The organism is Priestia sp. 3CA3 (genome assembly GCF_056836725.1).
This window is the reverse complement of record NZ_JBXENJ010000003.1, coordinates 403,700-461,370: the sequence shown is the minus strand read 5'-3', so window position 1 is coordinate 461,370 and position 57,671 is coordinate 403,700. Positions and strand designations below refer to the sequence as shown.

Here is a 57,671-nt window from a genome sequence, read left to right as displayed (position 1 = left end):
ACGTTTCAAACAAATCATCATCGCTGCATTATTTCAACGGAGGACCTTGTGCAGCATTTAACAGAGGCTGTAGAGGTGAGAGATCTTCCTGGAATGGCTGATGTAGATTCATCGTTGCTTTGGTTTTGCCGTGAAATCAAACAAGATTTTGTCGTGAGCTTATCAGGAGAATGTGCAGATGAAATTTTTGGAGGATATCCGTGGTTTCACCGAAAACACGATTTGTCTTCGGATACTTTCCCGTGGATGCGCTCATTAGATGCTCGAATTGATTTGCTGCAAAGTTCATGGAGAAAGAAATTACAGTTAGAAGATTATGTACGTGCAAGATATGAAGAAACGTTAAAGGAAGTGCCTGAATTAGAAGGTGAATCGTTAGAAGATGCGCAGCGGAGAAAGCTGTTTTATTTAAATCAGGTTTGGTTTATGACAACTTTATTAGATCGTAAAGATCGTATGAGCATGGGAGCGAGCTTAGAAGTACGCGTACCTTTTGCAGATCATCGCCTTGTGGAATATGCATGGAATATTCCATGGGAGATGAAAATGACGGGCAATAAAGAGAAGGGGATTTTACGCAAAGCGCTTGAAGGAATTTTGCCTCATGACGTTCTTTATCGCAAGAAAAGCCCTTACCCTAAAACGCATAACCCAGCTTATACAAAAGCTGTAACTGTATGGCTTCAATCTCTTTTACAAGATAAACAGTCACCTCTTTATGAATTTTTTGATAAGCAGCAGTTAAAGCATATTATTGATACAGGCGGAGAAGGATTTAAAGCGCCGTGGTTTGGTCAATTAATGACAGGGCCTCAGCTGCTAGCTCATCTAGCTCAAATTCACGTCTGGTTTACTCACAATAATATTCAAATTGTTGAATGACAGGACCCTCTCAGTACAGAGGGTTTTTTTATGAAATCAGTCATCCATTTCTCTTTTTTATACGTTTAAGTAGAGAAGAAGACCGCAGTCTATTTTTGTATAACTTTACATAGATATAAAATAAAAGCTTGAAAGCACCGAATAAAGGGAAAGTGTACTGAAACCCTGGAAAAATGGTACAAACGTCATATTTTCATGGTTTAGTTATTGGTAATTTTATGATTCGAATAAAGACAAGCAGTTTATCGTTGTGTTTAATAATAAAGCTTTGTATAATGTTTGTATAACTATTGTATAAGATTAGGAGTGTATGTATGCAAAAAAACGTAATCGTGATTGGAGCAGGTCCAGGAGGACTAGCGGCAGCAATGCTGTTAGCAAGTCATGGCTATAAAGTAGATGTATATGAAAAGCAAGGATACGTGGGCGGGCGAAATTCAGCGATTAAAATGTCAGGTTATACGTTTGATATGGGTCCTACATTTTTGAGCATGCCACAGATTTTTGAAGAATTATTTCAAGCTGCTAATCGCAATGCGCATGACTATATGGACTTAAAACGTCTAAATCTCATGTATGAGCTTATCTTTGATGATGCACAGATTCAGATGACGGATAACCATAAAAAGATGAAAGAAGAAATCGAACGTTTATACCCAGGAAACGGGGAAGGCTATGAGCGCTTTATGAAAGACACCGAAGCAAAGATGGCGGCTTTGCTGCCTTTATTGCAAGGGCAGATGGATCGTTTTCATCACTATTTAAAGCCTGAAGCAATTCGAGCACTGCCGCATTTATCCTTAGGTAAAACGCTCTATGATGTACTTGGCAAGTATTTCACTGATGAGAAATTGAAATTAGCTTTTACTTTTCAATCGAAGTACTTGGGAATGTCCCCTTGGGAATGTCCAGGAGCCTTTTCTATTTTATCGTTTATGGAACATGCCTACGGTATCTTCCATCCGATAGGAGGAGTAAATCAGCTATCTCAAGCAATGGCAAAAGTAGTGGAAGAACATCAAGGGCACATCCACTTAAACCAAGGTGTTCAAAAACTATGGATTGAAAATAAGAGAGTAAAAGGAATTATTCTAGAAAATGGAGAGCGAATGGGGGCAGACGACGTCATTATCAATGGAGATTTTGCTCATGCCATGACGAATTTAATAGATGAAGGTACGCTTAAAAAATATGCAGTTAAAAAACTTGAAAAGAAAAAATACTCTTGTTCCACTTTTATGATTTATCTAGGCATAGACAAACAGTACAAAGATCTGCCTCATCACACGATTGTGTTCGCTGAAGATTATAAAAAAAATGTAGAAGAGATCACAAAAACGTTAGCTCTTTCAGAAGACCCTTCCATCTACATTCAAAACCCAAGTGTAACAGACCCAACTTTAGCACCAGAAGGAAAGTCTGCTCTTTATATTTTAGCGCCGGTTCCAAATAATTTCAGCGGTGTAAACTGGGATGAAAAACAAAAAGCTTTTCGAGATGCAGTATTAAAAATTGTAGAAAAGAAAACGGGTTTCAAAGATTTAGAGAGTCATATTGAAGTTGAAAAAATCATTTCACCAAAGCAGTGGGAAGAAGACGTGCTGGTCTATAAAGGAGCGACATTTAACCTTGGACATCAGCTCACTCAAATGATGGTACTGCGTCCGCATAATAAATTTGAAGAATTAGAAAATTGCTGGCTAGTTGGAGGAGGAACTCATCCAGGGAGCGGTCTACCAACTATTCTGGAATCATCCCGCATTACGACAAAGCTCATCTTAAAAAGAGACGGACAATTACTGAATGAGCCGTTTAAAACCATGAAGGAAATGGAGAGTGCATTATGAGAACAGCAATTGTTGGAGGCGGAATAGGCGGTTTAATTACCGCTTTGTTATTAAGCAAACGAGGTTTTTCTGTTGATATTTTCGAAAAAGAAAACAAGCTGGGCGGCCGGCTGGCGTTTGTAGAAAAAGACGGTTATAAAATTGATGAAGGTCCCACGATTGTCTTGCTGCCTTTAATGCTTGAACGTATTTTAGATGAAGCGGGCATTTCTGCTTCTCAATATGAACTAATACGCTGTGATCCACTTTATGATATTCATTTTCCAGACGGTACGACCTATACAAAAAAAGCGACTGAAAAAGATCAGTTAGAGGAGATTAGCCGTTTGTTTCCAGGCGAAGAGCAAAACTACCGGCGTTTTATGACTGAATTAAAAAAGCGATTTGAACTAGGAAGTAATGCATTTTTGGAAAAAACATTTGTAAATAAACGAGATTTTTGGACATGGCAAAACATTAAGGCATTAAAAAAAATGAATGCAAATAAATCAATGAGAAAATTTGTTTCAACGTATTTCCATGATGAACGTCTAGTAGATGCCTACTCGCTGCAATCTCTCTATATTGGAGGGAATCCTTATTCGGCACCAGCTATTTATTCCCTTGTTCCTTACAGTGAGCATGCTCATGGCATCTATTACGTAAAAGGGGGATACGCAAGTCTTGTGCCACTTCTTGAAAAGGCGCTGATAGAGCAAGGTGTAAGCATTCATTTGAATAAGGTGGTTCAAGAGCTTTCTATATCAGGAGACAAGACAGAAGGGGTTATTGTTGACGAAAAACTTCACCCATTTGATCAAGTGATTTTAAATGGCGACTTTCCTAATATGGCGAAAATTGCTCAAAAAAAAGAAAAGAAGTATGTGCCTTCGTCCAGCTGTCTGCTGCTTTATCTTGGTTTGAAGAGAAAATATGATCATCACAATGTGCATCAATACTTTATGGGCAATGATTTGGCTAAACATATGGAAGCAGTGTTTAAGCATAAAACGATTCCTGAAGATCCCGCTATTTATACATTTAATCCCTCTGTTATTGATCCATCCCTAGCTCCCGAAGGAAAAAGTGTGCTATATGCACTTGTACCGGTTCCATCAGGTGGCCACATTGATTGGAGCAATCAGCAAGATTTTGTTGATGGAATCATTCGAACTTTGGAAGAAAAAGGGTTTGGGGAGCTGCGTAAAGAAATAGAATGGGTAAAAGTACGCACGCCAAATGATGCTCAAGCATTTGGACTTTACGAAGGCGGAAGCTTTGGTATTGCTCCTGAGCTGTTTCAGTCAGGCGTATTCAGACCTCAGTACCAGCCGTACGAATATAAAAATGTTTTTGCGGTGGGAGCATCTATACATCCAGGCGGAGGCGTGCCAATTGTTATGCAAGGAGCAAAAATGTTGGCTGATCATCTTATTGAACAATCGTCTATTCAAACGGTTGCAAAGTTCTCTTAAGATCTTGTGAAGCCATAAGGAAATGATGGTTTATCCTTTAATAGAGAAAGGGGTCCTATATGATGAACATTTCGTTAGACAAAGCGTACACTCAGTGTGAAGAAATTATTAAAGAAAACTCAAAAACGTTTTACAAAGCTTTTTCCATGCTGCCGTCAAAACAAAGAAAGGCAGTATGGGCGGTATATGCATTTTGCCGTCAAGTCGATGATATTGTAGATGAAGGAAGTAATCCTGAAATAGAGCTGCAGCAATTCGAAGGAGAATTTGCTCGGTTTAAAAATGGAGAACTATTAAACGAAAGCGCCATGTGGGTAGCTCTGCGCAATGTATTTGAACAATATGAAATGAATGTTCAAGCATTTGACGATATGATTACCGGTCAGCGAATGGATTTAGTAAAAAAAGAATACGATACGCTTGATGAAGTGAAAACATACTCCTATCATGTAGCGAGTACGGTAGGGTTAATGCTTTTACCGATTTTAGCTCCAACTACTCATAAAGAATTAGAAGAAGAAGCAGTTGCGTTAGGCATTGCGATGCAGCTGACCAACATTTTAAGAGACGTGGGGGAAGACTTAGAGCGAGGGCGCATTTATTTACCGAAAGACCTTATGAATTCTTACGGATATACGCGCACGCTATTAGAGAACCGGTGGGTCACTTCTGAATTTATAGAAATGTGGGAGCACCTGGCCAAAGAAGCAGAAATGTATTATATAAAAGGGCTTCAGTCGATTCATAAATATCCCGTGGCTTCTCGTTTACCTCTTACAGGAGCGGCGCATTTATACCGAGCAATTCTTGATAAAATTCGAAAAGAACATTATGAAGTATTTACAGAAAAGCATTTTGTCACAAGTCAAGTGAAAAAGCAAATTATGACATCTATTTCTACGGGGTAACGCAAAGGAGCTACTTTTCCTTTGCGTTACTTTTTTTTGAAGAGATATGAAAGCGTTAACTATTATGTAAATAAGAAAAAAGTCTCATTTTTATCACATATTAACTTGAATATTCAGAAAATTATCTATATGATAATATATATAACATTAAACGTTAATAAAACTAACATGAAAGAGGGGTTACAATGAAAAAAGTGGAAGCTATCATTCGTCCAGAAAAATTTCAAGCACTGCGCGTAAAATTAGAGGAAGTAGGAATAAACGGATTAACAGTCTCAGAAGTGGCAGGTTGCGGTCAGCAAAAAGGAGAGCAGGGACTGTTCAGGGGACAAAGTTTTGAAATCAAACTAGTACCTAAAGTCAAGGTAGAAATGATTTTAGAAGCAGAACAAGTTGATGAAGTCATTAAGATCATTCAATCAATTTGTTCTACGAACCAAATAGGCGACGGAAAGGTTTTTGTCTATCCGGTAGAGGATGCTGTACGAATTAGAACAGGAGAAGCAGGTGTAGAGGCTATTTTATAAAAAGAGAGTGTTATTTTAATAGAGGGGGAGTTAAGCGTTGAAAAAGAAAATTAGTGCGGTTTTGTTTATTAGTTTGTTGACGGCAACACGCGTTAATGCAGCTGATCCAACTGTCGAATCAGTCAGTGCATCAATTGACATGATGTGGGTAATGTTTGGGGCAGTGCTTGTGTTTTTAATGCACGCAGGGTTTGCGATGGTTGAAACAGGCTTCACTCGTTCGAAAAATTCGCTTAATATCTTAATGAAAAATATGCTAACGGTAGCTGTATCTTCCGTATTGTATTTTGTGATTGGTTTTGCCCTTATGTTTGGAAATTCAAAAGGAGGGTTTATCGGTTCAAGCGGTTTCTTTTTAAATGGAGAAAGCGATCAAATGAGCTTTTTTGTCTTCCAAATTGTTTTCGCAGCAACGTGCGCTACGATTATTTCAGGAGCGGTAGCGGAACGTATGAAACTATCCAGCTATATGATGCTCACGATTGCGATGGTAGCTGTGATTTATCCAGTTGTAGGTCACTGGGTATGGGGAGGAGGGTGGTTGTCCAAACTAGGCTTCGTAGATTTTGCAGGATCGACAGTTGTTCATTTGACTGGGGCTCTTGGTGCGGCTGTAGCAGTTACTTTTCTGGGAGCACGTCTAGGAAAGTATGGAAGCGATGGAAAAGTCAATGCTATTCAAGGACATAACATTCCGCTTGGCGCATTAGGTGTATTTATCCTCTGGTTTGGCTGGTTTGGATTTAATGGAGGAAGTACATTAGCAGCCGATCCTGCTCTTGTCCCAGGAATCATCGCAACTACATTAATGTCTGGGTCATGCGGAGTCCTGTCTTCTGCTTTATACACAAAGTTTCGCTACAAACGTATTGACGCTAGCTTAACATTAAACGGTGCCTTAGCTGGACTTGTAGGGATTACAGCTGGAACAGCAAACGTATCGATCCCGGGTGCGATCGTCATTGGGCTGATTGCAGGAATTATTCTAGTAGAAGCTGTGCATTTTATCGATAGCAAAATGAAGTTAGACGATCCAGTTGGCGCTATTACTGTTCATGGAATTTGCGGTATTTGGGGGACGTTAGCAGTGGGGCTGTTTGATACAGCTAACGGTTTATTTTATGGTGGCGGCGTACAGCTATTAGGTATTCAAGCTCTTGGAATTATAGCTGTGATGGGTTGGACAATTGGAACGGTTGGGTTATTCTTATTTGTTCTCACGCGTTTTTCTTCCATTCGAGTATCAAGCGAAGAAGAAATTGCTGGTTTAGATTTTGCTGAACACGGTTCATCCGCATACGAATTTCGTGAAAGTTTTGTAGCGACAGGAGACGGCAATCTTCATCCTGAATTTGGTGTTGGATTGATTGATCGATTAAATAAAGTGGGTAAAGTATCGGATAAACCTCATATATCGAACGTAAATGAGACGATATAGCAGTATATAGATAGAAAAAAGTGATTAAAAGTAAAAACTTTTAATCACTTTTTTTGTTTTTATCAACTTATTTAACAATAATGTAAGCGTTAACGTTATAATGGAAACAAAAGTGAGTTTGAAACAGTTCGTCTATAGGAGGGGAATAGATGAAATGGAAAAGGACAAGTATGCTACTTATACTATTATTGCTTTTTGGAAGCAGCGCCTCAGCGCAAGATCATAAAGATATACGTGATGAGGTGATATACTCATTGATGATTAACCGTTTTTATAACGGAAGTGAACAGAATGATCGAAATGTTAACTATGAACGCTCAGATGCCTATTATGGAGGCGATTTACAGGGAGTAGCACAAAAGTTAGACTATATTCAAGAGATGGGATTTACCGCTGTTTTATTGACTCCTTTTATGGAAAATGATGAGACAGGCTATCATGGATATGCGGTGACCGACCATTATAAAATAGACGATCATTTTGGAACGTTAAAAGACTTACGAAATCTTGTGAAGAAAGCACATGAGCGCAATATAAAAATTATGGTCGAATTTCCTTTGACAATCAGTAACAATCATACCTGGATAGCAGATAAAGGAAAACAAACATGGATAAGTAATGAATCCGGTACGGATAACGAAGTAATTAAAGCATTGCCTCACCTTAACTTAAAAGAAAGCGCCGTGCAGAAATACCTTATTAAAAATGCTGCCTGGTGGAGCAAACAAACAGATATTGACGGATATTACGTTAAAGATATCGATCAAGCTCCTTCTGCATTTATTTCATCTTTTTCTCAGACGTTAAAAAGCATGGATCCTTCCTTTCTATTAATAGGAGAAATAAACGGGCATTCATTAAAAAAAAGTGAGCAGGCTGATTCATTAGGAATGGATTTGCTTGTAGATAGAACGCTAGCCGAAGCCACTGCTGCTACGTTTAGCGGTACTAATCGTCCGCAGAAAATGTTGTATGACAAGTGGGAAAAAGGAAGTAATTTGCCTTTAGCCAATTTTTTAGATGATGTTCATAGCACACGTTTTACAGCAAAAGCATTAAAGAGTGAAAACCATCCTGGAGCCCGAACAAAGCAAGGGCTTTCCTACCTTTATACTTCGCCGAGTGTACCGATCGTTTTTTATGGAACAGAAATTGCGCTGAATGGGGGAAAGGGAGCAGAAAATTATGGCATGATGAATTTTTTAGCTAATCCCGATATTATAGATCATTTAAAAAAACTGGCTGAACTTAGAGCGAAATCGCCTTCTCTTCGAAAAGGAAGCTTTACCATTGTGTCTGAGCAAAAAGGTGTGGCCGTATACAAGAGAAGGTATAAGGACGAAACGACGTTTGTGGTGATTAATAATACAAAGGAAACGTCAGCCATTAATGTCCCGCTTAAAAAAGTTGGAAAAGAAAATGAACTAAGAGGGTTAATAATGGAAGGAATTATACGACCAGTTGACGATGTATACAACATTTCATTGGAGCCTGAGACGACAAATGTATATAAAGTAGTGAAAAAGTCAGGGCTCAATATAGGATATATCGCAGCGGTTGCCGCTGTTTATACGGGATTTGGCATCTTTTTGTACAAAGCATCGTCAAAAAGAAGAAAAGAAAAGAAAATTTCTCAATCTCATAAAAAGGACAGCGCGTCGTAGTTGTCAAACTATATTGGATAAGTAGTAATGAAGAAAACATAATTAAGAGGTGGAATTATGGGTGTAACAATAAAAGATGTGGCAAATTTAGCAAATGTAGCCCCTTCGACGGTATCTCGCGTCATTGCAGACAGCTCAAGAATTAGTGAAAAAACAAAACAGCGCGTGCGATCGGCTATGAAAGAACTTGGTTATCACCCAAATATTATTGCGCGAAGTCTAGCAAATCAAACGACAGAGGCAGTCGGCCTAGTGATGCCGAGCTCAGCAGACAAGGTGTTTCAAAATCCATTCTTCCCAGAAGTGCTAAGAGGAATCAGCACCGGAGCTCACGAAAACAAAAGAGCGATTTATATGTCAACTGGAGAAACGGAAGAAGAGATTTTTGCAGAAGTTGTTCAAATGGTACAGGGAAGACGAGTGGATGGATTAATTTTGCTGTACTCCAAAGTTGATGATCAAGTGCTTTCTTATTTGCAAGAACAGAGCGTTCCGTTTGTAGTTATTGGAAAGCCGTTTAAGCATAGTGAAAGCATCACGTTTGTTGATAACGACAATTTTAAAGCTGGAAAAGAAGCGACGGAATATTTAATTGAATCTGGTCATGAGCGTATTGCTTTTATTGGTGGAAGTCTTGAATTAGTCGTTACCATTGACCGTTTAACAGGCTATGATAAAGCGATTCAAAAAGCAAACATTCCTTACCGGGATGAGTATGTGATTCATGAAGAATTTCTACAGAAGGGAGGAAAAGAAGCTGTTTGCGAACTTTTATCTCTAAAAGAACGTCCAACGGCTCTAGTAGTAGCAGATGACTTAATGGCATTAGGTGTTTTAAATACATTGGATGAAATGGGAATTTCGGTTCCTGAAGACATCTCTATTGTCAGTTTTAATAATGTCTTAATCGCTGAAATGGCTAGACCAGCTCTTACATCAATTGATATTAATATTTTTGAACTTGGTTATCAGGCTGTAAGCTGCTTGATTAAGCAGATTGAAACGCCATATGCTGTTGCAGAACAAGTGCGCGTTCCTCACAAAATGATTAAAAGACAGTCCTGCAAAACCATTCAAATGACGAAAAGATAACGTAATACACAAATAGAAAGAGGCTGAGACAAAAGTAGTGTAGTTGAAGGAAGATCCGAACGAGTTTGATTCTTGATGGAGAATCAAACTCGTTCGGATTTTTTCGTTTTTAGATTGAATTGATTTAGGTATGTCTCAACATCCTCTTTACGCAAAAAAAATTGGCATTTTAAGCGCCAAAAAAATATACATATGCCAATTATTTTTTCTTTTATCAAAAAGAAAGAATGATATAAGTAGTGAAAGCCTTGATGATAAAGAGGCTGTAAAGTTTTATTAAAAGTTGGCACGCTACTTGCATAACTATAAAGTAAACAAAGATTTGCATACTAGGAGGCATATATCATGGTAGTTTCTTATTCTCATGAACCATTTACAAATTTTAAGGACGAAAACAATAAACAGGCATTTCATGAAGCATTAACATATGTGAATACACAGCTTGGCAAGACGTATCCACTTGTAATCAACGGTGAAAAAGTGGAGACCGAAGAGAAAATTACGTCTGTTAACCCAGCAAACATAAAAGAAGTAATTGGATATGTATCTACAGTAAATAAAGATCTAGCAGAGCAAGCAATGCAGTCAGCTCTAAAAGCTTTTGAAACGTGGAAAAAGTGGAAAGTAGAACACCGAGCAGATATTCTTTTCCGCGCAGCGGCCATCATTCGTCGAAGAAAGCATGAATTTTCTAGTTATCTTGTAAAAGAAGCAGGAAAGCCTTGGAACGAAGCAGATGCTGATACAGCAGAAGCAATTGATTTTTTAGAGTACTATGCACGTCAAGTCCTGACGTTAAAAGACGGTTCTCCAGTACAGAGTCGAGACGGTGAGTATAATCAGTACAATTATATTCCGCTTGGCGTAGGTATTATTATTTCACCATTTAACTTCCCGTTAGCTATTATGGCTGGAACGGCAGTAGCAGCTATTGTCACCGGAAATACGATTTTATTAAAACCAGCTGATGCCACTCCTGTAGTAGCAGCGAAATTTGTAGAAGTAATGGAAGAAGCAGGATTACCAAAAGGCGTATTAAACTTTATTCCTGGTGCTACACCTGAAATTGGTGACTACTTAGTGGAACATCCAAAAACACGCTTTGTTTCATTTACCGGCTCGCGTGCAGTGGGTTGCCGCATTTACGAAAGAGCAGCAAAAGTACAGCCGGGGCAAAAATGGCTAAAACGTGTTATAGCTGAAATGGGCGGAAAAGACACGGTGGTTGTAGACAAAGATGCTGATCTTGATTTAGCAGCTTCTTCAATCGTATATTCTGCATTTGGTTTTGCAGGGCAAAAGTGCTCCGCAGGTTCTCGTGCTGTTGTGCATCAAGATGTATATGATGAAGTGCTTGAAAAAGCAGTTGCGCTAACAAAAACATTAACTGTTGGCAACCCGGAAGAAGTTTCGACTTATATGGGACCTGTTATTCACGAGGCTTCGTACAATAAAGTATTATCGTATATTGAAATTGGAAAAGAAGAAGGGCGTCTCGTTGCGGGAGGAGAAGCAGACAATTCAACTGGATACTTTATTCAGCCAACTATTTTTGCGGATGTAGATGAAAAAGCTCGTCTCATGCAAGAAGAAATTTTTGGTCCGGTAGTAGCATTCTCTAAAGCGCGAGATTTTGATCATATGATGGAGATTGCAAACAATACAGAATATGCATTAACAGGCGCTTTATTATCAAATAACCGCGAGCATATTGAACGCGCCCGTGAAGAGTTCCATGTTGGAAACCTGTATTTTAACAGAGGATGTACAGGAGCGATTGTAGGGTACCAGCCTTTTGGCGGATTTAATATGTCAGGAACGGATTCAAAAGCAGGGGGACCGGATTATCTAGTTCTTCACATGCAAGCAAAAACAACATCTGAAACATTTTAATTGGAAAATAAGGAGGAATAAATATGACAACTGAAACACAAAAAACGGTGAAAATTATTGAGCAAACAGAAAAGTTTGGGGCACATAACTATCATCCGCTGCCGATTGTAATTGAAAAAGCAGAAGGCGTATGGGTACACGATCCAGAAAATAATAAATATATGGATATGCTAAGCGCGTATTCCGCTGTTAACCAAGGACATCGTCATCCGAAAATTATTGAAGCATTAAAACGTCAAGCTGATAAAGTAACGTTAACGTCACGAGCGTTTCATAATGATCAGCTTGGTCCATGGTATGAAAAGATTTGTAAATTAACAAATAAAAATATGGCTCTGCCAATGAATACGGGAGCAGAAGCGGTTGAAACAGCCATTAAAGCTGCACGCCGCTGGGCTTACGATGTGAAAGGTGTTGCTGAAAATCAAGCACAAATCATCGCATGTGTGGGCAACTTCCACGGTCGTACAATGACAGCTGTTTCATTATCATCCGAAGCAGAATATCAACGTGGTTTTGGACCGATGCTTCCAGGGCTTCAAACGATTCCTTACGGTGATTTAGAAGCGTTAAAAGCCGCTATTACACCAAATACGGCCGCATTTTTAATTGAGCCAATTCAAGGCGAAGCAGGTATCGTTTTACCTCCAGAAGGCTTCTTAAAAGCTGCAGCTGACTTATGTAAAGAACATAATGTGTTATTTATTGCGGACGAAATCCAAGTCGGCTTAGCGCGTACAGGCAAAATGTTTGCTTGTGATTGGGAAGGTGTAGAACCAGATATGCTGATTTTAGGTAAAGCGCTTGGAGGAGGAGTTTTCCCTATCTCTTGCGTAGTTGCTAACGAAGACATTTTAAGTGTCTTTAACCCTGGTTCTCATGGTTCAACGTTTGGCGGAAACCCGCTTGCTTGTGCCGTATCATTAGCTGCTTTGGAAGTAATTGAAGACGAGGAACTTCCAGCGCGTTCATTAGAATTAGGTTCTTATTTCAAACAGAAGCTCCAAAGCTTAAGCAATCCAGTTGTGAAAGAAGTGCGCGGCCGCGGTCTATTCATCGGGGTAGAATTACACGAAGAGGCTCGTCCTTATTGTGAAAAATTAAAAGACCAAGGTTTGCTTTGTAAAGAAACGCACAGTACGGTTATTCGTTTTGCTCCGCCGTTAACGATTTCAAAAGAAGAGTTAGACTGGGCAATTGAACGAATTGAAAAAGTATTTGCTGAGTAATCGGTTTAAAATAAATAAAAGTAGTACGATATGTATATATCGTACTACTTTTATTCATATGCAGCTAAATGAAGTTTTTATTTGATAGGCAGGAGGAATAGAAGTGTATACCCAACTCTCACGGCTAAGCATTGAAGAGCAAGTTGAATGTTTAACACAAGCGTTAGTGAAAATCAAAAGTATCAATGGGACAAGCGGCGAAGTAAAGATTGCTGATTTTATTAAAAATACGCTTCAAAGTTTTCCTTATTTCAAAGACAATCCGCTTCACGTCTGGGAACAGAAAATTAATGGCGATACGCTAGGCAGAAAAAATGTATTTGCTTTTATTCAAGGCAGCCAAAAAAATGCTCAAACAATTATTTATCACGCTCACTTAGATACGGTTGGCATTGAAGATTTTGGTTCATTAAAAGATATAGCGTTAGATCCAGAAGCGCTTCAGCGCTATTTCTCTATGCATAACATTAATGAAGATGTACAGCGAGATGCTCAATCAGGTGAATGGATGTTCGGAAGAGGAAGCGTTGATATGCAAAGTGGAATTGCTGTACACTTAGCCAATGTGCTGCATTTTACTAAGCATCGAGATCAATTAGAAGGAAACGTGCTTTTTATGGTTAATCCTGATGAGGAAAGCCAGCATGCTGGAATTATTTCTGCTGTTTCTGAGCTGAACCGTTTGAAAAAAGAAAAAAATCTTTCGTATACAGCAGCGATTAATACCGACTTTATTACACCTCTTTACGATGGAGATTCCACGCGCTATATTTATACAGGAGCCGCTGGGAAGCTGCTTCCATGTTTTTATATTTACGGAAGGGAAGTGCATGTAGGAGATACGCTTGCTGGCATAGATCCTAATTTGATTGCATCTGAGATTACGAGAAGCATCCATAACAATATTAACCTGGCTGAAAATATTGAAGGAGAGCTGGTACTGCCGCCTTCTTGCCTGTATCAACGAGACAGCAAAGAGGCTTATAATGTGCAAACTGCTGTAAGCAGTCATTTGTATTTTAACTATTTCATCTACGAACGAACGGCAAAAGAAGTGATGAGTCAATTAATTGGATTATCAATCGAAGCATGTGAAAAAGTAGAGGAGAAACTTTCTGATTATTACGAACTTTTTGTTCAAAGAACGAATTTACCAAAGCGAAACTTGTCTTGGAAAGTGGATGTTGTGAGTTTGGAAGATTACCTGGAAGAATTAGATCAAAAAGGAATAAATACTCATGGTTGTATTGAACGAGCTTTCGAACAGTATGCGCATTTAGAACTTAGAACAAGGTGCTTTAAAGTAATCGAAGAACTTCAAAAGCTAGATCCGCATCAAAGTCCGCGTGTAATTGTCTTTTTTGCACCGCCTTACTTGCCTCATAATCACTTGAAGAAAGACGAAAGCAGAGATCAGCAGCTTCTTTATACCTTACAAGCGGCGGTGGAGAAGGTTGGAAACCAGACGGGAGAGACGTTTCAATTTAAAAAATTCTTCCCCTATCTAGCGGATGGCAGTTTTTTATCTCTTCACGAGACAGATGAGGAAATTGATGCTTTTACACGTAACTTTCCGGGGTGGGGTATTGCAGGTGCGATTCCTTTCCGTGAAATTCGAGAGTTAAATATTCCCTCCATTAATATGGGGGTATATGGAAAAGACGGCCATAAGTGGACAGAGCGAGTGTACAAGCCTTATTCGTTCGGCGTCCTTCCTAAGTTGATTCAAGAAACAACTCTTCATATATTAAAAAGTGGTCATGCTTGTACAAACACCATATAAGAAAATGAAGAATGGAGGTACCGATGAATAGACATACAGAACAAAACCAATTACAGAGAACAATGAAAAGCAGACATTTATTTATGATTGCGTTAGGAGGCGTGATTGGGACAGGACTATTTTTAGGTTCGGGTTTTACTATTAGCCAGGCAGGCCCTGGAGGAGCCATTCTTGCTTATATAATAGGCGGCTTTCTCATGTACTTAGTTATGCTTTGTTTAGGAGAGCTAGCCGTAGCCATGCCGGTTTCAGGTTCCTTTCAAGAATACGCTACAAGATTTTTAGGACCTTCTACTGGCTTTATGATTGGATGGCTATACTGGTTTAGCTGGGCAAATACGACAGGGCTTGAATTTACGTCAGCAGGAATTTTAATGCAAAGGTGGTTTCCTGATGTACCTGTATGGTCATGGTGCTTAATTTTTGGCGTCATTACGTTTTTAATTAACGCTCTTTCCGCTCGAAGCTATGCTGAAACTGAATTTTGGTTTTCGAGCATTAAAGTTACCGCTATCATTCTATTTATTTTAATTGGAGGAGCTGCTGTTTTTGGTTTTATCGACTTTAAAGGAGGAGAATCCGCACCGTTTCTTTCGCATTTTACCCAAGGCGCAGGTCTTTTTCCAAATGGGATACTGGCAGTTCTATTAACTTTAGTAACGGTTAACTTTTCGTTTCAAGGAACGGAGCTTGTCGGCATTGCAGCAGGAGAAAGTGAAAGCCCTGAGAAAACGTTGCCGAGATCCATTCGAAACGTCATTTGGAGAACGCTGTTTTTCTTTGTGTTAGCTATGTTTGTGTTAGTCTCTATTCTTCCATATAAAACAGCGGGAGTTATTGAAAGTCCGTTTGTGGCCGTATTAGATCAAATTGGAATTCCATATGCAGCGGATATCATGAACTTTGTCATTTTAACAGCTGTGTTATCCGTGGCGAACTCCGGGGTCTACGCTGCTTCTCGTATGCTTTGGTCACTGTCAAACAATAATATGGGACCAAAACCTTTGAAGAAGTTGTCTTCAAAAGGTGTTCCAATTAACGCATTAATTGTGACGATGATTATTTCAGGGTGCTCGCTGATTACAAGCGTCGTGGCTGCCGAAACCGTATATCTTTGGTTTATTTCGATTTCAGGAATGGTGACCATTATTGTTTGGATGTCCATTTGTGCCTCTCAATTTATGTTCCGCCGTCGTTTTTTAGCGGAAGGAGGAGACGTAAAGGAGCTTAAATTTAAAACGCCGCTTTATCCGTTTGTGCCTATTCTAGGTTTTTGTTTGTATGGACTTGTATTAATCAGCTTAATTTTTATCCCAGATCAACGAATTGGTCTTTACTGCGGGGTTCCTTTAATTGTTGTACTCTACGTGTATTATCACATAGGAATCAAGAAAAATATTAATCAAAAACAATCGGATTCACCGGTTTATAAAGCAAAATAAAAAAGAAGTGCACAGTGCACTTCTTTTTTATTTAGATCGGATGCTTAATCGTTTCATACGATACTGCAAGCTTTGTCTAGTCAGCCCTAGTATCTTAGCGCTTTTTGAGATGTTGTGGTTGTGTTGTTCAAGCGTTTGTTTAATACATTCTGCTTCAAACGCTAACAGCTGTTCCTTTAAAGGAAGAGAAGGGTGAAAAGCGCTTGGATAAGAGGGTGCTTCACCCCTTGTTTTATCTTCAAAATGTTCATGCTGCTTTAGCTGGAACTTTGTTCTGTATTGAAAAGGAAGGTGAGAATAGTGAATAACATCTTCATCCATCACCAAGTTCATTGCACCTTCAATAATGTGTTCTAATTCCCGTACGTTTCCTGGCCAGTCATAAGAGAGAAAAGAAGACATGACTTGGTGATCTACGGTTTTTACATTCATCTGAAACAAATCATTGTATTTTTTGATGAAAAACTTTGTTAATTCAATAATATCTTCTTTTCGTTCACGAAGAGGAGGAATAAAAAGCGTCACGACGCCAAGTCGATAATATAAGTCTTTACGTAATCGATTTTCTGCAATCGCATCGATTGGGTCTTCATTCATGTTCGCGATGACTCGAACGTTCACCGGTTTGTCTACTGTATCCCCAATTCTTCGTACGGTTTTTTCTTGCAGTACTCGAAGAAGCTTAGCCTGCAGATTTGGATTCAACGAGTTGATTTCATCTAGCAGTAATGTGCCTCCTTGCGCTTGTTCGAAAAGACCAGGATTATCCATTGCACCTGTAAAAGCTCCGCGTTTCGTACCGAACAAAAGGCTTTCAATTAAATTATCCGGTAGCGCAGCGCAGTTTTGTGAAATAAAAGGAGCGGAAGAGCGGCTGCTGCCATTATGTATGCTTTGGGCAAACAGTTCTTTCCCCGTGCCTGTTTCTCCAATAATTAAGACATAAGAAGGAGTTCTAGTGGCGCGCTTAGCGTCTTCAATAACATCGTGAACGGCTTGACTGCTTCCGATGATGCTATCAAACGTAAAGCGTGTGTTTCCTTTTTGCCTAATGTTTTGCCGGATTAGACGCTCTAGTTTCGTCACGTCTTGAGCAATTTCAACCGCTCCTTGAATGACACCGTTTTTTAAAATAGGGAAGGTATTATTAATCGTCGTGATTTCTTGTCCTTGATTGTTGAAATACGTTTGTTTGACGTTAACCGTTTCTTTTCCTTTTTGCAGCGCCTGTACAAGCGTGCTTTGCTGATTTTCTTTGAACATAAACACATCTAACAAGTTTTTATGTAAAACGTCTTGTTCATCCATCAGCTCCATCTTTGTCATCTTTTCATTGTAAATAATGGTTTTTCCTGTTTCATCGACCGCATGGATACCGGCATCGACTTTATTTAAAATGGTTTCATATATATGTTTAAGAGTGCTTAATGTATCGGTCATTCAAATACTCTCCTTTAGCGGTGTTCATATCTCTATTTAAACAAAAATAGCTGAATTCTGATAGTGTTTCCATAGAAAAATAAATGAATGACCGAAGAGAAATGTTATCCGTTTACAATGGATCCTCCATTAATGTGAAGGACTTGCCCGGACATATAAGAAGAATCAGAGCTTGCCAAATATACATAGGCCGCTCCGAGCTCAGAAGGCTGTCCTGCTCGTTTCATAGGTGTGTTAGACCCAAATGTTGCAACTTGCTGTTCGTCGAACGTAGACGGAATAAGAGGTGTCCAAATAGGTCCTGGAGCTACGCCGTTTACGCGAATGCCTTTTGTTGCGAGTGAAGCTGACAAAGAACGTGTGAAAGCCACGATAGCACCCTTGGTTGAAGAGTAATCAATTAATTGGTCATGCCCATGATAAGCTGTCACAGAAGTTGTGTTAATAATCGCGCTTCCTTGTTTTAAATGAGGCAATGCAGCTTTGGTTAAATGAAAAATTGAAAAAATATTCGTTTGAAACGTACGGGTAAGCTGTTCAGTGGTGATATCCGTAATGCTTTTTTGAGGATGCTGTTCAGCTGCATTATTGACTAAAATGTCTATTTTTCCGAAAGTCTGAATGGCCTTTGAGACGACTTCTTGACAAAAATGCTCATCTCCTATGTCACCAGCAAGCAACAAACAAGAAGCCCCCATTCGTTCAACTTGTTTTTTAGTTTCATTTGCATCATCATGTTCATTCAGATAGGTTACGACAACATTTGCGCCTTCTTTCGCGTAATGATAAGCGACAGAACGTCCAATTCCGCTGTCTCCTCCGGTGATAACGGCTACTTTATTCTGTAATTTTCCGCTTGCCTTATAGTCTGGAGCGATAGAGGTAGGGACTGGATGCATATCTTTCTCAATACCTGGCTGAGTTTGCTGATGCTGAGGAGGGAAGTTTTGTTTTTGATTTTGATTCATTAGTATACACTCCTTAATTAATATGAGTATGTAAGCGTATACTAGTATTTGTTAAGAGAGTGTATCTATGCATAGGGAAGCCTAAACGGATAAAAAAGGCTTTAAAAGAAAAAATGAATGCCGGAGGCATCCATTTTTAGCGGTAATTAATAAATTGTACGTCAATAGGTAAATCAGCGCTGCGAATAGCTGAAATAATTTGCTGCAGGTCATCACGATTTTTACCGCTTACGCGAAGCTGATCATCTTGAATTTGGCTTTTTACTTTTAAACCGGTATTTTTAATAATTGTATTTAGCTTTTTAGCGTTGTCTTTGTCGATACCTTGAATTAACTTAGCGCGCTGTCTAACCGTTCCTCCAGAAGCATTTTCAATTTTACCGTAGGAGATATTGCGTGTAGGTACGCCGCGTTTGATGAGCTTAGAAATCAGTACGTCTTTTAACTGTTCAAGCTTAAATTCATCATCAGAAATAAGAACAAGCTCTTCGTTTTCGAGCGAGATTTCGCTTTTACTGCCTTTAAAATCATAGCGAGTTTTAATTTCTTTTGTTGCCATGGTAATGCCGTTTGTTACCTCTGATAAATCAACTTGTGACACAACGTCAAATGAACTATCTTTAGCCATAATAACCTCCATATGTAAAGAGTTTGTTCTTTTATTATAAATAAAACGCAAACTGTATACAACTGATATTGAATAGAGAGCCGGTAATTGATACAATACAAGTTATGCTTTTTGTTGTAAGCTATAGAAGCAGCTTTTTTAAACAATGCATGCATTTTAGTTGATTTGAAATTTGAAATGCTGTTTGATGCAAAGTGAGAAGGTATGTGGTGAAGGAACAATCACTACTAATTTATATAAAGGATGGATAGAACGATGAATGTAGAAGCTGGGATGAAAGCGTATTTAACAGTAAACCGGGAAACGCCGATTGGTTATATGTTAGCAGAAGGTGAAGAAGAAATTTTGCTACATAAAAATGAAACAACAACAGAACTTGCTGAAGGGGAAGAAGTAGAAGTTTTTTTATACCTTGATCAGCACGACCGCTTAACGGCAACGATGCACTTACCTCTTGTTGAAGAAGGTGTCTATGAGTGGGTTGAGGTCGTAGATGTTAATCCGGGTTTAGGCGTGTTTGTAAATATCGGCATGAACAAAGATATGTTAATTGGTTCAACAGACTTACCTGCGCTAGAAGAGCTGTGGCCAGAAGTTGGAAACAAAGTTTACTGTACGATGAAGATTTCAAAGCGCGGTAAAATGTACGGGAAAATTGCTACAGACGATGTGATGAAAGCAATGGCATTAGATGCTCCACCTGAACTTTTTAATCGTGAAGTGAGCGGATATATCTACCGTGTCCTGCGCGTAGGTTCATTTATTATGACAGATGAAGGATATGTTGGATTTATTCACGAAAGCGAAAGACGTAAAGAACCGAAGCTTGGTACGCATGTAACTGGCCGCGTCATTAATGTAAAAGAAGATGGAACGCTAAACGTATCGCTTCTTCCGCGCAAACAAGAAAGCATGGATGAAGATGCACAAGTACTATACGATTACATGGAAAGCCGCGGTGGCGTTATGCCATTTTGGGATAAAAGCTATCCAGAAGATATTCGTGAGCGCTTTAATATGAGTAAAGCTGCGTTCAAACGTGCGCTTGGTAAATTGATGAAAGAAGGAAAAGTTTATCAAGAAGAAGGATGGACATATTTTAAAAAAGAAGAAAACTAAAAGGAGAAGCCGCTGAAAACTCAGCGGCTTCTTTTTATAAGTGATCAGTTTTTTTAGAAAATGAATGTTTTCCAAGCTCACGGTTATGCTTAGCTTGCAGATTCTTTTCGTGAAGCTTTGCGTTATTATCTTTTGCTTTTTTATCGTTATCGCTCGTTTTTGGCATTGTGATACACCCCTTTTTGATCGTACCTTTAGAATGCCCTGACCTCTTTAAATTATTCGATGGTTTCGTTCAAAAAGAAGACTGCAATTGTCCCTGGGCCAGAATGAGAACCTATGGCTGCACCAATAATATTAATAATAAAATGTTTGGTGCCAAAACGTTCTTGAATCATCTCTTTCAGCTGAAGAGCTGTTTCTAAATCATCTCCATGGCTAATTCCAATGGTTTGAGAAGAGAGATTTTTTCCTCGCTCTTCCATCACGTCAAGCATGCGTTTAAATACTTTTTTACGGCCGCGGATTTTTTCGATTGGAATCAATTTTCCATCTTCCACATGAAGCAGCGGCTTAATATTAAGCAGACCTCCTACAAAAGCAGAAGCTTTGCTCACGCGGCCTCCTTGAGCAAGAAAATCCAAGTCATCAACCGTAAAAATATGCTCCATATGCAGAGCGTATTGCTTTATTTTTTCTGTCATTTCTACTAGCGAGAGGTTTTGGTGTAATAATTGTGCTGCATAATAAGTAACTACTCCCTGGCCAAGAGATGCACATTTCGTATCGATTATTTCTAATTGGAAATCGGGATACTTTTCTAGGAGTTCTTCTCGAATCATCATTGCTGTTTGATATGTACCGGACAATTCCGAAGAAAAAGCTAAATAAATGCACGAATCACCTGATTTAGCTATGTTCTCAAAGACTTCATACATAGTAGTTGGAGCCGCTTGAGACGTTTTTGGCATCTTGCCTTTACGGATGGCTTCGTAGACAGAAGCTGGTTCAATCGTTTGTAGATCTAAAAATTCTTGATTATCCAAGCTTACGCGAAGCGGTAAAAAGCCAACGTTATTTTCTTGAAAAAAGGATAAAGGCAAATCGCTTGCACTATCGGTTAAAAGTTTAATTGACATAAATGTCACCTTCCTAATTGCATTTATAAAATATGAAATGAGTTTGATGTATAAACATTGAAAAGCGTTATATACGACATAGTATTAGTGTATAAGCACTTGGAGGAAAATACAATTTTTGAATAAGTTTTTTTAATTCTGCCAAATCGTACATACTATATGTACTAACTATTTTAAAGATGCTGACTTTATTCATTTTATAAATGGGTATAAGGAAGTAAGAAGTTTTAAAAAGCGGAGGTCGGTCATTTGAATATGTGGCTTGAAACAAAAAAAGCGATAGTCGTCTTAGTAGGAGCATTATTGAATGCGCTTGCGCTCAACTTGTTTTTGATACCTGCTAATGTATATTCGAGCGGCTTTACGGGAGTAGCACAGCTTGTTTCGAGTATCGTGACAGATTACACTCCTTTTACTATTTCCACTGGAGTGCTGCTGTTGTTGTTAAATATTCCTGTAACTATTTTAGGGTGGAAAAAAGTGGGGAAGTCATTTACTGTTTACAGTTTTATCAGCGTTGCTGCAACAACTTTGTTTCTTGGAATTATTCCTATTCAAGCACTTTCTAAGGACATCATCCTTAATGCAGTTTTTGGAGGCGTTATTTTAGCGGTAGGGGTAGGAATTACGTTAAAATTTGGAGCTTCAACTGGTGGGCTCGATATCATTGCCCTGATTTTGTCCCGAGTAAAAGACCGACCAATTGGCACTTATATGTTCATATTAAATGCAATTATTATCGTGCTAGCAGGTCTTTTATATGGTGCTGAGAAGTCACTTTATACGCTTGTGACGCTTTATACGACCACTCGCGTCATTGATGTTATTCATACGCGTCATGTCAAACTCACAGCAATGATCGTAACGAAAAAAGGAGTGGAGCTAAGAAAGGCGATTCATGCCAAACTCGTGCGAGGGATTACGGCGGTACCGGCTAAAGGAGGCTTCACAAACGAAGATAAAGAAATGCTAATGATTGTTTTAACTAGGTATGAATTATTTGATTTGGAACGAGTAATTAAAGAGGTGGATCCTAAGGCATTTACTAATATAGTTCAAACAACGGGAATCTTTGGTTTGTTTCGCAAAGATTAAAAAGAGTCCAGGTATTCATTACCTGGACTCTTTTTTATTAATGTGTGCCTTTTAAGTCATTAGAAAGTTCTTGAAGCTGAGCTTGTTCTTCAGGAGAAGCATTTTGCTGCGCATGAGACAGCATATCAGCTGCAATGTTTTCATCAGAAGCTGCAGACGTATGAGCCTGAGACGTTTGATGATTTTGACCAGCAGCTCCCAATGTATTCTGAAGCTGTTGAAGCTGAGCTTGTTCTTCAGGAGAAGCGCTTTGCTGTGCATGAGACAGCATATCAGCTGCCACGTTTTCACTAGACGTGTGAGCTTCACCGTGAGCGTGAGACTGACCGCCTTCTAAAGTGCTTTGAAGCTGTTCAAGCTGTGCCTTCTCTTCGGAAGAAGCATTCTGAACGATATGAGACAGCGTATCGGACGTAATGTCTGCGCTTTTCTCTTTTGAATGTGATTCTCCATCTATATCATACGCTTGATGCAATGAGTTTTGGAATTGCTTCAGCTGCTCTTGCTCCTCAGGAGAAGCGTTAGAAGCAATACTATTTAATACGCCTTCTGAAATATCAAGTTCACCGTTGCCGTGCTTTTGACGATGAAGCTGATCTTCTGAATGGCCGGATACTGCGTTTCGAATCGCATCCTTTACTTGACCAAAAAGTGAATTTTTCATAAGTTACTGTCCTCCATGAGGAGTTTGGCGCTGGTGAGTTTGAAATGCTTCTGCCTCCGCCATAGTCATATGATAAGGAATTCGTTCATCATGTTTTTGAACTGCGTCTGCACCTTGTTTCACAAAACGTTTTGATCGATTGCCTCTGCCCATCATAAATTCCTCCTCGTAATATAAATAAAACCGACACCTTAAGAAGTGTCGGTTATAGTGTGTGCTAAATAAAAAAAATGATAGCGATAAAAATTTACCTTGCTTTTCAAAAAAAGCTAAGTTATAAATTTAACGTTTTTTCCAAATAATAAGCAATACCATCATTTTCATTAGATTTTGTTACTTCACGCGCTAGCTGCTTTAATTCGCTGATACCATTTTCCATGGCGATACCGTGTCCTGCAAATTTAATCATTTCAAAATCATTGTCTTCATCTCCAAACGCAATAATTCGTTCGCGAGGAATTTGATAATGATTAGCTACGCGTTCAAGACCTACAGCTTTATTAAGTCCTTTTTTTACAATTTCAACGACATGCCAAGGTGCTCCCCAGCGTCTATGTTCTAGTACTTCTGCATGAACATCTGAAAGGTGAGAGCGTATATCTTGTACATGTTCTTCATCTGCGTGAATTAAAATAGACGTTGGATCGTGCTGCAGCGTATGACGCAAATCACCCGTTTGTAATTTAGGATCCCCTAGGCTGAGTACATCCATTAATTTTCGATCTTCAAAATGAAGATACACATCATCTTGTACTTCTGCCATGATATTGTTGATGCGATAGTCTTGCATAGCTGTCACAATGTCATGAACAGTTCGGCGATTTAAAGGTTCGTGATGCGTGCCAAAATCAGGCTGAAGGGGATGATGGACAAGCGCTCCGTTAAAGTTTACGATAGGCGTGGATAAATCTAATTCGCTGTAATACATAGCACTGGAACGATAAGGTCTTCCAGTTGCAATCATTACAATATGTCCGTCTTGTTTGGCTTTTTCTAATGCCCGTTTTGTTTTAGGTGAAATGGTTTTTTCATTCGTTAACAATGTTCCATCCAGATCTAAGGCGATTAAGTGTTGATCGTTTCTCATATAGGGCTCCTTTTAAATTGAAGTAGTTATACGATTATATTGAATTCTACTAATATTCATGCTTGTATTCCCATATTTTACACAACTTTTCCTTATGAGCAAAGCAGAACGATTGACATGCAAAAGTTGTCTTGTTACGGTGTAAGACATAGTTATTGATTGCTTACGATAAATTGTTTAAGGGTATATTTAATACGTGAAGATAATTACGGAAGTAAAAGAAAGGAGAATGAATATGGATAAACAGTTAGAAGATAAAATCATGGAATCACTAGAAGAAGTAATTGATCCAGAGCTTGGCGTTGATATCGTAAATTTAGGCTTAGTTTACGGGGTGGAAATGGAAGAAAACAACACGGTTATCGTGACGATGACGTTAACTTCTATTGGGTGCCCGCTAGCGGGTGTGATTGGCGAACAAGTGAAAAAACAATTAATTTCTCTTGAAGAAGTAGAAAATGTAGAAGTGAATATCACATTTAACCCGCCATGGGATAAAGATCGCATGACGCGCTACGCTAAAATTGCATTAGGTGTTCAATAAGAAAAAAAGCCATCAACGATGGCTTTTTTTCTTATTCAATTCTGCACAATTCCACAGGGCAGTCTTCACAGTCTATTTCTTTCTTTAAAAAAGAGAGCTTATGAATGATAATTTTTCCATCTGTCATTGAGATTACTTCATTTTTTCGCAACTCAGCGAGCATACGATTGACCACTTCTCGGGATGTCCCGCATAGATTAGCGATCTCTTGATTTGTCAACGTTACGTTTAATAAAATACCATTTGGCTTCATTACCCCAAAACTATTGGACATGCGAATCAGAGTAGAATAGAGAGCTCCTTTTTTTCCATTTAGAATTAAGTCTCTAAACTTTGTCTGCATTCGCTTAATTTGAAGTCCCATCCACTTCATGTACTCCATGGAAAGAGCAGGGTATTGTGCTAGTTCGTTTTCTAACACCCGTTTTTGAATGCTGATCGCTGTACAAGGTTCAATGGCTTTTGCTTGAAGCATATGGGGAGTAGATCCGCAAAACAGCATAACTTCCCCGATTAAGTCTCCTGAACTTGCCAGCTGAAGCGTCAGTTCGCGTCCTTCCGGCGTCACTTTACTTACTTGTACAGCTCCAGAAGTAATAAAAAATAAATGAGTTGAAGGTGAACCTTCTTGAAAGAGAAAGTCACCTTTTTTAAACGAAATTTTATGATCAAAGTCCATAAAAAATTGCTGCAGCTCATTTGAAAAAGAATCCGTTGTGATGTTCATCATGTTATCACCTTTTACTCAAAATTTTTGCGACTGTTACTTATTAATCTATTAAGTTAGAACAGTCTGTATATCCTGTACGTCCACTAGCCGTATGAAGAAATGTCATACGGATGATTTTTATCGATACTCTTATTATACACAAAAACAACCAGTGTTTTCCAAAACTATCTGTGAACAATTTCTAAACAAAAATAGAAAGATAGTTATAAAAATAAAAACTTATGAATAAATAAAAATGTTTAAAAATATAGAATAAAGTGTTGGTTTTTTTAAATATTCATTTGATTTTATTTTTATACGGTATTATAATGATAAATAATTCAAATAGATACGTGGAAAAAGGAGTTTTAAAATGAAAGAATACAAGGTAGGAATTGTTGGAGCAACAGGGTATGGAGGAGTAGAACTGATTCGTTTGTTAGCGAATCACCCGCATTTTCATGTTTATGCAGTTTATTCATCCTCTCAGGATGGGATGGAACTAGCAGAAGTTTATCCTCACCTTTCTAATACTGTATATACACTGCAAGATATAAACCCTAAGAACATGGCCAAAGAATTAGACTTAGTGTTTACAGCAACTCCGTCCGGTGTTTCTAGCAAACTTGTACCTCAATTAATAGAAGAAGGAATAAAAGTGGTAGATCTATCTGGAGATTTTAGATTAAAAACAGAAGCTCTTTATGAAAAGTGGTACAAAAAGCCTGCTGCAGCCGAAGCGTTTTTACAACAGTCCGTGTATGGGTTAGCGGAATGGTTTGCAGAAGAAGTTGAAAGCAGTACGTTCGTTGCGAACCCGGGTTGTTATCCAACAGCTACACTGCTTGGGCTAGCTCCTCTCGTTAGTAAACAAATGGTGAAATCAAACTCTATTATCATTGATGCAAAGTCCGGAATTTCAGGAGCAGGACGTGGTCTTTCGCAAATGGCTCATTATGCTGAAATCAATGAAAATATGAAAATATACAAAGTTAATCAGCATCAGCATATCCCAGAAATTGAATCTATTTTAGAAAAGTGGGATGAGGAAATTGGCCATGTTACGTTCAGTACGCACTTAGTTCCAATGACGCGAGGGATTATGAGTACGATATACGCTGAACTTTCTGAAGAGAGCTCAGTACAAGAGCTTCATCAGCTATATGTAGATACATATCAAAACTCCCCATTCGTTCGCGTTCGAAAAGCTGGTGAATTTCCGTCTACTAAAGAAGTAAGTGCATCAAATTATTGCGATATTGGTATTGCATTTGACGAACGAACAAAGCGTGTCACGATTGTTTCTGTCATTGATAACTTAGTTAAAGGGGCAGCCGGTCAGGCCATTCAAAATGCCAATATCATGATGGGATTTGAACAGCAAACGGGTATTGGACTACTGCCTGTCTTCCCATAAAAGCACAGCATCACTAATCACGATAAAAGCAGGAGGGAACGTATAGTGATTACGGTTAAACAAACGAAAGAAAAGATAAAGAAAATAGAGAACGGTACAATTGTAACGCCGCTAGGTTTTTCAGCAGATGGCGTTCACGCTGGTTTACGTTATGCTAAAAAAGATTTAGGAGTTATTGTAAGTGATGTGCCAGCTAATTGCGCAGCTGTTTACACGCTTAATGCTTTCCAAGCAGCGCCTTTAGCTGTTACAAAAGAAAGTGTAGCAGTAGAGCAGAAGCTGCAAGCGATCGTTGTGAACAGCGCATGTGCAAATGCATGTACTGGAGAACAAGGATTAAAAGATGCATACCAAATGCGAAATACATGTGCAGAAAAGCTTAATATTCTACCTCATCATGTAGCGGTAGCTTCTACAGGGGTAATTGGAGAGCTTCTAGATATGGAAAAAATCGTGAAGGGCATTGGGTTATTAAGTCCTTCGTCGAACAAAGAAAAAGCAGAAGAATTTCAAACGGCTATTTTAACAACAGATACCGTAATGAAGTCAACTTGCTATCAAACAGCCATTGACGGCAAAACGGTTACGATTGGCGGCACAGCGAAAGGATCAGGTATGATTCACCCGAATATGGCTACGATGCTTAGCTTTATCACAACGGATGCTAAGGTTGAAGCTTCAGTACTACAAGATGCGCTGGGTTCTATTACAAATAAAAGCTTTAATCAAATTACAGTAGATGGTGATACGTCTACGAATGATATGGTTGTTGTTTTAGCAAATGGAAAAGCTGATCACCAGTCGCTTACACCAGATCATCCTGAATGGACGTCATTTTATGAAGCACTGCGCTTGACGTGTGAAGATTTAGCCAAACAAATTGCACGCGACGGTGAAGGAGCAACAAAACTAATTGAAGTAAACGTATCTGGTGCTCATACAAACGAAGAGGCAAATGTGATTGCTAAACAAATTGTAGGCTCGAACTTAGTGAAAACGGCCATGTATGGAGCCGATGCCAATTGGGGACGAATTATTTGTTCAGTTGGCTACAGCGGCGTAGCGCTTAATCCAGAAGCAGTGAACGTTTCGTTAGGTGATATCCAAATGCTAAAAAACAGCCAGCCTGTTTCATTTAGTGAAGAAGAAGCAAAAGCTTATTTAGAAAATGATACGGTTGAAGTCTATGTTGACTTGCAGCAGGGAAATGGAATTGGCAAGGCGTGGGGCTGCGATTTGACTTACGATTATGTGAAAATCAATGCCAGTTATCGAACGTAAGGAGAGAGTGAAATGAGCAGTGAAAAAATCGTCGTTGTAAAATGCGGAGGCAGCATTATCAATCAGTTAACAAGCGCTTTTTTTGAAAGTATTCAGCAGTTAAAAGCGAGTGGATATCAGATCATTGTTGTGCACGGAGGCGGGCCTGATATTCAAGATACGCTTACCAAGCTTCACATTGAAACGGAATTTGTAGATGGGCTTCGAAAAACGTCCAAAGAAGCATTAGAAGTTGTGACGATGGTATTAGCAGGCAAAGTTAATAAGCATCTTGTAAAAGAACTACAAAAAGCGAACTTAAAAGCAGTAGGACTATCAGGAATTGATGGATCGTTGCTTAAAGCAGAGGCTATCGATGTTGAACGTCTAGGTTACGTTGGAGAAGTAAAAGGCGTAAACGATACATTATTAAAACAACTAACTGACAGTCAGTACATTCCGGTTATTTCTTCCATTGGAGCCGATGAAGAAGGTAATAGCTATAATATTAATGCTGACGTGGCAGCCGGAGCCGTTGCACAAGCAGTAAATGCTGAAAAGCTGATGTTTGTGACGGATGTAAAAGGTGTATTAAAGGATGGAGCATTGCTTCCTGAACTTACAAAGTCAGAGATTGATGCACTTATTGAAGAAAAAGTAATTTACGGCGGAATGATTCCAAAAGTGACATCAGCGGTAAATGCGTTATCTCCTTTACTTGAAGAAGTTCATATTATTAGCGGAACTGATGGATTTTTAGATAAGGAAGGAAAGCTGATTGGTACAGCAATTAAATATAGTGGAAAAGGTGGAGAAGATAGCGATGAGTTCATTGTTTCCAACATATCAACGGTTTGATATCCATGTGGAAGAGGCGCAAGGAACAAAATTAATAGATAACAAAGGAAATGAGTATTTAGATTTTATTTCAGGTATCGCTGTCTGTAACGTAGGCCATCGTCATCCTGATGTTCAAAAAGCGATCGAAGAGCAGTTAAATAAAGTGTGGCACGTGTCAAATTTATTTCATCAATCGATTCAAGAAGATGTAGCAGGTAAGCTTGTGGAACATTCAAACGGTGATGCAGTATTCTTCTGTAACAGCGGTGCAGAAGCCAACGAAGCGGCGATTAAATTAGCGCGCAAGTACACGCAAAAACATAAAATCATTACCTTTACAAAATCATTTCATGGACGTACATTTGCTACCATGACAGCTACAGGGCAGGCAAAAATTCATGATGGTTTCGGTCCTCTTGTTAATGAGTTTGTTTACGTGCCATACAATGATGAAGAAGCATTAAAACAGGAAATGGACGACAGCGTAGCAGCAATTATGGTTGAAGTCATTCAAGGAGAAGGCGGAGTTATTCCAGGAACCGAAGCATTTTTATTAACTATTCAAGAGCTGTGTAAAAAGCACGAAGCACTGTTTATAGTCGATGAAGTGCAAACTGGAATCGGCAGAACAGGAAAACCATTTGCCTATCAGCATTTTAATGTGTCACCAGATATTATTACAGCAGCTAAAGGGTTAGGAAGCGGAATGCCGGTTGGTGCGATGATTGGAAAAGGCTATCTCAAAGAAGCGTTTGGACCTGGTACTCACGGAACAACCTTTGGAGGAAATCCAATTGCATTAGCTTCAGCCAAAGCAACTTTAAACATTATTTTTAACGAAGCATTTTTAGCAGAGGTTGCAGAAAAAAGCCTTTATTTTACCAACGCTTTGAAAAATAGCGTAGCAGATTATTCATTTGTAAAAGATGTTCGCGGAAAAGGTTTTATGATTGGAATTGAATGCGGAGAACATCAGTCGGCATTGCTTGCAGCTATGCGTGAAAAAGGATTGCTAGCACTGGGAGCAGGACCGCATGTAGTACGATTGCTGCCGCCTTTAACTGTAACAAAAGAAGAGTTAGACCAAGCGATTCATATCATTGAAGAAGCATTTAGCCAAACAAAAATTACTTCATAATACAAATTTTTTTGAATATGTTTGTATAAAAATTCTGTTTTATAAATAATTATTCGAAGAGGGATGCACAATGAACGGATATTTACACTTAGCAAACGGCGATTCGTTCGCCGGACACATTGAACATACAGCAACGCACCAGGCAGAAGGAGAAATTGTTTTCTTTACTGGAATGACTGGTTATCAAGAAGTTGTGACTGATCCATCTTACAAAGATCAAATTATCGTCTTTACGTACCCTTTGATTGGGAACTATGGTATCAATGAGAAAGATTATGAAAGCAAAAAGCCTCACGTAGCAGGCGTTGTCGTATACGAATGTTCAGATGAAGGGTTCCATTACGAAGCGATGTACAGCTTCAAACAATATTTAAAGAAATGGAACATTCCGCTTATTACACATGTGGATACGAGAGCGGTCGTAAAACGAATTCGAAAAGAAGGTACGATGCAATCTGCCTTTTCGGCATCTGCTGAGCCGCCAGCATTTACTGCTGAATGCGATGGATATGTAGTAAAAGAAGTGTCAACAAAAGAGCCTGTTACTTACGGAAACGGTGAAAAACACGTTGTATTAATGGACTTTGGCTATAAAAAATCAATTTTACAAGAGCTGCTAAATCGAGAGTGCAAAGTAACGGTTGTTCCTTATTCTACAAGCTCTTCAAAAGTAAAAGAGCTGCAGCCGGATGGCATTGTCTTATCAAACGGACCTGGAGATCCAACTCAAGTAAGCAGTCAGCTGGATGAATTAAAAGAAATTATTTCAGCGTATCCAACTTTGGGAATTTGCTTTGGACATCAGTTAATTGGGCTTGCTTTTGGGGCAGAAACCAAAAAGCTGGCGTTCGGTCACCGAGGAGCTAATCAGCCTGTAATTGATTTAACGACTAACAAAGTGTGTATGACGTCTCAAAACCATAGCTATGTCGTAGATGAACAGACGATTACGTCTACGCCATTAAGCGTTCGATTTAAAAATGTGAATGACGGATCGGTTGAAGGTTTAATGCATAAAGACCTTCCTGTTATTTCGGTTCAATATCATCCAGAAGCACATCCTGGACCAAGTGACAGCACGTATATCTTTGATGAATTTATGACGAAAGTACAGCAAGTAGGGAGCGGAAAAGTATATGCCTAAAGACCAAACATTAAAAAAGATTTTAGTAATCGGATCAGGACCAATCGTAATTGGGCAAGCAGCAGAATTTGATTATTCAGGAACTCAGGCATGCTTGTCATTAAAAGAAGAAGGTTATGAAGTTATCTTAATCAATAATAATCCAGCTACGATTATGACGGACACTCACGTAGCAGATCGAATCTATTTTGAACCATTAACAGTAGACTGCGTAGAGAAAATTATTGCAAAAGAAAAGCCGGATGGTTTGTTAGCTACATTAGGCGGACAGACGGGTTTAAACTTAGCCCTTGAGCTTCATGAACAAAATATTTTGCCAAAATACGATGTGAAACTTTTAGGAACACCGATTGAATCAATCAAAAAAGGTGAAAGCCGTGAAGAGTTCCGTGCATTAATGAATGAACTAAATGAACCGGTGCCGGAAAGTGAAGTTGTCACAAAAGTAGAAGAAGCATTAGCTTTTGCCGAGAAAATTGGTTTTCCTGTTATTGTACGTCCTGCTTATACGTTAGGCGGAACGGGCGGAGGAATTGCTTATTCTATGGAAGAACTTGAAAAACTTTCAGCGTCAGGTTTACGTGAAAGTGCTATTACTCAATGCTTAATTGAAAAAAGCATCGCTGGATTTAAAGAGGTTGAGTACGAGGTTATGCGTGACGTGAACAATACGTGCATTACAATTTGTAACATGGAAAATATTGATCCCGTGGGTGTTCATACTGGAGATTCGGTAGTTGTTGCTCCTTCTCAAACGTTAACCGACGTGGAATATCAAATGCTTCGTTCGGCTTCAGTTAAAATTATTTCATCGCTTGGCATTATTGGAGGTTGCAACATTCAGTTTGCGCTTGATCCAAAAAGCAAGCAGTACTATTTAATTGAAGTAAATCCGCGTGTGAGCCGTTCGTCTGCTCTTGCATCAAAAGCAACGGGCTATCCGATTGCTAAAATTGCTGCAAAACTATCAGTAGGCTACACGCTTCATGAGTTATTAAATCCTGTAACAGGAGACACATATGCAAGCTTCGAACCAGCTCTTGACTATGTAGTAGTGAAATTTCCAAGATGGCCGTTTGACAAGTTTTTCTACGCGGAGAGAACGCTTGGCACGCAAATGAAAGCAACTGGAGAAGTAATGGCTATTGACCGTAACTTTACACGTAGCTTCCAAAAGGCACTGTCTTCTTTAGAAATTGATTTACAAGGATTGGAAGTAGAAGAACTGCAAGAACTTTCAACGGATGAATTAAAAAGCAAGCTTGGCGAACAAAGCGATGAGCGTATTTTTGTTATCCTTGAGCTTTTACGTCGCGGTACAACGCCTGAGTATATCCATGAAGTAACGCAAATTGATTATTTCTATTTAACACACTTTACGCAGCTGATTAAAATGGAAGCCTCTTTGAAGGAAGTACGTTTTGATTCCATTACAGCTGAACACTTCAAGCAAGTGAAGGAGCATGGTTTTACAGATGCGTATCTAGCAAGCGTATGGAACGTGCCAGAGCTTGACGTAAGAGCGAAACGTAAAGCACTACATATTACGCCAAGCTACAAAATGGTAGATACATGTGCAGCGGAGTTCGAATCCTCTACGGCTTATTTCTACTCTAGTTATTATGGCGAGAGTGAGATTGAACCATCAACGAATAAAAAAGTTGCGATTATCGGTTCTGGACCGATTCGTATCGGCCAAGGAGTAGAATTTGACTACAGCTCTGTACACGGTGTGTTAGCTCTTGAAAAAGAAGGATACGAAACAATTTTAATTAACAACAATCCAGAAACGGTAAGTACGGATTTTGAAGTAGCAGACCGCTTATATTTTGAACCTGTAACAGTAGAAGATGTGCTAAACGTTCTTGATGCTGAAAATGTGACGGATGTAATTGTTCAATACGGAGGTCAAACGGCTATTTCGCTTGTTAAAGGGCTAGAAGAAGCTGGCGTCAATTTACTAGGGATTACAAATGATGTTATTGATGCACTTGAAGATCGCGACCTGTTTTATAAGCTCTTAGACGACTGTGATATTCCGCATATCCCAGGTGAAATGGCGAAAGATGAGCAAGAACTTGTACAAAAAGCAAAAGCTATGGGATTCCCATTACTTATTCGTCCTTCTTACGTCATTGGCGGAAAAGGAATGCTGACAATTCAAAATGAAACGGAGCTGCAGGCTTGTTTACCAGCTATTAAAGCGTCTCATTTCCCAATGCTTATTGATGCTTACTTCCCTGGAAAAGAAGCAGAAATTGATGTTGTAGCAGACGGAAAAGATGTGTTGATTCCGACAATCGTTGAACATATTGAAAAAGCCGGCGTTCATTCAGGAGACAGCTATGCGCTTTTACCAGCAAAAACAGTAGAAGCAGCACATAAAGAAAAAATGGTGAGCTACGCTCAAAAAATTGTAAACAAACTTCAGTATAAAGGGATTATGAATATCCAATATGTTATTTACAACGATGAAGTCTACATGCTGGAAGTTAATCCGCGTGCCAGCCGTACAGTGCCTGTAGTAAGCAAAGTGTGCAACACGCCGCTTGTTTCGCTATCAACTCAAATATTGCTTGGGAAATCATTGTCGGAAATTAGCGAGAAGCTAGGTTTATTGCCGGATCCGGCTTATACAACTATTAAGTTTCCAGTGTTTTCGACAAGTAAATTATCAGGAGTTGATCCGCTTGTTGGACCAGAAATGAAGTCAACTGGTGAAGGAATTGCGATTTCTTCAACGATTGAAGAAGCAGCAAAAAAAGTATTCCATCAGTATGTGTTAAGTAAAAAAGGTGCTGCAGAAGTGTATATTAACGGAGAAGCACAGGGCCTTGAAGAACTTGCGCAAAGCGCGGGATTAACTCTTGTTAAAGATAAAGAAGTTAGTGAATGGGTAAAAACGAAAGAAGCTTTATTATATGTAAGTTTACAGCCTGAAGATAAAGAAAGCCGTATGTCAGCATTAAAACACGGTTTAATGGTTATGACGGAGGCAGAAACGGCTTCGCTATTTTTCCAATCGTTCCAAGTCGATGAATATCACGTTTCATCACTACAAGAATGGTTTCAAAAAACTAAAAAGGAAGTGACAGTATCATGAGTACAGTATCGATAAATACGAATTTAAAGGGAAAAGATTTGCTTACGCTTAAAGATTTATCATCAGACGATATTATGTCACTTTTAGAAAGCGCCATTGAGCTGAAAGAAAAGCATAAAAATGGTGAAATCGTCACATCGTTAAAAGGAAAAACGCTGGGGCTCATTTTTGAAAAATCTTCAACAAGAACAAGAGTCTCATTTGAAGCGGGAATGATGCAGCTTGGAGGAAACGCCCTCTTTTTAAGCAGCCAGGATTTACAAATTGGACGCGGAGAAACGATTGCTGATACAGCACGCGTACTATCTGAATTCATCGATGCTATCATGATTCGTACGTTTGAACATAGCAAGATCGAAGAGCTTGCAGATTACGCATCCATTCCCGTTATTAATGGTTTGACAGATGATTATCATCCTTGTCAGGCTCTAGCTGATTTATTAACGATTTACGAGCACAAGAAATCATTTGATGGGCTAAAAGTAGCTTATGTTGGAGACGGAAATAATGTAGCGCATTCCTTAATGATTGCATGTGCAAAAATGGGAATAGATATTTCAATTGGATGCCCTGACGGATATGAGCCAAAAGACTTTGTAACAGCTTATGTTAATGAAGTAGCTGCTAAAACGGGTGCGAAGGTTACGATTACAAAAGATCCTGTAGAGGCTGTAAAAAATGCCGATGCTATTTATGCAGACGTGTGGACAAGTATGGGACAGGAAGAAGAAGCACAGCAGCGCTTGAAAATATTTGCTCCTTATCAAGTAAATGAAGAGCTAGCTGCCCATGCGAAGTCAGACTATTTATTTCTCCACTGCTTGCCTGCGCATCGTGAAGAAGAAGTGACAGCAAGCATTATTGACGGACCAAATTCGGTTGTTTTCCAGCAGGCTGGAAATCGTATGCATGTACAAAAGGCCTTGCTTCAAGCAATTTTAGGCTAAGAAAAAAACCTTTCTGAGAATATCAGAAAGGTTTTTTTGTTTAAAGGGAATTAATTGTGGGAACACCAGTTGTATACTAAACAGAACGAAAGGTGATTTATGATGAAAGTATTAGTTGTTGGAGCAAACGGAACAACGGGAAAACAAGTGGTAGAAAAAGTCGCAAACAGCAAGCAGCATGAAGCTTATGCGATGATTCGCGACGAAAAACAAGCAGACGCTTTAAAAAAGCTGGGCGCTAACGTTGTACTTGGTGACTTGGAGCAAGATGTTTCAGATGCTTTAAGAGGTATGGATGCTGTCATATTTGCAGCAGGTTCTGGAGGACATACGGGAGACGAAAAAACAATCGCTGTGGATCAAAACGGTGCTAAAAATATCATTGATGAAGCAAAAAATCAAGGTGTGAAGCGCTTTGTTATGTTAAGTTCAATGGGAACAGATGCACCTGAACAAGGACCAGAAGGCTTACAACTTTACCTGCGTGCTAAAGCGATAGCGGATGAATACTTAAAGCAGTCTAATCTGCAATATACAATTGTACGACCAGGAACTTTATCGAATGATTCAGCTACTGGAAAAATTGATATCAATAATGATATTGAAGATAAATCTCAGACGATTCCTCGAGCAGATGTAGCAACCGTGCTTGTAGAATGCCTAAACGAAGAAGCTACGATAGGAAAAACGTTTGAAATGTTAGCCGGAGAAACTGAAATTGAACAAGCTATTAAATTTACTCATTGATACAAAAGGGCAGATCTAAAGGTCTGCTCTTTTCTGTTCTGTTCCTAATATGAAAACATCTCCATTATGAAACGGAAATCTTAAGGGAATAGTATAGGAGAACATTTCATTTCAGGAATGAGGAGGCAGGACAATGGGACAAAATCGTCATTTCACACCGGGTCAAAAAGCTCCTAATAACGGAGTGTATATTGAAATTGGTGAAACAGGAAGCAACGTAAATAATCCTCAAAAGGTTAAATTAAAAGCAGGAGAGCGTTTTCCAGAGACGGCAAACGATGACCGCCACTGGACATACATGCGCAAGCCTTAAATAGTAAAAAAATAAAGAAGCCATTCTAAATTGAATGGCTTTACTTGTTTTCCCATTGCTGGGTATAATGAAATAAAGGTCAATAAAGGTCAAATGTATCGAAGGAGGATGTTCAATGGACATAAATAAAATGACCCAAAAATTGCAAGAAGGCGTGATGGAAGCGCAGTCCGAAGCTATTAAACGAAATCAGCAGGAAGTGGATATTGCTCATTTGCTTTATACGCTTATTCATCAGCAAGATGGTATTGCTCCTCGCATATTAGATCATTTACATATAGATCATCAATCTTTTCAGCAGCAGGTAAATCAACTGCTTGCGAAAAAACCTGCTGTTACAGGAAGTGGAGCTGAAGTAGGGAAAGTTTATATTACAAATAAACTCCAGCAGCTGTTTGTCAAAGCTCAAGAAGAAGCATCTCGTCTGCAAGATGATTATGTTTCAGTTGAGCACATCTTTTTAGCCTTAGCACAGGAACCGTCTTCTAGTGAATATGGCAAGTTATTTTCAAGTCACGGTATAACAAAAAAAGCTTTGCAAGATGTGCTTACTAGCCTTCGAGGAAATCAGCGAATTACAAGTCAAAATCCGGAAGTTACATATGAAGCGTTAGCTAAATATGGAAGAGACTTAGTGGCAGAAGTAAGAGCAGGGAACATTGATCCAGTCATTGGACGAGACGGAGAAATTCGCCGCGTTATCCGCATTTTATCGCGAAAAACAAAAAACAATCCAGTTTTGATTGGAGAACCTGGCGTTGGTAAAACAGCGATTGTTGAAGGTCTAGCACAGCGAATTGTTCGTAGAGATGTGCCTGAAGGATTAAAAGATAAAACCATCTTCTCATTAGATATGGGAGCTTTAGTAGCAGGAGCGAAGTTCAGAGGCGAATTTGAAGAGCGTTTAAAAGCTCTTCTTCAAGAAGTTAAGAAAAGCAACGGTCAAATTCTTTTATTTATTGACGAACTTCATACAATCGTTGGAGCAGGTCGTACGGACGGAGCGATGGATGCAGGGAATATTTTAAAACCAATGCTTGCTAGAGGAGAACTTCACTGTATAGGAGCTACAACTCTTGATGAGTATCGTCAGTATATTGAAAAAGATCCAGCTCTTGAAAGACGCTTTCAACAGGTGCTGGTTGAAGAACCTTCAGTAGAAGATACAATCTCTATCTTACGTGGTTTAAAAGAACGATTTGAAATTCATCACGGTGTAAATATTCATGACCGGGCGATTGTTTCAGCAGCGGTTATGTCGGATCGTTATATCTCAGATCGCTTTTTACCTGATAAAGCAATTGATTTAATTGATGAAGCATGCGCAACTATTCGAACAGAAATTGATTCGATGCCATCAGAATTAGATGAAGTAACGCGACGTGTCATGCAGCTTGAAATTGAAGAAGCGGCATTAAGTAAAGAAACAGATCAAGCAAGCATCACAAGGTTAGAGGCAATTCGAAAAGAAGTCTCTGATTTAAAAGAACGTGCAGATACAATGAAGCTGCAGTGGGAAAAAGAAAAGCAGTCGATTCAAACGGTGCAAGATGTCCGGGAGCAGCTTGAAAAAGCGAAGCGAGACCTAGAAGAAGCTGAAGGGAAATATGATTTAAATAAAGCAGCCGAACTTCGCCACGGACGCATTCCAGCTCTTGAAAAAGAACTAAAACAGCTGGAAGAAACAGCTGCTGAAAAAGCACAAGAAAACCGTTTGTTAAGAGAAGAAGTAACGGAAGAAGAAATTGCTGAAATTGTAGGAAGATGGACGGGAATTCCGGTGTCGAAACTAGTTGAAGGAGAAAGAGAAAAGCTGTTGAAGCTTGAGTCAATTTTACAGCAGCGTGTGATTGGACAGGACGAAGCCGTATCCTTAGTTACAGATGCTGTGATTCGCGCAAGGGCAGGCATTAAAGACCCGAACCGCCCAATTGGATCATTTATTTTCCTAGGACCTACCGGAGTAGGAAAAACGGAGCTAGCCAAAACGTTGGCACATTCGTTATTTGACAGTGAAGAACAAATGGTTCGTATTGATATGTCTGAATACATGGAAAAGCATGCGGTCTCTAGGCTTATAGGAGCGCCTCCTGGCTATGTAGGGTATGAAGAAGGCGGACAGCTAACGGAAGCGGTGAGACGCAAGCCTTATTCAGTCGTTTTGTTAGATGAAATTGAAAAAGCTCATCCTGAAGTATTTAACGTGCTCCTTCAAATACTAGATGATGGAAGAGCAACAGATTCAAAAGGAAAAGTCATTGATTTTAAAAATACGGTCATTATTATGACGTCAAATATTGGTTCTCAATTTCTATTAGATGGTTTAACAAGTGAAGGCGAGATTACTGAAAAAGCCAGAGAGCAAGTGATGGCTCAATTAAGACAGCATTTTCGCCCAGAATTTTTAAATCGAGTAGACGACACGATTTTATTCAAACCGCTAACTGTTCATGAAGTAAAGGGAATTATTGATAAGCTATTGCTTCAGCTTGAAAAGCGTTTATCCGATCGTCATATTTCGTTAATGTTAACAGAAGAAGCAAAAAATCATATTGCGGCCTCCGGGTTTGATCCGGTATACGGAGCGCGCCCTTTAAAAAGGTTTATTCAAAAATATATTGAAACAAAAATTGCCAGAGAATTAATTGCAGGGCAAATTGAAGATTATAGTCAAGTGACAGTTGATGTAAAAGATGATGAGTTTGTTGTCAGCGTATAAGTTTTCTCAAAAGGCCATTCATGATAATTTTAATGGTCTTTTTTTGCTATTAAGAGCAGCATCCCTTTTAAAATAAATAAAAAAAATACGTGAGAGCTAAGCGTAAAAACTTATTCAGTTTTAGGTTGTAGAATATATCTAATTCATTTATGATAATACAAAATGGGCAAAGGAGCATGAATGAGCACATGAAGGACCGTATAGAGCTTATATATGACGAAGCATACGATTTTATAGATCAGGCATTAACTAAAATAAGAGCGCTGGATAAAAATGATCTTCAAGCTGAAAATGAAGAAGTGCAGGAAAAGGCAGAACGGACAGAGTTTGCACTTCAAGCTGCACGAGATATTTTAGAAAATATGATTATCCCGGGTAAAAAATTGACTTTTATTTACGAAAAAGGTTCTGTGGTAGTAGAAATTCCCGATAAAAAATAAAAACGACTTCCTTTTATGGAAGTCGTTTTTATTTTGGTAATGCAAAGTGTTCATCAATGGATGCATCACTTTTTCGATACTGCCCGGGTGTCATATTGGTTGTTTTACGAAATACTTTTGTTAAATAATTGGCATTTGCATAGCCAACGTTTTCAGCAATTTCTTCGATTGAATACTTGGTTTGATGCAATAGCTCGGCCGCTTTTTGAATGCGAAGCTTCGTTAAATATTGAATCGGCGTAATCCCTGTTGTTTGTTTGAATAACCGGCTAAAATGATAGCGAGATAAATGAGCTGCATCTGCCATTTCATCCGGACCGATTTCTTCATGATAATGATTGCGGGCAAATAAAATAGAGCTAATGATACTTTCAGGCCAATCCTCTGTAAAACTGTCCATGCTTTTAATATATTGATACAGCTCCATTACAAAGCGGTAAGATAAGCTTGAGGCATGAAACGGATCTGCTATATGTTTTTCACTTGCCCTCTTATATATCTGAGCAAGCAGCTGAACAGGTGCTGATTCAGGGTGAAATCGAATTACAGGGGAGTGGGTTGACTGAATATAATCCCAGCATTTTTGTACTTCATCTCCGTATAATGTAAGAAAAATAAACTCCCAGTTTTCACTTTCCTTTGGTAAGTAATAGCGATAATTTCCAGGTATATTGACGATGAATGCTTTTCCAGCATCCACTTTATATTCTTGTCCATCTATTTCAATCATCCCGTACCCAGAAACCGTGTATTGAAAAATATATTTTCCTACATCTTTTCGCTGATTTCCGCTCCAGTTATAAAGGGGCGAGAAAACTTCATCCCATCCAACCGACCAGAGCTGCGCAACTTCGTTTGTGCGGGATTCTAAAAACCTGTATGCGTACGTTGAATATTCTTGAGCTTGGAAATGTGAGAGCAAATTTTCACCTTCTTTTTGAAATAAAGTAGTACTTAATTCTTACTTTAACGTAATCGCTTTCATTTTTCTATAATTTTTTGAAAATATCATGATTATTTTTAGTGAATGTCTCTAAATCTATTATTTTCTTATAATTTGCAAGTCAAGGCTCCCATGAAGATAACACCTTTTTGGCGCAAGAGCAGTTCATCATCAATTTAAAAGAATCATTTTTAAATTGATAAGCAAAAAAGTACCGATTATCGATAGGAATTTTACCATTGAGGCAAGGAAAATTGGACTTTACAATGTACATATGAATCCGTTTCCAAAAAACTACTTAAAATAGGTGATAATAAATGCTGGAAAAATTAATCGAAGAGTTCAAACAAATATTTCATTCGTCAGAAGCTATTCGCTGCTTTTTTGCACCAGGGCGTGTCAATTTAATTGGAGAACATACTGATTATAATGGAGGGCATGTTTTTCCTTGTTCATTGAGTATAGGAACGTATGCGGTAGTACAAAAACGTCATGATCGAAAAATACGTATGTACTCTAAAAACTTCTCTGAAGCAGGCGTTATTGAATCCTCTTTAGAGCAATTAACGTACAAAACCGAGGATGATTGGGCTAATTATCCAAAAGGAGTAATGGACACCTTTAAAAAGCACGGATATGATCTTCCTTTTGGTTTTGATATCTTGTTTTTCGGCAATATTCCTAACGGAGCAGGGCTTTCATCGTCGGCATCAATTGAGTTAGTCACATGCGTACTTTTAAATAAAATTCTTGAATTGAATATTGATATGATGGACCTTGTAAAAATGGCGCAGCAAGCTGAAAATGAATTTATCGGCGTAAGCTGCGGGATTATGGATCAGTTTGCAATTGGAATGGGAAAAGAAAATCAAGCCGTATTGTTAAACTGCCAGACTCTTGAATACCAGTATAGCCCGCTGCAGCTAACAGATGCTGTGCTCGTTATTTCTAACACAAATAAGCGAAGAGGGCTGGCAGATTCAAAATATAATGAGCGCCGTATGGAGTGTGAAAGAGCACTATCAGATTTGCAAACTTCACTTTCCATTGATTCGCTTGGTGATTTAACGAAAGAACAATTTGAAAAGCACAAATCTTTAATACAAAACGAAGTAGATTGTAAGCGCGCTAAACATGCGGTATATGAAAATGAACGCACAAAAGAAGCGGTTGCTAAATTGCAAAACGGCGATTTAAAAGGATTTGGTCAATTGATGAATGAGTCGCACTGTTCGCTGCGAGATGACTATGAAGTAAGTGGAAAAGAATTAGATGCTCTTGTAGAAGCAGCCTGGTTGCAAGAAGGTGTGATTGGATCACGCATGACGGGTGCAGGCTTTGGCGGCTGTACAATCAGTATCGTAAAAAAAGCACAGGTTGATAGATTTATTGAGGAAGTAAAAGACGCTTATTATAAGCAAACGAGTTTAGAAGCTGAATTTTATGTGGTTACGGTTGGAGAAGGAGCGCGTGAACTCACATTAGAAGCAGTATAAGAGAAAACAGATAGAGAAAGGAACGAGTGTATGTCAGTCAACATTCATGAAGAAATCACCCGACTTATTCAATATGGTTTACAAAAGAATCTAGTAACAAAATGGGATATAGATGTGGTGAGAAATAAACTGCTGGAAGTGTTAGAACTCGACGAATGTATTACGGTAGAAGTTAAAGAAGAACGTTTGGAACATCCAGCTGCTATTTTAGATAACATGCTTGATTGGGCTGCCGAAAACAATCGAATCGCCGATAATTCTATCACATATAGAGATTTATTCGATACCAAAATAATGGGATGCTTTGCAAGCATGCCTTCAGAGGTTAATCGAACCTTTTACGATCACTATCAGCAAAACCCTCAAAAAGCCACAAGCTATTATTATAAGCTGTCAAAAGACATTCACTATATTCGCAGAGATCGAATTGCTAAAAACGAAAGATGGATAACAAACACTGACTTTGGAGAACTTGAAATTACTATCAACTTATCTAAGCCGGAAAAAGATCCAAAAGCAATTGCAGCAAGCAAATCACTGAAAGAAAGCAACTACCCGCTATGCCTGCTCTGTAAAGAAAATGCTGGCTATGCAGGCCGCATTAACCACCCAGCTCGCCAAAATCACCGGATTATCCCTGTGGAATTGCAGGAAGAGCTGTGGTACATGCAGTTTTCACCTTACGTTTATTATAATGAACATGCCATTGTTTTTGCGAGTGAGCATACACCTATGCATATTTCAAAGCAAACGTTTAAGCGGCTGCTTGCCTTCGTTGAACAATTCCCACATTATTTTTTAGGGTCAAATGCAGATTTACCCATCGTAGGAGGATCTATTTTAACGCATGATCACTTTCAAGGAGGCTATCATGAGTTTCCTATGGCTAAAGCAAGAATAAATAAATCGTTCTCTCTTGAAGCGCATCCAAACGTGAAAGCTGGAATTGTTCATTGGCCAATGTCGGTCGTTCGTCTTCAAAGTTCGCACCTTGCACCATTAGTGGAAGCAGCGGATTTCATTTTGAAGAAATGGAAATCATATAGTGATCAAAGTGCTGGTATTTTAGCTTTTACAGATCAAACTCCTCACAATACGGTCACGCCTATTGCTAGGAAAAGAGGGGATTTGTACGAATTAGATTTAGTACTGCGAAACAATCGAACAAACAGCAAGCATCCAGATGGCATTTATCATCCGCATGCAGAAGTTCATCATATCAAAAAAGAGAACATAGGTTTAATTGAAGTAATGGGGCTTGCGGTTTTACCCGGTCGTTTGAAAGACGAAATGAGTCTAGTGGCCAAAGGGTTAGTTCAGAATAACCTGAGTGAAGTAGCCAGCAGGCATGATCAAGTGAAAAAACACGTGAAGTGGGCTGAACACATCAAGAAAAAATATCCGCATATTGAAGTGGAAAATGTCCAAAGCATTCTTCAACAAGAGCTCGGTTTGATCTTTGCGACTATTTTAGAGCATGCAGGTGTGTTTAAACAAACTGTTGAAGGGCAGCTCGCATTCAGTCGTTTTATGAATTCGTTAAATGAAGCGTAAATCATTAATAAAAACAGGCAGCTCGTAATGAGCTGCCTGTCTTTATACAGTTAGGGCATGCTGTTTTAAAAGGGTATACAGAGCCTGTGTTCCTTTATTATCCTGGCCTTGTTTTTCGAGCTGTTCATAAAGCGATTTTGCTAATTTTAGCCCGGGTGTATACAGCTCCATTTCTTCAGCTGATTCAATGGCAATCTTCATATCTTTAATGAAGTGTTTAATATAAAAGCCTGGTTCGAAGTCTCCTTTAATCATGCGAGGAGCTAAATTGCTTAACGACCAGCTTCCCGCTGCGCCTGTTTCAATACTTTTTAGAACGGTATTCGGATCTAATCCGGCTTTTTCAGCATAAAGTATCGCTTCGCAGACACCCATCATATTAGAGGCAATAGCAATTTGATTGCACATTTTTGTATGTTGACCAGCACCGGCGCTTCCTTGAAGAACGATATTTGTCCCCATTTTTTCAAGAATAGGCGTAACGGCAGAGAATGCTTCAAAATCGCCTCCTACCATAATCGCTAAGGTTGCTTTCTGAGCCCCAATATCTCCTCCTGAAACAGGAGCGTCAAGCGCATGAATGTGCTTCTCTTTTGCTGCTTGATAAATCTCACGAGCAAGTATAGGGCTTGATGTCGTCATATCAATTGTATAGCAGCCTTTCTTTGCATTATGTATAATGCCGTCTTTTCCTAAATAAATCTCTTTTACATCGTGAGGATAGCCTACCATGGTGATAATAACATCAGATTGTTCGGCCACTTCTTGAACGGTTTCTTTCCATTTGGCCCCTTTTTCAAGTAGTGCTTGAGCACGAGTTTTTGTTCGTGTATAAACAAGGACTTCATATCCTGCGTCAATTAAATGCCCGGCCATGCTTTGACCCATAACGCCTGTTCCGATAAAACCAATTTTTTCTTTAGTCACAGCAGTATTCACTCCTAAAGTTAATAGTTTGATTATTCTAAAATTATATAGTTAAAGTTTGGGATAATCAATGATTCCGACTATATATAGATAGAGAAAAGCACTCTCAGTCCTATGTCTTGAATACGAGGTAAGGAAAGAAAGTACTGAGAAGAACCTATGCCAAAAAATAAAAAAAGCGCTGGCTTTACAGCCAACACTTTTTAGTGTTGATTATTTGCTGGTTTATTCGGTACACCCAGTTCTCCAATCAAAATTACAACTAGCGTGAAAACTACTCCAAGGATGGAAGCGGTTGCGAAACTGTAAGTACCGCCCGTCATTGCAGAGATTACGTACACTGCCATATTCATTAGTAAAAAGCCCCAAACAAAAGCCATTACGACACGCATTCTATTCACCTCGTTTACAGTACAGTTTGATTTCATTTTAGCATATAGCAGTCAAATAAGAAATTGAATTTTTTATGAATAAATAAGGGGCGTGCTCCCATGCAGAAACAAAAGAGCAATAAGTCAGAAATAGGCATTATTCTAGTGCGCTTTTTTATGGTTCTATCATACACTGTATGGAACAACTAGTAAGTTACGGAGGAAGAGCTATGATACATCGACGCTTTTTTAGCTTAGATACGCAATGGAATGTCGTACATGTCCCTGAACGACCGAATGGTTTCGGTGTGTTAGTATTGGGTGATAAAGATCATTTTGTTGAAAGTTCAACTAGCTTATGGATTCAGCACGGCGGAAGGTCACAGCTGTTGCAATGTTTACAAGATGAAGGATACACAGTATTTTATTCCAATTTATATGGCCGGCATTGGGGGTCTCCTGAAGCATATCACCTTGCAAAACAACTTTATCATTTAGTAATGAAACAAGAAATTTTAAATAAACGAATTCATATTTTAGCTGAAGGAATGGGGGCTCTGTTAGCGCTGCAGCTAATGGAAAATGACGGGAATACGTTCATTCGATCAGCTGGTTTACTAAATCCGTGTATTGATCTTCATACGCATGCAGAACATGAAAAAAACAATAAATTCTTTTATAAACAATTCACGAAGGACTTGACTCAAGCTTACAAAGTGGAGCGGAAGCAAGTATCAAAGCTAATTAAGGAGTACCCTTCCGTTACGGAATTAAAATCAACGCTGCCCGTGAAGATATGGACCGCGCCTAATGCCTCTACTCATTATCCAATTGCACACAGTAAAAAATATGAACTACATCGTGAAGAACTTCACTCTCCGATTATGCTTTCACTTTATTTGCCTGAAAAAAACTATTTATTTGAACGGTCCCTTCTCCAATTTTATAAACAGCATGAAAAAGTGTTATAAGCAAAGCTTCTATGATTATACATATCATAGGGGCTTTTTGTATAAGAGATAAAAGGAAAAAGAGAGTTCATGATGTTTTTACGGATGAACTACTTTGAAATAAGGAATGAGTACTCTCTATAACTATAGGGCTTTAAGCTTTTGTTTAATAAATGATGAATGAAGAATTGGAGGAAGCGATATGGGAAATGTAGTAGTAATAGGGGCAAACCGCTTTATTGGTTTTCATTTATGTATGACTTTTTTAGACGAAGGTACAGAAGTAAAAGGATATACACATTCTGCTCATAAAGAAGAAGATGATTTGCAGGAAGAGATGAAATTTTTCTTAGGGCGAAACGCTAATTATGTATCGACTGAAGTAGGCGATTCATTAGATATGATTACCTCAGAAACGGATATTGTCTACTTCACGTATTTCGATGGAGGAGATTTTTATCATCCTGATTTTTTAAGACAAGAAATGCAAAAAGCGCAGCAAGTACTCATTCAAGCACTTAATAAATGCCGTCAATTCAACATTCGATTTGTGTTTGTTTCTACCATGCGCGTATTTGGAGACCAGCAGCGAAAGATTGAAGAAACAACGATTCCAGAACCGGACAGTAGTGAAGGAAGGCTATACGTTCATTTTGAGCGAATGATAGAAAAATATAAAGATGATGGATGGCCCATTATGATTGTCAGAACGCCCACTCTTTACGGACCTTGGCAGCCTTTGTCAATGTGCTATTCTAAAAATATTGCCGGGTACGAGGAAGCTTTTACCATTATGGAAGGCACGGATTTTATTATTTATATTGAAGACGCCGTCAGTGCACTCAGACGCTGTAAAACTGGTGCATATTCATATGAAGTGGTTCATTTAGTTGAAGAAAAATTACAGCCTTGGAGCGCTGGAGCAAACATTACTCATATGGAGGTGAAGGAAGAAGCGGCTCAAGAAAAATATGAAATCAGCAGGAAAGCGAAAGAACTGCTACATTTTTCTTCCAAAGTAACGGCTAAAGAAGGCATTTACCTGCAAAAAAAACATATGAGAACATTCTTTTTACCTCTTCATTAAAGGAGAAAGTTGTACTTATAGAATAGATTCGCTAATATAAGGAGGAATAAATGTTTTTAATAAAGGAGATTTCACTATGGAAGAGCAAAATATGCAATTCATGCAAATTGCAATGAAGTACTTGCCAGAAGCAAAGCAGATTTTAGATGAAACAGGCGTTGAGTTATCAATGGAACACGTACAGCCGGTATTGACATTACTGACAAAAGTAATGAACGACGCCTATGAGCTTGGCAAGCAAGATGCATTAGCTGAAAATGAAAACAACTAAAGAAAACAGCTCGGTAGAATCCGAGCTGTTATTTTTGTTTGTAAAATAAATCGACTAAAGGGGCAAACTGTTTAAGAAGAGGAGCTAGTTCTTCGACGGCGAGTACAATTTCATCGATTTGTTTGAATAATCTTTCCCACTCCTCTCGCTCTCTTTCTTCTCTTGATTTTCTGCGCCCAGCTCCAAACATAAAATCAGAAAAAGCTTCATTTCTTTGTCTTCTTGCCATACGACTCATTCCTTTCACTATTTTAATGGAGGGTAAGTTCTTACTTAATGTCCCATACTTAGAGTAAGAGGGCCCCGTATGATTACTATATGTAGCATGATAGGTACCTGAGTAGGACGAACACCTATATAGACAAAAAATAAAAAATGAAGTAAAATTAGTACCAACTCATAATAATTGATTATATAATCGATAAATGAAATGACGGATATAGGTTTTATAGGAATATAAGCCTTTTATTTAAAGGAGAGGTTGATATGAACGCTGGTGTTCTAGGAATTGGACGTTATGTACCAGAGAAAGTTGTAACAAATTTAGATCTTGAAAAAGTAATGGATACATCAGATGAATGGATTCGTACGCGCACAGGTATTCAAGAGCGCCGAATTGCAGACGATAACGAGGATACATCTGATTTAGCTTATAAAGCAGCAGTGGAAGCTTTACATAATGCTAACGTTGAAGCAGAAGACATTGACATGATCATTGTTGCTACGGTAACGCCAGATCAACCGTTTCCTACAGTATCATGTATGCTGCAAGAAAAATTGGGAGCAAAAAAAGCAGCTTCTTACGATGTGAGTGCAGCATGTGCAGGATTTATGTACGGCATGATTACAGCTAAGCAATTTATTGAAACTAATGCTTACAAGCATATATTAGTGGTCGGTGTAGAAAAGCTTTCTAAGATTACAGATTGGGACGACCGTAACACGGCTGTTTTATTCGGAGACGGAGCAGGTGCAGTTGTAATGGGACCTGTGTCAGAAGGACGAGGTATTTTATCCTTTGAACTAGGATCCGACGGTACGGGAGGCAAGCACTTGTATCAAAACGAGCTTGATCATATTGTCATGAACGGACGCGAAGTATTTAAGTTTGCTGTTCGACAAATGGGGGAATCTGCTGTTAATGTAATTGAAAAAGCAGGTTTAACAAAAGAGGATGTTGATTTTCTTGTACCTCATCAAGCGAATATTCGTATTATGGAAGCTGCAAGACAGCGATTAGACTTGCCTGAAGAAAAAATGTCTAAAACAATCCAATACTACGGCAATACATCAGCAGCATCGATTCCAATTTCAATTGTTCATGAGCTTGAAGCAGGGAAAATTCAAGATGATGATTTAATTGTAATGGTTGGCTTCGGAGGCGGCTTAACATGGGGAGCTATTGCCATTAGATGGGGAAAATAACACTACATTTTTAAAGCAACTGAAGGAGATGAATGTACGATGAATAAAAAACGTGTAGTTGTAACAGGACTTGGTGGGCTTACACCAATTGGAAACGACGTAGAAACAGCTTGGAAAAACGCAGTAGCAGGCGTATCTGGGGTTGGTCCTTTAACAAGACTAGATGCAGATGAATTCCCGGCTAAAGTAGCGGCTGAAGTAAAAGATTTTAACGTGGAAGATTTTATTGATCGCAAAGAGGCTCGTAAGATGGACCGCTTTACTCAATATGCAATGGTAGCTGCACTGGCTGCTGTTAAAGATGCTGATTTGACTATTACAGAAGAAATTGCTCCAAACGTCGGCGTTTGGATTGGTTCTGGAATTGGCGGTATGGAAACGTTTGAAAATCAATATTCAACGTTATTAGAAAAAGGTGCCCGCCGTGTAAGTCCATTCTTTATTCCGATGATGATTCCTGATATGGCAACAGGACAAGTTTCTATTGCTTTAGGGGCGAAAGGCGTGAACTCTTGTACGGTAACGGCATGTGCAACGGGTACAAATTCTATTGGTGATGCTTTTAAAGTCATTCAACGCGGAGATGCAGACGTGATGGTGACGGGCGGTACGGAAGCACCAATCACGCGTTTATCTATTGCTGGTTTCTGTGCGAATAAAGCACTTTCTACAAATCCAGATCCTGCAACAGCATCTCGTCCGTTTGATAAAGACCGCGACGGCTTCGTTATGGGAGAAGGTGCGGGGGTTATTGTGCTTGAAGAGCTTGAACATGCACTAGCGCGCGGCGCACGTATTTATGCTGAAATTGTGGGTTATGGTTCAACAGGAGATGCTCATCATATCACAGCGCCAGCTCCAGGAGGAGAAGGGGGCGTTCGTGCAATGCGTCATGCGATTGAAGATGCAGGTCTACAGCCAAGTGATATTGATTACATCAATGCTCACGGTACAAGTACAGGGTACAACGATAAATTTGAAACGATGGCTATTAAAGAAGTATTTGGTGACCACGCTCAAAAAGTAGCAATTAGTTCAACAAAGTCAATGACTGGCCACTTGCTAGGAGCTGCTGGTGGAGTAGAAGCTATTTTTAGTGTGAAAGCAATTCAAGACGGTATTCTTCCTCCAACAATTAACTATCAAACACCCGATGAAGAGTGCGATTTAGACTACATTCCAAACAAAGCGCGTAAGCAAGAAGTAAAAGCGGTGCTAAGCAACTCACTTGGATTTGGCGGTCACAATGCAACGATCATCTTTAAAAAATACGAAGCATAATGAAAAATTCTAGGCTGACGCCTAGAATTTTTTTTATTTTTAATAACCAAAAAAGTAGCTGTGAACATATCATGAAGCAAAAGGATGAAGAAAGAGAGGGGAAAACATGCCGATTGTTTCAACTTCTACTTGGACGGAGCCGAAAGAAATAAGCCGTTATCTTGCGCGCTATTTTAAGAAATTAAAAGAAAAAGAATATATGGAATTACTTTTTAACTATGGAATGTGTCCGCCTTCTTTAATGTTTATAAAAGAATTAGAAGAAATGAAGAAAAGGCAGGTTTGGAAGAAAGTAAAAGCACATTATGAAAAGCTTAAAAAAGCATGGAATGGGCCGGATGTAGCGGTGCTAGTGCTTCCAAGCAATCCTCGAAATCGAAAAATGCAGCGTGAATTTAACGGAAGAGCAGGTGTCGCTTTTACCGATAAATTATTTGTGTTTATGACAAGTCATACATCCGATGAAGAAATGTTAGCGGTGCTTACCCATGAATATCATCACGTTTGCAGGCTAAAAGCCATTAACAAATCTGATGAAACGATTACTTTGTTAGACGCTATGATGATGGAAGGGTTAGCTGAAAGAGCTGTAGAGGAATATTGTGGTAAAAAATATTTAGCTCCTTGGACAAATTATTATACCATTGAAGAAGCTAAAAAAATGTGGGAAAAGCATGTTAAACCTTATTACAATCTGCGCGCTGACGAAAAAAAATATGATCAACTGTTATTCGGCCAAAATTGGTATCCAGAAATGATGGGCTACAATATCGGTTATCATCTTGTTACTTCATGTATGAAGCCTCACACTTTAACTACTACCCAGCTGCTTCCTCTTAGTACCAATACTATCTTAAAAAAATCTGCGTTCCAACTGTAAAAAAATAAGTTCTATATACCTAAAACAAAAAATAGTAAATTTTATCCTGTTTTCAACAAAAAATTAGGAGATTTATGCGTTAAAGTGCTGAAGAGATATTCAAAAATCATTATTTTAAAAATAAAAAATATAATTAATTTTCAAAATATATTGATTTTGTAATGAAATTGTAATAATATCTTATTCAAATATAACAATTTTTAGAAAAATGAGGTGTGCACTATAAATGGATAAAAAGCCCGTCGAATCAACACCTTTACTAGAAGTAAAAAATTTACAAACTGCTTTTTCCATTAATGATTCCTGGCATAATGCTGTGGACGACGTGTCGTTTCAAGTCGGACGAAAGCGAATTGTAGGAGTTGTAGGAGAATCTGGCTGTGGAAAAAGCGTATTGTCTTTATCCGTTATTGGGCTATTACCTAAAGTAAATAGTCAAATTAGAAGCGGAAGCGTTGTATTTAACGGAAAGAATCTTACGCACTTATCAGAAGATGAGATGAATGATGTTCGAGGAAAAGACATCTCAATGATTTTCCAAGAACCGATGACATCTCTCAATCCTGTTTTAACCATTGGGTATCAGCTGCAGGAAGTATTGTTTAACCATATGAATATATCGAAAGCGGAAGCGCGTGAAAAAAGCATTGCGCTTTTAAAAAGCGTTGGTATTTCGAGATCCGAAAAGCTCATCGATGAATATCCGCATCAGCTGTCGGGAGGAATGAGGCAGCGCGTCATGATTGCCATGGCGGTAGCTTGTCAGCCTAAACTTTTAATTGCGGATGAGCCGACAACCGCCCTGGATGTTACGGTTCAAGCTCAAATTTTAGAATTGTTAAAAGAAATTCAAGAAAGCAATGATATGTCTATTATTATGATTACTCATGATTTAGGAGTCGTTGCTGAGATGTGTGATGAAGTGATTGTCATGTATGGCGGGAAAATTGTTGAGCATACAGATGTTGATACGTTATTTTATGCCCCAAAACATCCGTACACGAAAGCGCTTCTTCACTCAATTCCACGCATGGAAGATGATGTAGAAGTATTAAATACAATCAAAGGAATTGTGCCTTCTCTTGTAAACATGCCGCGGACAGGCTGTCGTTTCGTTAACCGATGTCCTCATGCAATGGAAGACTGTAGTTCCGTTACGCCTGTTCTTCGCCAGGATTCACAGGGGCATGACGTCGCATGTCTGCTGTATGAAAACAGCTATCCGTCAAAAGGAGTGAAGACAAGCTAATGACTAAAGCGGTGAAAGATGTATTGCTAGAAGTTCAGCATTTAAAAACCTATTATCCTATTCACGGGGGATTTTTCCGAAAGAAAATTGGTGATGTAAAAGCAGTTGACGGTATTTCTTTTGCGATTCGAAAAGGAGAAACGCTCGGTCTGGTAGGAGAATCTGGCTGTGGAAAATCCACGGCAGGAAGGACGATTCTAAGACTGCTGGAACCAACTAGCGGAAAAATTATTTTCGATGGTAAAGATATCACAGAAGTAAAAGGAACTTCTCTTCGTAAAATCAGACAAGATTTCCAAATGGTTTTTCAAGATCCCTATGCTTCCCTCAATCCAATGCAAATGGTTGGAGATGTTATTTCTGAACCAATTCGGAATTTTACAGGAAAATCAACCAATCAATTAAAATCAGAAGTTATGAATCTACTTACAAAAGTAGGATTACCGGAAGATGCATACTATAAATATCCTCACGAATTTTCCGGTGGACAGCGTCAGCGGATTGGAATTGCACGTGCACTTGCACTTCGTCCAAAACTTATTATTGCTGATGAACCGGTGTCGGCACTTGACGTTTCTGTCCAATCACAAGTTTTAAACCTTCTTAAAGAACTTCAACAAGAATTCGACCTAACCTTTTTATTTATTGCCCATGATTTGAGTGTTGTTAAACATATGAGTGACCGTATCGGTGTTATGTACCTAGGCGGTTTAGTGGAAATTGCTGATAAGAAAAGCCTATACGCAGAGCCATTGCACCCTTATACGCAAGCGCTTGTATCGGCTATACCTGAACCAGATCCACGAAAGAAAAAACAGCGTATTATTTTACAGGGAGATGTGCCAAGTCCAATTGATCCGCCAAAAGGCTGTGCGTTTCATCCTCGCTGTATACATGCCATGGCAGAGTGCAGCCAAACGAAACCTGCCTTAAAGGAGGTGAGACCTGGCCATCAAGTAGCTTGCCATTTATATAACTCGTAAAAGCTACATACGAACAGATTATTAGTTAAATAGGGGGAACGTCATGATGAAAAAGAAATCGTTTTTATCACTTGTTTCCATTTTGCTTGTGCTATCGCTTTTTCTAGCGGCATGCAGCGGTGGAAGCAGTTCTTCATCTTCTAGTAATAAAGAAGGCGGAGAAGCAAAAACTGAAGGTGCAAAAACAGACAAGCCAAAAGATGGCGGAACGATTACGTATGGGATTGATGGAGCGCCGGAAGGAGTATTTGATTTTAGTTTTTATCAAGGTGAATACGACGCTAACGTTCTGCAGTTCATTAATGAAGGCCTTTATGATTACAATAAAGACATAAAAATTCAGCCGAACTTAGCGACTTGGAAAATTAGTGACGATAAATTAACGTATACCTTTAAATTAAAAGAAGGTGTTAAATGGCATAACGGTGATGAGCTAACAGCCGATGACTTTAAGTATACGTACGAGACAATAGCAAATAAAGATTACACAGGGCCGCGTTATGCCAACGTAGAAATTATTAAAGGTGCTCAAGAATACCACGATGGCAAAGCAGACTCTATCTCTGGAGTAGAAGTTGTTGATCCTCATACGTTTAAAGTAACGTTTAAAGACGTTCGAGTAAATAATCTAGACACGTTGTGGGCATATCCAATGCCAAAGAAATATTATGAAGGTATTGCTGTGAAGGACCTTCAAGAGTCGAAAAAAGTTCGTCAAGAGCCAATTGGTGTAGGTCCTTTTAAAGTGAAAAAAGTAGTACCTGGAGAGTACGTGGAATTAGAGCGTAATGATGACTATTGGCAAGGAAAGCCTCACTTAGATAAAGTTATCGTGAAAGTTATTGATCCATCTGTTGCTGCCGGAGCCTTAAAGAAAAATGAAATTGATGTATTAAGTGTACGCCCAGCAGATTTAGGACAAATCAACAAATTAGATAACATTGATCTTCTTGAAGGAAAAGCATCTATTTATTCTTATATAGGTCTTCGTTTTGGTCATAGAGATAAAGAAAAAGGTATTAGCGTAGATGATTATGATAAGTTCAAAGATAAAAAAGTGCGTCAAGCGCTCATGTATGCCTTAAATCGACCAGCAATGATTAAAGCATTCATGAATGATAAAGCTACGGTGTCAAATACGGTTATTCCATCTGTTTTCTGGTTAGCGGCAGATCAAAAGGACTTAAACCAGTATAAATATAACCCAGAAAAAGCTAAAAAACTATTAGCAGAAGCAGGTTATAAAGATGTAAATGGAGATGGATTTGTTGAAGATCCAGACGGTAAGCCATATAAGATTTCGTTTGGACATTACGCTGGCCCAGCAAACTTTGAGGGACGTGCAAAAGCTATTATTCAAGCATGGAATGATATTGGTGTAAAAACGGAATTAGCGTCGGGTTCATTGATTGAATTTAACTTATACAATGAAATGAAAGAAAACGATGACAAATCGTTAGATGCATTCTTTGGATCATGGGGCACAGGGTATGATCCAGACCCAAGTATTACATGGGGATCAAATGCAGAGTGGAACCATGGTCGCTGGATTAACAAAGAATCTGACCAGCTGATTAAAGACTCGTTAAGTGAAAAAGCATTTGATGATAAATATCGTAAAGATGTATCTGTGAAGTGGCAGAAGTTATTTAACGAAGAGCTTCCAGCACTTCCTTTATGGGAAAATGTTAACATTTATGCCGTTAATAAACGTCTGAAAAATGTAACGATGGATCCAGACACAATCATTCTAGATTCACATAAGTGGTCTGTGACAGAATAATGTAAAAGAAGGAGAATCAACGATGCTACAATACTCATTAAGACGTATTTTAGGAATGATTCCTATGTTGATTCTAATCTCCTTTGTCGTTTTTTCCCTGGCAAAAATGATGCCAGGGGACCCTTTTGGGGGCATGATTGACCCAAGTAAAACAGATCCAAAATATATCGAAGAGATGCGCGATAAGCTTGGATATAATGATCCTATTTATGTACAGTATTGGAATTGGATCAAAGGGGTGCTTCAAGGAGATCTTGGAAAATCAACAACACATAAGTTGCCGACACTTGAAATTATAAAAGAACGTATGCCTAATACTATATTTTTAGCACTAACTTCGTTGTTTATTACGTATATATTTGCTTTTATACTGGGGATGTATGCAGGTAAAAAACCGTATACCTTAGGAGATAATTTAATTGCAGGGTATAACTATTTTGCATTAGCAGTTCCATCGTTCATTGCTGGAATTGTCGGGATTTATTTCTTTTCTTTTCAGCTAGATTGGTTTCCATTTAGCGGTTCAGTCGAAGTTGGATTGGAAAAAGGAACGTGGGCATATATACAAAGCAGAATACATCATGTGATTCTTCCAGCTTTAATACTAGGGCTGATGTCAACTGCTCAATATACGCAGTTTTTACGCAATGATATTATTGAAAACAGCCGCAAAGATTTTGTGCGCACGGCTCGAGCCAAAGGAACAAAAGAATCTAAAATTTATAATGTTCATATCTTACGTAACTCAATGATTCCACTTATTACATTTTTAGGGTTTGACCTTGTAACGGTAATTGGAGGCGCTATTATTACAGAAACGATTTTTACATACCCAGGTATTGGCATGTTATTTGTAGAATCTGTGTCTACTAGGGATTATTCTGTGATGATGTCACTAACGATGCTATTTTCAGTACTTACACTACTTGGAAATTTACTTGCAGATGTGTTATACGGCGTAGCAGATCCGCGTATTCGTTTGGATTAGGAGGAGAAAGAATGGAAATTGTAACGAAAAAAGATGTACAGCCAGAAGTGAATATGAAAGCTCCTAAAAATCTTTCTCCATGGGCGATTGCGCGAAAGAAGTTTGTAAAAAATAAACTAGCTATGATCAGTTTAGCTTTCATGGTTGTGATTACGCTTCTTGCCATTTTTGCACCGCTGTTTACAAAAGCAGATATTACACGTATCGACTATATGGCGATGAATGCAGCGCCTTCAAGTGAGCATTGGTTTGGAACGGATACAAATGGGCGAGACGTATTTGCGCGTACGCTTTATGGAGGAAGAACTTCGTTACTGATTGGAATTGCTTGTACAACACTTGTTATTTTAATCGGTACTCTTATTGGTTCAGTTGCCGGTTATTACGGAGGAAAAGTGGATCAATTCTTAATGCGTTTTACAGACTTTGTCTTAAACTTCCCTCTCATTGTTTTCGTTGTGGTGTTAAATACAATCCTAATTGGAAAAATCTCAGGGGTTTGGACGTTAATTCTAGTTGTTAGTTTTTTAAGCTGGGGAAGTACGGCACGGCTAGTCCGAAGTAAAGTCTTGGCTGAAAAAGAAAATGAATATGTACTTTCAGCTGTCTCCATTGGGTGCAGCCCGTTTAAAATCATCTTCAAACATTTGCTGCCAAATGTGTTTTCAACGATTGTGGTTCAAGCCAGTTTGCAGATGGCCATCCTTATCGTGTTTGAGTCAGCGATTAGCTTTATCGGTTTTGGCGTGCCGGCTGATACGCCGAGCTGGGGGAATATGCTGACAGAAGCAAGGGAATCAGATGTGCTGCAGAATAAGCCTTGGATGTGGGTTCCGCCAGGTTTAGCTATTACATTTACGATCCTGGCTATCAACTTCATTGGTGAAGGATTAAAAGATGCTTTAAATCCAAAATCTCTTCGTTAAAAATCTATCACAAAAGTGTGATAGATTTTTTTTAGGTTTGTCAGACCTCCTGACAAACCTATTACTATAGAAGAAACTCGGATTTTTTCTGCTTATAGGGGTGGATATAGTTCATGAAGCCTTTAGCAATCATTAGCACTGGCGTTATGTCTGAGCTTCGAAATAAGTGCATTTGCATAATAGCCAAAAACGAAGGTATTTTACAATTAATTTTTAGAAAAATAACATCATTTGGAATAAAAATTCCTTTCTCTGCCTATACTGATGGATAACAAACAGATAGTAAGTGAGGGGTAAATTATGCTATATCTTCATGATGTATGGGTTAATTGGTTTGAAGGCGAAGAAAACGGTTATAATGTGTGTCATTTCCATGAGTGGAGAAAAGACGATTGTGTAGAACTGCTCGATCAAGCACCGTTATTAAAAGTAAATCCGCTTTTATTTCATTACATTGAAAATGATCTTTCCGAGCTACCTCAACAACTACTACAAGATGTCTATCAGAAAGCATACATTCGGAAAAATCATGAGCGCACGCAGGTTGAATATTGTTTTATTGTTACAGATGGAACGAATATTTTAGCAATTGATACGATGGGCTATCATATCCCAATTCGAAAAAGCCGCTTAATTCCAAGACAAGAACAGTTAGTTTATGAGATGATTGCGGATCAAGAAGAGCTAGAATATAAGTTCAGTGAAGACGAGCTAACTAAAAAAGAGCATCATATTCTTTCGCCGTCTCCTGAAACGATGAGAGGGCTAACACGTAAAGAACGTCAGCTAAAACAGCTGTTATTTATGGCACTTGATCAGCTACATACAACAAAAAATACAGCTCAAATCCGCTACTGGTACACAGAGTGGAATCCAACGAAATACGAAGACATTCAAGAGATGCCGTTTCAAGACGTATGGAATCAGCTATACGATGAAACGAAGTCAGGGTGGTCACCGAAACATAAATTATTATGCGAGCGCTTAGTAAAAGGAC

54 protein-coding genes (2 of these 54 running past the window's edge) are annotated in these 57,671 nt (G+C 38.8%); 41 read left to right on the top strand and 13 right to left on the bottom strand.

The window, feature by feature from the left end; genetic code table 11:
* From asnB to AC1VNJ_RS11595, 12 genes are all read left to right on the top strand, one after another.
* Nucleotides 1–882, top strand: partial view of an asparagine synthase (glutamine-hydrolyzing) gene (gene asnB / locus AC1VNJ_RS11650; protein WP_028412408.1) — the 3' end only. 966 nt of this gene lie to the left of the window's left edge; only the last 882 of its 1,848 coding nucleotides appear in the window; its start codon lies off the left edge, out of view; the stop codon is at nucleotides 880–882.
* A gap of 314 nt (nucleotides 883–1,196) precedes the next feature.
* Nucleotides 1,197–2,729: a phytoene desaturase family protein gene (locus AC1VNJ_RS11645; RefSeq protein WP_028412407.1), complete on the top strand. Its 1,533-nt coding sequence runs from the start codon at nucleotides 1,197–1,199 to the stop codon at nucleotides 2,727–2,729.
* Nucleotides 2,726–4,183 carry a phytoene desaturase family protein gene (locus tag AC1VNJ_RS11640; protein WP_482640822.1) on the top strand — a complete coding sequence of 486 codons (1,458 nt, stop codon included), beginning with the start codon at nucleotides 2,726–2,728 and terminating at the stop codon, nucleotides 4,181–4,183. Before AC1VNJ_RS11645 ends, AC1VNJ_RS11640 begins: the two co-directional genes overlap by 4 nt.
* A gap of 59 nt (nucleotides 4,184–4,242) precedes the next feature.
* On the top strand, nucleotides 4,243–5,091 hold the full coding sequence (locus AC1VNJ_RS11635) for a phytoene/squalene synthase family protein (RefSeq protein ID WP_034267741.1): 849 nt from the start codon (nucleotides 4,243–4,245) through the stop codon (nucleotides 5,089–5,091).
* Nucleotides 5,092–5,276: 185 nt separating this feature from the next.
* Nucleotides 5,277–5,618: a P-II family nitrogen regulator gene (locus tag AC1VNJ_RS11630; protein ID WP_028412404.1), complete on the top strand. Its 342-nt coding sequence runs from the start codon at nucleotides 5,277–5,279 to the stop codon at nucleotides 5,616–5,618.
* 37 nt (nucleotides 5,619–5,655) lie between these two features.
* On the top strand, nucleotides 5,656–7,056 hold the full coding sequence (locus tag AC1VNJ_RS11625; protein ID WP_482640821.1) for an ammonium transporter: 1,401 nt from the start codon (nucleotides 5,656–5,658) through the stop codon (nucleotides 7,054–7,056).
* Nucleotides 7,057–7,205: 149 nt separating this feature from the next.
* On the top strand, nucleotides 7,206–8,720 hold the full coding sequence (locus AC1VNJ_RS11620) for an alpha-amylase family glycosyl hydrolase (RefSeq protein WP_328172647.1): 1,515 nt from the start codon (nucleotides 7,206–7,208) through the stop codon (nucleotides 8,718–8,720).
* Nucleotides 8,721–8,777: 57 nt separating this feature from the next.
* A complete protein-coding gene (locus tag AC1VNJ_RS11615) occupies nucleotides 8,778–9,812 on the top strand; it encodes a LacI family DNA-binding transcriptional regulator (RefSeq protein WP_028412401.1) in 1,035 nt (344 codons plus the stop codon).
* A gap of 345 nt (nucleotides 9,813–10,157) precedes the next feature.
* Nucleotides 10,158–11,705 (top strand): L-glutamate gamma-semialdehyde dehydrogenase, encoded by a 1,548-nt coding sequence (gene pruA, locus AC1VNJ_RS11610; protein WP_482640820.1) that lies wholly within the window; start codon nucleotides 10,158–10,160, stop codon nucleotides 11,703–11,705.
* Between the two features lie 23 nt (nucleotides 11,706–11,728).
* On the top strand, nucleotides 11,729–12,934 hold the full coding sequence (locus AC1VNJ_RS11605; RefSeq protein WP_028412399.1) for an ornithine--oxo-acid transaminase: 1,206 nt from the start codon (nucleotides 11,729–11,731) through the stop codon (nucleotides 12,932–12,934).
* A gap of 103 nt (nucleotides 12,935–13,037) precedes the next feature.
* On the top strand, nucleotides 13,038–14,717 hold the full coding sequence (locus AC1VNJ_RS11600; protein ID WP_028412398.1) for a M20/M25/M40 family metallo-hydrolase: 1,680 nt from the start codon (nucleotides 13,038–13,040) through the stop codon (nucleotides 14,715–14,717).
* A 23-nt stretch (nucleotides 14,718–14,740) separates the two neighbouring features.
* Nucleotides 14,741–16,159 (top strand): amino acid permease, encoded by a 1,419-nt coding sequence (locus tag AC1VNJ_RS11595; protein WP_028412397.1) that lies wholly within the window; start codon nucleotides 14,741–14,743, stop codon nucleotides 16,157–16,159.
* Between the two features lie 27 nt (nucleotides 16,160–16,186).
* On the opposite strand, the gene AC1VNJ_RS11590 is transcribed toward AC1VNJ_RS11595, so the two are convergent.
* The 3 genes from AC1VNJ_RS11590 to AC1VNJ_RS11580 all read right to left on the bottom strand — a co-directional run bounded on the left by AC1VNJ_RS11590 (nucleotide 16,187) and on the right by AC1VNJ_RS11580 (nucleotide 19,195).
* Nucleotides 16,187–17,599 (bottom strand): sigma-54 interaction domain-containing protein, encoded by a 1,413-nt coding sequence (locus tag AC1VNJ_RS11590; protein ID WP_028412396.1) that lies wholly within the window; start codon nucleotides 17,597–17,599, stop codon nucleotides 16,187–16,189.
* A 104-nt stretch (nucleotides 17,600–17,703) separates the two neighbouring features.
* Nucleotides 17,704–18,567, bottom strand: a complete 864-nt coding sequence (locus AC1VNJ_RS11585; RefSeq protein ID WP_028412395.1) for an SDR family oxidoreductase — start codon at nucleotides 18,565–18,567, stop codon at nucleotides 17,704–17,706.
* A 136-nt stretch (nucleotides 18,568–18,703) separates the two neighbouring features.
* Nucleotides 18,704–19,195, bottom strand: a complete 492-nt coding sequence (locus AC1VNJ_RS11580; protein ID WP_014461618.1) for a YajQ family cyclic di-GMP-binding protein — start codon at nucleotides 19,193–19,195, stop codon at nucleotides 18,704–18,706.
* Between the two features lie 255 nt (nucleotides 19,196–19,450).
* On the opposite strand from AC1VNJ_RS11580, the gene AC1VNJ_RS11575 reads away from it, so the two are divergent.
* On the top strand, nucleotides 19,451–20,314 hold the full coding sequence (locus AC1VNJ_RS11575; RefSeq protein ID WP_243495394.1) for a CvfB family protein: 864 nt from the start codon (nucleotides 19,451–19,453) through the stop codon (nucleotides 20,312–20,314).
* A gap of 34 nt (nucleotides 20,315–20,348) precedes the next feature.
* Here AC1VNJ_RS11575 and AC1VNJ_RS11570 read toward each other — a convergent pair whose 3' ends face one another.
* Nucleotides 20,349–20,480, bottom strand: coding sequence for a DUF3941 domain-containing protein (locus AC1VNJ_RS11570; protein WP_013055378.1), 132 nt, complete (start codon nucleotides 20,478–20,480; stop codon nucleotides 20,349–20,351).
* Between the two features lie 52 nt (nucleotides 20,481–20,532).
* Nucleotides 20,533–21,393, bottom strand: coding sequence for a DegV family protein (locus AC1VNJ_RS11565; protein ID WP_028412393.1), 861 nt, complete (start codon nucleotides 21,391–21,393; stop codon nucleotides 20,533–20,535).
* A gap of 255 nt (nucleotides 21,394–21,648) precedes the next feature.
* Here AC1VNJ_RS11565 and AC1VNJ_RS11560 point away from each other — a divergent pair, with 255 nt between their 5' ends.
* Nucleotides 21,649–22,488, top strand: a complete 840-nt coding sequence (locus AC1VNJ_RS11560) for a YitT family protein (protein ID WP_025749916.1) — start codon at nucleotides 21,649–21,651, stop codon at nucleotides 22,486–22,488.
* A gap of 37 nt (nucleotides 22,489–22,525) precedes the next feature.
* On the opposite strand, the gene AC1VNJ_RS11555 is transcribed toward AC1VNJ_RS11560, so the two are convergent.
* From AC1VNJ_RS11555 to AC1VNJ_RS11545, 3 genes are all read right to left on the bottom strand, one after another.
* Complete coding sequence (locus AC1VNJ_RS11555; protein WP_482640819.1) at nucleotides 22,526–23,152, bottom strand: DUF3813 family protein; 627 nt, start codon at nucleotides 23,150–23,152, stop codon at nucleotides 22,526–22,528.
* Between the two features lie 3 nt (nucleotides 23,153–23,155).
* The gene (locus AC1VNJ_RS11550; protein ID WP_243495397.1) at nucleotides 23,156–23,305 is read right to left on the bottom strand and encodes a hypothetical protein; all 150 of its coding nucleotides are present in this window, start codon (nucleotides 23,303–23,305) and stop codon (nucleotides 23,156–23,158) included.
* A gap of 121 nt (nucleotides 23,306–23,426) precedes the next feature.
* Nucleotides 23,427–24,239, bottom strand: a complete 813-nt coding sequence (locus tag AC1VNJ_RS11545; RefSeq protein WP_251439328.1) for a Cof-type HAD-IIB family hydrolase — start codon at nucleotides 24,237–24,239, stop codon at nucleotides 23,427–23,429.
* A gap of 235 nt (nucleotides 24,240–24,474) precedes the next feature.
* On the opposite strand from AC1VNJ_RS11545, the gene AC1VNJ_RS11540 reads away from it, so the two are divergent.
* The gene (locus AC1VNJ_RS11540; protein WP_013055384.1) at nucleotides 24,475–24,783 is read left to right on the top strand and encodes a metal-sulfur cluster assembly factor; all 309 of its coding nucleotides are present in this window, start codon (nucleotides 24,475–24,477) and stop codon (nucleotides 24,781–24,783) included.
* A 31-nt stretch (nucleotides 24,784–24,814) separates the two neighbouring features.
* On the opposite strand, the gene AC1VNJ_RS11535 is transcribed toward AC1VNJ_RS11540, so the two are convergent.
* Entirely contained in the window at nucleotides 24,815–25,513 is a 699-nt protein-coding gene (locus tag AC1VNJ_RS11535) for a Crp/Fnr family transcriptional regulator (RefSeq protein ID WP_033578032.1), read from the bottom strand.
* 352 nt (nucleotides 25,514–25,865) lie between these two features.
* Here AC1VNJ_RS11535 and argC point away from each other — a divergent pair, with 352 nt between their 5' ends.
* The 11 genes from argC to AC1VNJ_RS11480 all read left to right on the top strand — a co-directional run bounded on the left by argC (nucleotide 25,866) and on the right by AC1VNJ_RS11480 (nucleotide 39,560).
* Nucleotides 25,866–26,909: an N-acetyl-gamma-glutamyl-phosphate reductase gene (gene argC, locus AC1VNJ_RS11530; RefSeq protein WP_033578033.1), complete on the top strand. Its 1,044-nt coding sequence runs from the start codon at nucleotides 25,866–25,868 to the stop codon at nucleotides 26,907–26,909.
* A gap of 45 nt (nucleotides 26,910–26,954) precedes the next feature.
* Complete coding sequence (argJ, locus tag AC1VNJ_RS11525; protein ID WP_028412388.1) at nucleotides 26,955–28,190, top strand: bifunctional ornithine acetyltransferase/N-acetylglutamate synthase; 1,236 nt, start codon at nucleotides 26,955–26,957, stop codon at nucleotides 28,188–28,190.
* A gap of 12 nt (nucleotides 28,191–28,202) precedes the next feature.
* Nucleotides 28,203–29,027 carry an acetylglutamate kinase gene (gene argB / locus AC1VNJ_RS11520; protein ID WP_033578035.1) on the top strand — a complete coding sequence of 275 codons (825 nt, stop codon included), beginning with the start codon at nucleotides 28,203–28,205 and terminating at the stop codon, nucleotides 29,025–29,027.
* Entirely contained in the window at nucleotides 28,993–30,147 is a 1,155-nt protein-coding gene (locus AC1VNJ_RS11515; RefSeq protein WP_482640818.1) for an acetylornithine transaminase, read from the top strand. Before argB ends, AC1VNJ_RS11515 begins: the two co-directional genes overlap by 35 nt.
* 70 nt (nucleotides 30,148–30,217) lie before the next feature.
* A complete protein-coding gene (locus AC1VNJ_RS11510) occupies nucleotides 30,218–31,291 on the top strand; it encodes a carbamoyl phosphate synthase small subunit (RefSeq protein ID WP_028412385.1) in 1,074 nt (357 codons plus the stop codon).
* Nucleotides 31,284–34,394: a carbamoyl phosphate synthase large subunit gene (locus tag AC1VNJ_RS11505; protein WP_460092865.1), complete on the top strand. Its 3,111-nt coding sequence runs from the start codon at nucleotides 31,284–31,286 to the stop codon at nucleotides 34,392–34,394. The genes AC1VNJ_RS11510 and AC1VNJ_RS11505 overlap by 8 nt, the downstream gene beginning before the upstream one ends.
* Entirely contained in the window at nucleotides 34,391–35,341 is a 951-nt protein-coding gene (gene argF, locus AC1VNJ_RS11500) for an ornithine carbamoyltransferase (protein WP_482640817.1), read from the top strand. The genes AC1VNJ_RS11505 and argF overlap by 4 nt, the downstream gene beginning before the upstream one ends.
* Before the next feature lie 102 nt (nucleotides 35,342–35,443).
* Nucleotides 35,444–36,088 (top strand): SDR family oxidoreductase, encoded by a 645-nt coding sequence (locus AC1VNJ_RS11495; RefSeq protein ID WP_028412382.1) that lies wholly within the window; start codon nucleotides 35,444–35,446, stop codon nucleotides 36,086–36,088.
* 133 nt (nucleotides 36,089–36,221) lie between these two features.
* Nucleotides 36,222–36,401, top strand: a complete 180-nt coding sequence (locus AC1VNJ_RS11490) for a YjzC family protein (protein WP_013055394.1) — start codon at nucleotides 36,222–36,224, stop codon at nucleotides 36,399–36,401.
* Between the two features lie 115 nt (nucleotides 36,402–36,516).
* Nucleotides 36,517–39,120 carry an ATP-dependent chaperone ClpB gene (clpB, locus tag AC1VNJ_RS11485; protein WP_482640816.1) on the top strand — a complete coding sequence of 868 codons (2,604 nt, stop codon included), beginning with the start codon at nucleotides 36,517–36,519 and terminating at the stop codon, nucleotides 39,118–39,120.
* Nucleotides 39,121–39,308: 188 nt separating this feature from the next.
* Entirely contained in the window at nucleotides 39,309–39,560 is a 252-nt protein-coding gene (locus tag AC1VNJ_RS11480) for a hypothetical protein (RefSeq protein ID WP_014461601.1), read from the top strand.
* Between the two features lie 28 nt (nucleotides 39,561–39,588).
* Here AC1VNJ_RS11480 and AC1VNJ_RS11475 read toward each other — a convergent pair whose 3' ends face one another.
* On the bottom strand, nucleotides 39,589–40,482 hold the full coding sequence (locus AC1VNJ_RS11475; RefSeq protein WP_013081740.1) for a helix-turn-helix domain-containing protein: 894 nt from the start codon (nucleotides 40,480–40,482) through the stop codon (nucleotides 39,589–39,591).
* A gap of 338 nt (nucleotides 40,483–40,820) precedes the next feature.
* Between AC1VNJ_RS11475 and AC1VNJ_RS11470 the strand changes: the two genes are divergently transcribed.
* Both AC1VNJ_RS11470 and galT read left to right on the top strand, forming a co-directional pair.
* A complete protein-coding gene (locus AC1VNJ_RS11470) occupies nucleotides 40,821–41,999 on the top strand; it encodes a galactokinase (RefSeq protein ID WP_033578039.1) in 1,179 nt (392 codons plus the stop codon).
* A 30-nt stretch (nucleotides 42,000–42,029) separates the two neighbouring features.
* Entirely contained in the window at nucleotides 42,030–43,553 is a 1,524-nt protein-coding gene (gene galT / locus AC1VNJ_RS11465) for a UDP-glucose--hexose-1-phosphate uridylyltransferase (RefSeq protein WP_482640815.1), read from the top strand.
* A gap of 42 nt (nucleotides 43,554–43,595) precedes the next feature.
* On the opposite strand, the gene AC1VNJ_RS11460 is transcribed toward galT, so the two are convergent.
* On the bottom strand, nucleotides 43,596–44,480 hold the full coding sequence (locus AC1VNJ_RS11460) for an NAD(P)-dependent oxidoreductase (RefSeq protein ID WP_482640814.1): 885 nt from the start codon (nucleotides 44,478–44,480) through the stop codon (nucleotides 43,596–43,598).
* Nucleotides 44,481–44,683: 203 nt separating this feature from the next.
* The gene (locus tag AC1VNJ_RS11455) at nucleotides 44,684–44,872 is read right to left on the bottom strand and encodes a YjzD family protein (protein WP_028412377.1); all 189 of its coding nucleotides are present in this window, start codon (nucleotides 44,870–44,872) and stop codon (nucleotides 44,684–44,686) included.
* 209 nt (nucleotides 44,873–45,081) lie between these two features.
* On the opposite strand from AC1VNJ_RS11455, the gene AC1VNJ_RS11450 reads away from it, so the two are divergent.
* The 3 genes from AC1VNJ_RS11450 to AC1VNJ_RS11440 all read left to right on the top strand — a co-directional run bounded on the left by AC1VNJ_RS11450 (nucleotide 45,082) and on the right by AC1VNJ_RS11440 (nucleotide 47,159).
* The gene (locus tag AC1VNJ_RS11450; protein ID WP_013055401.1) at nucleotides 45,082–45,822 is read left to right on the top strand and encodes a hypothetical protein; all 741 of its coding nucleotides are present in this window, start codon (nucleotides 45,082–45,084) and stop codon (nucleotides 45,820–45,822) included.
* A 181-nt stretch (nucleotides 45,823–46,003) separates the two neighbouring features.
* Complete coding sequence (locus tag AC1VNJ_RS11445; protein ID WP_033578042.1) at nucleotides 46,004–46,888, top strand: NAD-dependent epimerase/dehydratase family protein; 885 nt, start codon at nucleotides 46,004–46,006, stop codon at nucleotides 46,886–46,888.
* Between the two features lie 76 nt (nucleotides 46,889–46,964).
* The gene (locus tag AC1VNJ_RS11440) at nucleotides 46,965–47,159 is read left to right on the top strand and encodes a ComZ family protein (RefSeq protein WP_013081746.1); all 195 of its coding nucleotides are present in this window, start codon (nucleotides 46,965–46,967) and stop codon (nucleotides 47,157–47,159) included.
* 28 nt (nucleotides 47,160–47,187) lie between these two features.
* Here the strand turns inward: AC1VNJ_RS11440 and AC1VNJ_RS11435 are convergent, their stop codons facing one another.
* A complete protein-coding gene (locus tag AC1VNJ_RS11435) occupies nucleotides 47,188–47,388 on the bottom strand; it encodes a hypothetical protein (RefSeq protein WP_028412375.1) in 201 nt (66 codons plus the stop codon).
* Nucleotides 47,389–47,645: 257 nt separating this feature from the next.
* Between AC1VNJ_RS11435 and AC1VNJ_RS11430 the strand changes: the two genes are divergently transcribed.
* The 10 genes from AC1VNJ_RS11430 to AC1VNJ_RS11385 all read left to right on the top strand — a co-directional run.
* Entirely contained in the window at nucleotides 47,646–48,584 is a 939-nt protein-coding gene (locus AC1VNJ_RS11430) for a beta-ketoacyl-ACP synthase III (protein WP_482640813.1), read from the top strand.
* 39 nt (nucleotides 48,585–48,623) lie between these two features.
* Nucleotides 48,624–49,865 carry a beta-ketoacyl-ACP synthase II gene (fabF, locus tag AC1VNJ_RS11425; RefSeq protein WP_013055405.1) on the top strand — a complete coding sequence of 414 codons (1,242 nt, stop codon included), beginning with the start codon at nucleotides 48,624–48,626 and terminating at the stop codon, nucleotides 49,863–49,865.
* Between the two features lie 106 nt (nucleotides 49,866–49,971).
* Nucleotides 49,972–50,745, top strand: a complete 774-nt coding sequence (locus AC1VNJ_RS11420) for a DUF2268 domain-containing putative Zn-dependent protease (protein ID WP_016763040.1) — start codon at nucleotides 49,972–49,974, stop codon at nucleotides 50,743–50,745.
* 226 nt (nucleotides 50,746–50,971) lie between these two features.
* Nucleotides 50,972–51,994, top strand: coding sequence for an ABC transporter ATP-binding protein (locus tag AC1VNJ_RS11415; protein ID WP_098113540.1), 1,023 nt, complete (start codon nucleotides 50,972–50,974; stop codon nucleotides 51,992–51,994).
* Nucleotides 51,994–52,977 carry an ABC transporter ATP-binding protein gene (locus tag AC1VNJ_RS11410; RefSeq protein WP_048021971.1) on the top strand — a complete coding sequence of 328 codons (984 nt, stop codon included), beginning with the start codon at nucleotides 51,994–51,996 and terminating at the stop codon, nucleotides 52,975–52,977. Before AC1VNJ_RS11415 ends, AC1VNJ_RS11410 begins: the two co-directional genes overlap by 1 nt.
* Before the next feature lie 43 nt (nucleotides 52,978–53,020).
* The gene (gene opp4A / locus AC1VNJ_RS11405; RefSeq protein ID WP_482640812.1) at nucleotides 53,021–54,760 is read left to right on the top strand and encodes an oligopeptide ABC transporter substrate-binding protein; all 1,740 of its coding nucleotides are present in this window, start codon (nucleotides 53,021–53,023) and stop codon (nucleotides 54,758–54,760) included.
* Nucleotides 54,761–54,782: 22 nt separating this feature from the next.
* A complete protein-coding gene (opp4B, locus tag AC1VNJ_RS11400; RefSeq protein ID WP_482640811.1) occupies nucleotides 54,783–55,748 on the top strand; it encodes an oligopeptide ABC transporter permease in 966 nt (321 codons plus the stop codon).
* Between the two features lie 11 nt (nucleotides 55,749–55,759).
* Nucleotides 55,760–56,674 carry an oligopeptide ABC transporter permease gene (gene opp4C, locus AC1VNJ_RS11395; protein WP_482640810.1) on the top strand — a complete coding sequence of 305 codons (915 nt, stop codon included), beginning with the start codon at nucleotides 55,760–55,762 and terminating at the stop codon, nucleotides 56,672–56,674.
* Nucleotides 56,675–56,787: 113 nt separating this feature from the next.
* Entirely contained in the window at nucleotides 56,788–56,946 is a 159-nt protein-coding gene (locus AC1VNJ_RS11390) for a hypothetical protein (RefSeq protein WP_482640809.1), read from the top strand.
* Nucleotides 56,947–56,974: 28 nt separating this feature from the next.
* A protein-coding gene (locus AC1VNJ_RS11385; protein ID WP_028412368.1) for a YjbA family protein crosses the window boundary here: on the top strand, nucleotides 56,975–57,671 show its 5' portion. Its footprint extends 53 nt past the window's final position; 697 of the gene's 750 nt are visible here — the first part of the coding sequence; its start codon is at nucleotides 56,975–56,977; its stop codon lies beyond the right edge, outside the window.

Excerpts from the sequence above, each read along its gene's own strand:
- AC1VNJ_RS11645 (WP_028412407.1), top strand. The coding sequence starts at position 1,197 with ATGCAAAAAAACGTAATCGTGATTGGAGCAGGTCCAGGAGGACTAGCG.
- AC1VNJ_RS11640 (WP_482640822.1), top strand. The coding sequence starts at position 2,726 with ATGAGAACAGCAATTGTTGGAGGCGGAATAGGCGGTTTAATTACCGCT.
- AC1VNJ_RS11635 (WP_034267741.1), top strand. The coding sequence starts at position 4,243 with ATGATGAACATTTCGTTAGACAAAGCGTACACTCAGTGTGAAGAAATT.
- AC1VNJ_RS11630 (WP_028412404.1), top strand. The coding sequence starts at position 5,277 with ATGAAAAAAGTGGAAGCTATCATTCGTCCAGAAAAATTTCAAGCACTG.
- AC1VNJ_RS11620 (WP_328172647.1), top strand. The coding sequence starts at position 7,206 with ATGAAATGGAAAAGGACAAGTATGCTACTTATACTATTATTGCTTTTT.
- AC1VNJ_RS11615 (WP_028412401.1), top strand. The coding sequence starts at position 8,778 with ATGGGTGTAACAATAAAAGATGTGGCAAATTTAGCAAATGTAGCCCCT.
- pruA (WP_482640820.1), top strand. The coding sequence starts at position 10,158 with ATGGTAGTTTCTTATTCTCATGAACCATTTACAAATTTTAAGGACGAA.
- AC1VNJ_RS11605 (WP_028412399.1), top strand. The coding sequence starts at position 11,729 with ATGACAACTGAAACACAAAAAACGGTGAAAATTATTGAGCAAACAGAA.
- AC1VNJ_RS11595 (WP_028412397.1), top strand. The coding sequence starts at position 14,741 with ATGAATAGACATACAGAACAAAACCAATTACAGAGAACAATGAAAAGC.
- AC1VNJ_RS11590 (WP_028412396.1), bottom strand. The coding sequence starts at position 17,599 with ATGACCGATACATTAAGCACTCTTAAACATATATATGAAACCATTTTA.
- AC1VNJ_RS11585 (WP_028412395.1), bottom strand. The coding sequence starts at position 18,567 with ATGAATCAAAATCAAAAACAAAACTTCCCTCCTCAGCATCAGCAAACT.
- AC1VNJ_RS11580 (WP_014461618.1), bottom strand. The coding sequence starts at position 19,195 with ATGGCTAAAGATAGTTCATTTGACGTTGTGTCACAAGTTGATTTATCA.
- AC1VNJ_RS11575 (WP_243495394.1), top strand. The coding sequence starts at position 19,451 with ATGAATGTAGAAGCTGGGATGAAAGCGTATTTAACAGTAAACCGGGAA.
- AC1VNJ_RS11570 (WP_013055378.1), bottom strand. The coding sequence starts at position 20,480 with ATGCCAAAAACGAGCGATAACGATAAAAAAGCAAAAGATAATAACGCA.
- AC1VNJ_RS11565 (WP_028412393.1), bottom strand. The coding sequence starts at position 21,393 with ATGTCAATTAAACTTTTAACCGATAGTGCAAGCGATTTGCCTTTATCC.
- AC1VNJ_RS11560 (WP_025749916.1), top strand. The coding sequence starts at position 21,649 with ATGTGGCTTGAAACAAAAAAAGCGATAGTCGTCTTAGTAGGAGCATTA.
- AC1VNJ_RS11555 (WP_482640819.1), bottom strand. The coding sequence starts at position 23,152 with ATGAAAAATTCACTTTTTGGTCAAGTAAAGGATGCGATTCGAAACGCA.
- AC1VNJ_RS11550 (WP_243495397.1), bottom strand. The coding sequence starts at position 23,305 with ATGGGCAGAGGCAATCGATCAAAACGTTTTGTGAAACAAGGTGCAGAC.
- AC1VNJ_RS11545 (WP_251439328.1), bottom strand. The coding sequence starts at position 24,239 with ATGAGAAACGATCAACACTTAATCGCCTTAGATCTGGATGGAACATTG.
- AC1VNJ_RS11540 (WP_013055384.1), top strand. The coding sequence starts at position 24,475 with ATGGATAAACAGTTAGAAGATAAAATCATGGAATCACTAGAAGAAGTA.
- AC1VNJ_RS11535 (WP_033578032.1), bottom strand. The coding sequence starts at position 25,513 with ATGATGAACATCACAACGGATTCTTTTTCAAATGAGCTGCAGCAATTT.
- argC (WP_033578033.1), top strand. The coding sequence starts at position 25,866 with ATGAAAGAATACAAGGTAGGAATTGTTGGAGCAACAGGGTATGGAGGA.
- argB (WP_033578035.1), top strand. The coding sequence starts at position 28,203 with ATGAGCAGTGAAAAAATCGTCGTTGTAAAATGCGGAGGCAGCATTATC.
- AC1VNJ_RS11515 (WP_482640818.1), top strand. The coding sequence starts at position 28,993 with ATGAGTTCATTGTTTCCAACATATCAACGGTTTGATATCCATGTGGAA.
- AC1VNJ_RS11510 (WP_028412385.1), top strand. The coding sequence starts at position 30,218 with ATGAACGGATATTTACACTTAGCAAACGGCGATTCGTTCGCCGGACAC.
- AC1VNJ_RS11505 (WP_460092865.1), top strand. The coding sequence starts at position 31,284 with ATGCCTAAAGACCAAACATTAAAAAAGATTTTAGTAATCGGATCAGGA.
- argF (WP_482640817.1), top strand. The coding sequence starts at position 34,391 with ATGAGTACAGTATCGATAAATACGAATTTAAAGGGAAAAGATTTGCTT.
- AC1VNJ_RS11495 (WP_028412382.1), top strand. The coding sequence starts at position 35,444 with ATGAAAGTATTAGTTGTTGGAGCAAACGGAACAACGGGAAAACAAGTG.
- AC1VNJ_RS11490 (WP_013055394.1), top strand. The coding sequence starts at position 36,222 with ATGGGACAAAATCGTCATTTCACACCGGGTCAAAAAGCTCCTAATAAC.
- clpB (WP_482640816.1), top strand. The coding sequence starts at position 36,517 with ATGGACATAAATAAAATGACCCAAAAATTGCAAGAAGGCGTGATGGAA.
- AC1VNJ_RS11480 (WP_014461601.1), top strand. The coding sequence starts at position 39,309 with ATGAAGGACCGTATAGAGCTTATATATGACGAAGCATACGATTTTATA.
- AC1VNJ_RS11470 (WP_033578039.1), top strand. The coding sequence starts at position 40,821 with ATGCTGGAAAAATTAATCGAAGAGTTCAAACAAATATTTCATTCGTCA.
- galT (WP_482640815.1), top strand. The coding sequence starts at position 42,030 with ATGTCAGTCAACATTCATGAAGAAATCACCCGACTTATTCAATATGGT.
- AC1VNJ_RS11455 (WP_028412377.1), bottom strand. The coding sequence starts at position 44,872 with ATGCGTGTCGTAATGGCTTTTGTTTGGGGCTTTTTACTAATGAATATG.
- AC1VNJ_RS11450 (WP_013055401.1), top strand. The coding sequence starts at position 45,082 with ATGATACATCGACGCTTTTTTAGCTTAGATACGCAATGGAATGTCGTA.
- AC1VNJ_RS11445 (WP_033578042.1), top strand. The coding sequence starts at position 46,004 with ATGGGAAATGTAGTAGTAATAGGGGCAAACCGCTTTATTGGTTTTCAT.
- AC1VNJ_RS11440 (WP_013081746.1), top strand. The coding sequence starts at position 46,965 with ATGGAAGAGCAAAATATGCAATTCATGCAAATTGCAATGAAGTACTTG.
- AC1VNJ_RS11435 (WP_028412375.1), bottom strand. The coding sequence starts at position 47,388 with ATGGCAAGAAGACAAAGAAATGAAGCTTTTTCTGATTTTATGTTTGGA.
- AC1VNJ_RS11430 (WP_482640813.1), top strand. The coding sequence starts at position 47,646 with ATGAACGCTGGTGTTCTAGGAATTGGACGTTATGTACCAGAGAAAGTT.
- fabF (WP_013055405.1), top strand. The coding sequence starts at position 48,624 with ATGAATAAAAAACGTGTAGTTGTAACAGGACTTGGTGGGCTTACACCA.
- AC1VNJ_RS11420 (WP_016763040.1), top strand. The coding sequence starts at position 49,972 with ATGCCGATTGTTTCAACTTCTACTTGGACGGAGCCGAAAGAAATAAGC.
- AC1VNJ_RS11415 (WP_098113540.1), top strand. The coding sequence starts at position 50,972 with ATGGATAAAAAGCCCGTCGAATCAACACCTTTACTAGAAGTAAAAAAT.
- AC1VNJ_RS11410 (WP_048021971.1), top strand. The coding sequence starts at position 51,994 with ATGACTAAAGCGGTGAAAGATGTATTGCTAGAAGTTCAGCATTTAAAA.
- opp4A (WP_482640812.1), top strand. The coding sequence starts at position 53,021 with ATGATGAAAAAGAAATCGTTTTTATCACTTGTTTCCATTTTGCTTGTG.
- opp4B (WP_482640811.1), top strand. The coding sequence starts at position 54,783 with ATGCTACAATACTCATTAAGACGTATTTTAGGAATGATTCCTATGTTG.
- opp4C (WP_482640810.1), top strand. The coding sequence starts at position 55,760 with ATGGAAATTGTAACGAAAAAAGATGTACAGCCAGAAGTGAATATGAAA.
- AC1VNJ_RS11390 (WP_482640809.1), top strand. The coding sequence starts at position 56,788 with ATGAAGCCTTTAGCAATCATTAGCACTGGCGTTATGTCTGAGCTTCGA.